This is a genomic window from Mycobacterium sp. (genome assembly GCF_032161845.1).
Classification (GTDB): Bacteria; Actinomycetota; Actinomycetes; order Mycobacteriales; family Mycobacteriaceae; genus Mycobacterium.
On sequence record NZ_JAVRQA010000168.1, the window covers coordinates 1 to 42,164 of the forward strand.

The following is a 42,164-nucleotide window of genomic DNA, read 5'->3' on the forward strand; positions in this document are numbered from 1 at the left end:
CCGACGCGCCGCCGGACATGATCTTGAACAGCAGGTCGTCGAGCAGGCGAAGCAGTTGATCGGTGAGCGAACCCCGGGGATAGATCGGCTTGTTCAGCTCGTGCTGGGCAGCGTCGTGCGCGGCGTCGCGGTCGATGTCGATGATGGGCACGTCAACGTCGAGGGGTCAGCCAGAGGTCGTCGGTGGAGCTGACCGCGCCCGTCGCACCGGTCTGCAGCACCAGATCGAATGCCTCGGAACGGATTCGGCGGTCGGTGTAGAGGAGCACGACGACGCCGGCGTTGAACGGCGCCGTGATGATCTGCCCGATGGCGCCACCGACGCTGATGAGTACGACGGACACGACCATCGTGGTCGTCGATCCGCCGACCATCAGCATGATCTGGCCGACGAAGCTGAACGGTGCCGTCACCGCAGCCGCGACCACGCCCGCGACCACCACTGCCAGCAGGCGGATTCCGAACACGCGCCAGAAGTCGTTCTTCACCAGTGCGAAGGACCGGGTGATCGCAGGCATCACGCCGATCCGCTCCAACACGATCAACGTCGGCGCGAAACTGAGCATCGTGTATAGGTAGATCAGCAGGGCGACCAACGCCACGCCGAACAGCGCGCCGACGATGAATGCCGCTGCCGCACCGACGATCTGGTCGACGACGGCGATCAACCCGGCGACCACCGCGATCAGCACTGCGGCACCGATCGCCTCGAGTGCGGTGACACCGAGAAGCGGTAGGAGGCGTCCCCGAACCCGTTGCCATGCTTCGCCCATGCTGATCGTCGCGCCGAAAACGGCCCGTCCGACCACCACGGTGAGCAGGCCGCTGAGAATGATCCCGGCCAGGGTGGTGGTCACCATCCCCGCGAGGCTGGACAACACCAGATCGATGATCGCGGAGTTGGAGATTTCCGAGGCACCGGACTGTCCGAACGTGCCGGACGTCGTGGGCGACAGCATGCCGCTGGTGGCCATCGGCCCGATCTGGAGCAGCAGGGCCACTATTTGGGCCACCACGACGACGATGGTGGTCATGCCCAGAGTGGCCTTGGGGTTGCTGCGGATGTAGGAGATCGACGCGTTGAAGATGTCGGACAAGCCGAGCGGTCGCAGCGGAATGACACCGGGTTTCAGTGCGGGGGCAGGCGCAAAGGGCGGATGGCCGGGGTAGCCGGGATACCCCGGTGGGGCGTAGTAACCCGAGGGCGGCGGATACCCGGGCGGGGGATAGCCGGGTGGGGCATAGCCGGGCGGGGGATAGCCGGGCGGCGGGTAGCCGGGGTAGGCCATGGCGGGTGGCGGTCCGGTTGGAGCCGGCGCGTAGGCGGGCAGCGGATCCGTCGGCGGCGACGAGGCGGCTGCATCGAGTCCGTCGGCGTCGCTGCTCATGCGCCCATCCTGTCCATGCCTACGATTATTCACAACGGGCACGGCGTGCCCGGGCGTAGCGTCTACGCCATGGCAGAACTCAAGGCCCGGCTGCGCGCCGATCTCACGGTGGCGATGAAGGCAAAGGACAAGCTGACCACCGCGACGCTGCGGATGTTGATCGCGGCGATCCAGGCCGAAGAGGTGTCCGGCAAGGAGTCGCGCGAACTGTCTGACGATGACGTCCTGAAGGTGCTGGCGCGGGAGTCGCGCAAGCGTGGCGAGGCCGCCGAGATCTACGTGACGAACGGGCGTGGTGAACTCGCCGCCAACGAACGGGCCGAGGCCCAGGTCATCGACGACTATCTACCGACGCAGCTCAACGACGACGAGCTCGCCAACGTGGTGAACACCGCCATCGCCCAGATCGCCGAGGAGATCGGCCAGCGACCGGGAACCAAGCAGATGGGGCAGGTGATGAAGGCGGCCATGGCAATCGCAGAAGGCAAGGCGGACTCGGCGCGCCTCTCGGCCGCAGTCAAGGAACGGCTCTAGCCGCGTTTTCGTCGTGCCCGTAGCCGGGTAGCCATCCTGTATGACTCAATTCGGCTACACCCTCATGACAGAACAGAGCGGCCCGAAACAGCTTGTCGACTATGCGGTTTCGGCGGAACATCTCGGCTTCGACTTCGAGGTGTCCAGCGACCACTACTCACCGTGGCTCTCGGCACAGGGCCACGCCCCGAACGCCTGGGCGGTACTTGGCGCCGTGGCACACGCGACGGACCGGGTCGAACTGCTCACCTACGTGACCTGCCCGACGATCCGATATCACCCGGCGATCGTGGCGCAACAGGCCGCAACCGTGCAGATCCTCGCCGACGGGCGGTTCACGCTGGGGGTGGGCAGCGGCGAGAACCTCAACGAGCACGTCGTCGGGCAGGGCTGGCCGACCGTCAAGCGGCGCCAGGACATGTTGCGCGAGGCCATCCAGATCATCAGGGAACTGTTCACCGGCGAGGTGGTCGACTGGAAGGGCGACTACTTCGAGGTCGACTCGGCGCGGTTGTGGGACGTGCCCGACATTCCGGTGGCGATCGCCGCGGCCGTGTCGGGGGATCGTTCCGTCGAGACGTTCTCGCCGCTGGCCGACCATCTGATCGCCGTGGAGCCCGACAAGGAGCTCGTCGACGGCTGGCACGCAGCGCGACGGGGCACCGGCCTGCCCGGCGACTCCCGGGTGATCGGGCAGATCCCGATCTGTTGGGATTCCGACAAGGACGTCGCCGTCGCACGGGCTCATGACCAGTTCCGCTGGTTCGCGGGTGGGTGGGCCGTCAACTCCGACCTGCCGACGACAGCCGGATTCGCTGGGGCCACCCAGTTCGTGCGGCCGGAGGACGTGGCGTCGTCCATCCCGTGCGGGCCGGACCTCGACGCCATCGTTGACGCCGTGAGCAAGTACTGGGAGGCCGGGTTCACCGACATCGCCTTGGTCCAGGTCGGCGACGAGGGTCAGGACCGCTTCCTGAAGGAGGCGGCGCAGCCGCTACTGGAGAAACTGCGCTCGGCGGCACCCTGAAGATTGGTGGGTTGGAATCGGTTCTTTCGGGGAACACTTTGCCCGCAGCTAACCGACGAGGGAGAGCCGTGACCGGGACACTGTTTGCCACCTACATCGCCGTCGCGATCCTCGCGGCCGTCGCCGCCTACATCGTGAGCGCGCGCCTCGGCGTCGAGCGTCCACCCGCCACTGAGCGAATCGGTCTGAGCCTTGCGGCAGGAGCGTTCTGGCCCGTGATCCTGCTGGGGTTGGCGGAGGTGAGTTCGTTCGCCCTGTACGCGAAGGTGCACGAGCATGACGACGACTACCTGCGCGCCGACGCCCTGGTGTAGGTCGGCTAGTTTCCCGGACCCGGATTGACCGGGGCCGAACCAGCGCTCGGTGGCAGATGGTCCACCGCGGTCGCAGCGGTAGTGGGATTCGTCGGCGCGACCGCTGCGGGCACGGCGACGCGCGTCACGCGGGTCGGTGTCACACTGGGCGGATCCGGCGCCTGGGTGACGGGTGGCGGGGGCAACGGCTGCGCCGAGACGACGGCGATGGTCGTCGGCACCCGAGGTTCGACTGACGAACTCTCCGTGGTCGGCGACCCGCCGACCGGCACCGCCTCGTCTGGCGCGGAGTGCCACGGATCGACCGCGAAGATCGACCAAGCCGCACCGGCGATCACGGCGGCGACCGTAACGGCGAGCGCCCACTTACGCGTCCGTGGCGGGTGTGGTCGGTGCCGGAACCCGCTGAACCATTCGTCCCTCGATGCCGTCCCGAGGTTCTTGCCGTCGCGCGCCGCGACCAGCGCCGCTCCGCGTGCGAGAGCGAGCAACGCTTCGGTTGGTGCCGATACCCGTGCTCCCAGAACGCCTTCCGCCGCCGATGTGAGCGGAGCGGTGTCGTCAGCCGAACCGACCACGTAGAGCACCTTGGGTCGCCGGTCCCGGCGGTCGAGGCATTGGACGACCGCCTTCGACGAGTCGACCGAGGCATCAATCGATTCGTGCCACAGGTGTTTCTGGTCGTCGACTCTCACGACCATCGCGGTGTCACCGCTCAGGACGCAGAACGCCGAAGGGCCGGAGTCGACGCCCGACCGAGTCCGCCACGTCAGCAGCGCCTCGCCGGCGTGCCGCAACGCGACGGCTACGACGCGGTTACTGGTCGTGGCCGTTAGCGAGTTGAGCAACGCCGTCGCCGCGCCGTCGGCATCGTCGGTCCAGGTCACTCCGACTGATCGGACGTGGTAGCCATGCGCCGCCGATATCGCGCAGGTGCGCGCGACGGCATCGGATACCTGCTGAGCGATGCCCAACGCAGAAGCCCAGCTCTCGGGGTCGGTCGGGAAGGAGTCATGGTCCAGGGTGGCGCCTTCGGCGAGGCTGCCTTCCACCAGAACCATGCCCACCGCGGAGGGGGTCAACGCCACACCTAGGACCGCATCGACGTCGGCGCCGGCTTCCGGGACCGAAAACTGTTGCGGTGACATCGATGGCAACCTATCAGCGAGCTCTTTGGCGTCGTCAAATACTCTGGCGGGATTTCATGGCTACATAGAAGAAGATAGCCATGTGCCTTCGAGGTCGCCAGGGAGTGCGCCCGCGGTCGACGCGGTGCTGCCGTCTGGCAGGAGAGTTCCCGATACTGAGAAAGCCCCGACCCGGTTCTCCGGATTAGGGCTTTCATCTGCGTAAACGCTGTCGGGGTAGCGGGATTCGAACCCACGACCTCTTCGTCCCGAACGAAGCGCGCTACCAAGCTGCGCCATACCCCGCGTAGAGCCTCGACAGCGTATCGCACCGAGCCAGGCGGAAGCCAAACGCGACCCACGAACGTGGTTGGTCCCGACGCCGATGGGTAGACCAGGGCTGGGAACCGATGTCGCTGGGGGATGAATTCCGCCGCCGACGGCGTTGTAGCCAGCAAGTTCAACCGAGATCGTCTCGAGGAAAGGCATTCACATGACCGGCTTGGGAGCCACAATCTACTTCGGATTGTTCGCCGCGGCCGCGCTGTGGCTGTTCGCGACATCCGACCGTTTCAGCCGTAGCGCGTTCCAGAGCGGCGATCAGAGCCAGCGGCCCGAGCGCTCGAACTCGTGGAGAACCGAGGCCGACGCCGAAGGATCCAGCCCCTGGCTGGTCAGCCACCCCTCGTCGAAGTAGGTGTCGTTGTAGCGCTCGCCGCTGTCGGCGAGGAGCGTCACCACGGAACCGCTGCGGCCGTCAGCGATCATCTCGGCCAACAAGCCGAAGGCACCCCACACGTTGGTGCCCGTCGACGGTCCGACCTTACGGCCAAGGACGGCGCTGATGTGATGGGCTGCCGCGACCGAGGCGGCATCGGGGACGACCATCATCCGGTCGATGATGTCCGGCAGAAACGACGGCTCGACCCTGGGTCTGCCGATGCCCTCGATCCGCGACGACGCCCCCGCCACGTCGCGACGGCCCTGCGCATACGACGGAAAGAACGCCGAGTTCTCCGGGTCCACCACGCACAGTTGGGTGTCGTGGCGTCGATAGCGCAGATAGCGACCGATCGTCGCACTGGTGCCGCCGGTGCCCGCGCCGACCACGATCCAGTCGGGGATCGGGAACCGCTCTTCGTGCATCTGGTCGAAGATCGACTCGGCGATGTTGTTGTTCCCGCGCCAGTCGGTGGCGCGCTCGGCGTTGGTGAACTGGTCGAGGTAATGCCCGCCAGTTTCCTCGGCGACACGTTCGGCCTCGGCGTACACCTGCGATGACTCCGCCACGAAATGGCAACGGCCACCCTGTGATTCGATCAGCTTGATCTTCGCGCTACTCGTCGACGAGGGCATCACTGCGATGAACGGCACGCCGAGCATCGCCGCGAAGTACGCCTCGGAGACGGCCGTCGACCCCGATGACGCCTCGATGATCGTCGTGTGCTCACCGATCCAGCCGTTGCACAGCCCGTAGAGGAACAGCGACCGCGCCAGCCGGTGCTTGAGACTGCCGGTGATGTGGGTCGTCTCGTCCTTCAGATAGAGCTGGACGGTGACCCCGTCGACGCCGTCGCACCACGCCGACGGCAGCGGGTAACGCAACAGGTGGGTGTCCGCGCTTCGTCTCGCGTCGGCTTCGATCAGTCGTACCGCGTTGTCCACCCAGTCGCGTGGATGGCGGCGAACGGCGATGGAGTTCCGGTCGGTCAATGCGCCGATACCGACGGGTGCGACATGCCTGCCCGGCTGCCGAGGCTCCCTCCGCCGGTAGGCGCCGCCACCAACGTCAGCAGTGTCGCCTCCGGCCTGCAGCAGAACCGATACGGGGCGTACGGGGACGTGCCGAGTCCGGCCGATACGTGCAACTGCATGTTCGCGCCCCACCGCGACGGCCCCTTGGCCCGCGACGCGTCGAGATCGCAGTTGGTGACGAGGGCGCCCTTGAACGGCAGGCAGAGCTGTCCGCCGTGGGTGTGCCCCGCGAGCACCAGTTGGTAGCCGTCAGCGGCAAAGCGGTCGAGCACCCGCGTGTACGGCGCATGGGTGAGGCCAAGGGTCAGGTTTGCCGCCGGGCTCGCCGGACCGGCAATCGTGTCGTAGCGGTCGCGGGACAGATGGGCGTCGTCCACGCCTGCCACGGCGATGAGCTGCCCGTTGACCTCGATCTCGCGACGGGTGTGCGTCATGTCCAGCCAGCCGCGTTCGGTGAACACTGCGCGCAGATCCTGCCACGGCAGCGGCTCGCCGGTGATGCGATGCGAACGCTTGAAGAGGTAGTTCGTCGGGTTCTTCGGTTTGGGCGCGAAGTAGTCGTTGCTGCCGAAGACGAAGAGGCCAGGAACCGACAGCAGGTCGCTCAACGCCTGCACCACGGACGGCACGGCCTTCGGGTGGGCCAGGTTGTCGCCGGTGTTGATGACGAGGTCAGGATGCCAGCCGGCGAGCTCACGGATCCAGGCCTGCTTGCGGCGCTGCCCTGGCATCATGTGGAAGTCGCTGAGGTGGAGTACCCGCAGCGGCGAGGACCCCGGCGTCAGCACCGGCATGGTCGTCTCCCGCACGACGAACGCGTTGCGTTCGATCAATGTTGCGTAGGCGATCCCCGCGGCCAGCGAACCGGCGGCCATCGAGCTCACCAGGGTGGCGGATTTCCTCAAATTCGTCGAACGGGCCAGCATGAATGCAGCCTACTGCCACATCGACCGCACCCCACCGGTTACGGGGGTGGCGGCGGTGGCGGACCGAGCACCGGCACCGTAATCGGTGGCAGGCCGGGAATCAGGACGACCGTCGAACCCACGGGCGCAGGGATCGCGTTGGGATCGTTCGGGTCCATCCCCGGCGGGAGTACCCCCGGCGGCAGAGGTGGCGGTGGGGGCGGAATCCCGTTGCTGATCTGGATCGTGACGATCGAGCCAGGGACCGTCTGACCGGTCGGCGAGGTTCCGACGACCGCGCCGGTCGAAGCGGTGCTGTTGACCGGCGTGGCTTGTTCGGCGACCTGGAAGCCGGCGTCCTTCAGTCGCTGCCGAGCCAGATCCTGCGTCATCCCCGCGACGCTGGGCACCTTCGAGCCGGGCGCACCGTCGACGTAGCGCGGATCGGTCGGGGGCAGTGCCACGTCGTCGGGAGTGAACTGCTTCATCGCCGTGAACCACGTCCTGGCCGGCTCGTTGCCGCCGTACAGGTTGCCAGAACCGCACTGGCGCAGCGGGAACGAGCACAGGTCCGACGGCGAGGTCGAGTCGTCGTAGATGTAGTTGGCGGCGGCGTAGTCGCTGGTGAAGCCGAAGAAGCCCGACGACCGATGTGCCTCGGTCGTTCCCGTCTTGCCCGACACCGGGAGGTTCCATCCGACAGAGCCTGCGGCGCTGGCCGCGGTCCCGCTCTGGTCGTCCTTGCTCATGGCGTTGGCGAGCGTGTTGGCCAAGCCCTCGGGCACCACCTGCTCGCAGGTCTCGGTGGTGACCGACACCTCCTTGCCGGTGCGATCGAAGACTTTGTCGATCGGATTCGGCGGGCACCACGTGCCGCCCGAGGCGAGGGTGGCGGCGACGTTGGACAACTCGAGGGGGTTCACCTCGATGGGCCCCAGGGTGAAGGAGCCCAGATTCTGCCGCTTGACGAAGTCGGCCAGGCTCTCGTTGCTCTCCGGGTCGTAGTCGCGGGCGGTGCCGGGCAGCGCGTACGACCGCAGCCCGAGCTTGACCGCCATGTCGACGGTGCGCTGCACGCCGACCTGCGAGATCAACTTGGCGAAGGCAGTGTTTGGCGACGTCGCCAAGGCATCGGTGACGCTCAACGCGCCGCGGTAGTTGCCGTCGTTCAGAACGCACCACGTCGCCTGCGGGCAGCCCTTGGCGCCACCGCTGCCAAGGCCCTTCGCCTCGAACCGCGCAGGGGCGTCGAGTTGGGCGTTGATGCCCATGCCCATCTCAAGGGCGGCGGACGTGGTGAAGATCTTGAAGATCGACCCTGCGCCGTCACCGACCAGGGAGAACGGCTGGGGTTGCATGGTCTCGTCGGCGTCGAGGTTCAGGCCGTAGGTGCGGTTGGAGGCCATCGCCAGCACCGGATGGGACTCCTTGCCCGGCTTGATCACGTTCATCACGCTCGCGACGCCAGGCAGATCGGGTGCGGCGAAGTTGGTGATCGCCGACTTCACGGAGTTCTGGATGTCGGGGTCAAGGGTGGTCTTGATGAGATAGCCGCCCTTGGCGACCTGCTCCTTGCTGATGCCTGCGCGGGCCAGATAGTCGAGCGCGTAGTCGCAGAAGAAGGCGCGGTCGCCCGCGGCGATGCAACCGCGGGGCAGCTCGTTGGGCTGGGGAAGCACTCCGAGCGGCTCCAGCTTCGCGGCCCGCAGCGCCTCCGCCTCTTGAGGGACGTTGTCGATCATGGTGTCCAGCACCACGTTCCGACGTGCGAGGGCACCCTCGGGATTGGTGTACGGATTCAGCGTGCTCGTCGACTGCACCATGCCTGCCAGCAGCGCGGCCTGTTGCCAGTTGAGGTCTGATGCGTTGACCCCGAAGTACGTCTGCGCGGCGTCCTGCACGCCGAACGCTCCGTTGCCGAAGGACACCAGGTTCAGGTAGCGCGTCAGAATCTCCGGCTTGGTGAACGTCTTGTCCAACGTCAACGCCATGCGGATCTCGCGAAGCTTGCGGGCGGGCGTCGTCTCGATGGCGGCCCGCTTCTCCGCATCGGTCTGCGCGATCACCAACAATTGGTAGTTCTTCACGTACTGCTGCTCGATGGTCGAGCCACCGCGGGTGTCGGCCGCTCCGGACACATAACCGGAGAGGCCGGTGAGCGTGCCCTTCCAGTCGACGCCGTTGTGCTCGGCAAACCGCTTGTCCTCGATGGAGACGATCGCCAGCTTCATCGAGTTGGCGATCTGATCGCTGCGCACTTCGAACCGCCGCTGCGTGTACAGCCACGCCAGCGGATTGCCCTTTGCATCGACCATCGTCGAGACCGCTGGAACTTCGCCCTCGACCAATTGAGCTGAACCGTTGGCAACCACGTCGGACGCGCGATTGGACATCAATCCGAAGCCTCCGACGACCGGAAACATCAGCCCCGCGGCGACGATGCTGGCAAGCAGGACGCACCAGGCGAGCTTGATGACCGTGACCGCGGCGGGAGCACGCCCCGGCGGCGGCGTCGCCTGCGATCGGTCGGACATGGCTACAGAGTAGCCAGCCGGATCGTCACCAGCCTCGCAGCGGTGCTTTTAGCCGCTGAGGCAACCTTGGCGCAAGCCAGAAAAGTGCGCGAAGATGTATCACTGCACGGTCGTCCCATTAATTCGAGATTTGACTGTTGCGCAAAACCCCCCTGACCACCTAGCTTTGACTGACAGTGCGATCTAGGTAACACTCCCAATCGCAATGTGGCGTAGATCGCACTAGCGTTCTACACCGATAACTGCGCCGTCGCAGGGGGCGGCTGGACGAAGGGATCGCTGGTGTCAGGAATACGGCCCGCGGCGCGCAGGACAATCATGAGTTCCCCAGTCAACGGTGTAGTGGTCCAAGGCGCCGAAGCTGAAGCCCGCATTGCGTGGGTTTCGCAAGCTCGCTGCCGCCAGGCCGACCCCGACGAATTGTTCGTCCGCGGGGCCGCCCAGCGAAAGGCGGCCGTAATCTGCCGCCATTGCCCAGTGATCTCCGAATGCGGCGCCGATGCGCTGGACAACCGGGTCGAATTCGGGGTTTGGGGAGGCATGACCGAACGTCAGCGTCGAGCCCTGCTCAAGCAGCACCCCGAGGTGGTGTCCTGGGCGGAGTTCTTCGCGGCCCAGCGCAAACATCGCAGCGCCGTCTAAGCCGGCCAAAGAGGTCAGGCCGCGTCCGTATCGCCGGTGATCTGATCGGCGATCACGCGGAGCGCTTCCAGATCGGACACGTCGAACGGCAGCGAAGGCACGCCGACGATCGCCACATGGGGGTTGGCGCCGGTAAAGCGCGATAGCAGCCGCACTTCCCGCTTCGCCGTCTGCGCCCGATCGGCATGGATGCGCAAGACCGCCGTCGCAAGGCCATCGGCCTCCCCGTCGGCAGCCAGCTGGTCCGCCGCTTCCCTGGCCTTGTCGCTCTGCAGATCGCACAGCGTCGGGTGCGTGCGGTTGAGAATGAGTCCGGCGAGCGGCATCTTCTCACTCGACAGGCGGTCGACGAAGAACGACGCCTCCCGCAGCGCGTCCGGCTCGGCAGCCGAGATGACGACGAACTGGGTACCCCGTCGCTTCAACAACTCATAGGTGCGATCGGCCTTCTCGCGGAAACCGCTGAACGTCGAATCCAGGGCCTGCACGAAACCGGCTGCGTCGGAGAGCATCTGGGACCCCAGCACGGTCGACAGTGCCTTCATGGCCAGTCCGACGGCGCCCGTCACCAGCTTTCCGATGCCGCGCCCCGGCGCCAGCAGGAGACGCCACAGGCGACTGTCCATGAAGCTGCCGAGGCGTTTCGGCGCATCGAGGAAGTCGAGGGCATTGCGCGACGGCGGAGTGTCGACGACGACGAGATCCCACTTGTCCTCACCGAGCAGCTGGCCGAGCTTCTCCATGGCCATGTACTCCTGCGTGCCGGCGAGCGACGTGGCGACGGTTTGGTAGAACTGGTTCTCCAGAATCGCTTCCGCACGATCGCCGCCGGAGTACTGGATGACCATCTCGTCGAACGTGCGACGCATGTCGAGCATCATCGCGTGCAGTTCACCGGTCACCTCGGGGGCGAGCGGGACCCGCTGCGGCGTATTGCCGAGGTCCTTGATGCCAAGCGCCTGCGCGAGCCGCTTCGCCGGATCGATCGTGAGGACCACGACGGTGCGGCCGTACTCGGCGGCGCGCAGCGCCATCGCCGCGGCGGTGGTCGTCTTGCCGACACCGCCTGCGCCGCAACACACCACGACGCGATTGGCTCGATCCGCCAGGATCGCGGCCATGTCGAGGGCGGTGGGTGTGACGCTCATCGCGGGATCTCCTGGTGGTCTTCGCCGGCGCTCATCGGTAACTTCTGCTCTTCGCTGGCGCTCATCGCACGCCTTGCTGGCCTAGTGCTTCGGCGAGTTCGTACAGGCTGCCGAGGTCCACGCCGTCGGCTATCGCCGGTAGTTCGAGTCGCGGCATGTCGAGCGCGTCGAGTTGCACGGCGCTCTCGGTGCGGGCGCTGACGCGTGTCGCGTGCTGAATCGTCTCGGTGAGCAGCCCGGCGAAGTCGGCGTCGGCCAACGTGATTCCGGCCTTGGCCAGACCCGCCCGCACCGAGTCCGCGTCGACGTCACCCTCGGCGGCCTTGGCCAGCTCGGCGGCGTCGAGGTAGGACGGGATGTTGCGGTTGACGATGACGCTGCCGATCGGCAGGCCCATCTCCACTAGTTCGTCGATCGCCTCGAGGGTCTCTTGGATGGGTAGCGCCTCAAGAAGGGTGACGAGGTGAATGGCGGTCAGTTCGGAGTGAAGCAGCTTGACCACGCCGTCGGCCTGCGAATGCACCGGGCCGCCCTTGGCAAGGTCGGAGACGGCCTTGGTGACGTCGAGGAATCGGGCGATGCGCCCTGTCGGCGGTGAGTCCACCACTACGGCGTCGTAGCCGGGCGACTTCCCCTTCGTCTTCGCTCGTTCCTTCTCGGACCGGACCACGATCTCCTTGATCTTGCCGGTGAGGAGCACGTCGCGAAGGCCCGGCGCGATCGTCGTGGCGAACTCGACCGCGCCGATGCGCTTCATCGCCCGACCTGCGATGCCGAGGTTGTAGAACATGTCGAGGTACTCGAGGAACGCCGCTTCGGTGTCGATGGCGAGCGCGTTGACCTGCCCACCCCCATCGGCGGTCGCGATCTTCACTTCCTCGTATGGCAGCGGCGGCACGTCGAAGAGTTGCGCGATGCCCTGGCGTCCCTCGACCTCGACGAGCAGCACCTTGCGGCCTCCCGCGGCCAAGGCCAACGCGAGTGAGGCGGCGATCGTGGACTTGCCGGTGCCGCCCTTGCCGGTGACGAAGTGCAGGCGGGCCTTGCTCAATCGCGATGGCCAGCCCAGGGATGCATGGCTGTTGGCTTCGGGAACCTCGGTGGTCACCACAGCAGCCTATCCATGGCATCCCCGGTCCCAGATAGGCTCAGGCCCATGAGCGAACCGACCCGGTGGGAATACGTGACCGTGGCACTACTGACGCATGCGACCAAGCAGATTCTCGATCAGTGGGGCGAGGACGGCTGGGAGTTGGTCTCGGTGGTTCCCGGACCGACCGGCGAGCAGCTCGTCGCGTACATGAAGCGGCCCAGGTGACGGCTTCGGAACGGTTGGCGGAGCTCGGTATCGAGCTGCCTCCCGTCGTCGCACCCCTGGCCGCATACGTTCCCGCGGTGCGGACGGGAAATCTGGTCTACACCTCCGGACAGCTGCCGATGGTCGCCGGCGTGCTCGCGAAGGCGGGCAAGGTTGGCGCCGAGGTCACCTCCGAGGACGCCAAGGAGCTGGCCCGGACCTGCGCATTGAACGCGTTGGCGGCGGTGCACTCACTCGTCGGCATCGACTCGGTGACCCGCGTGGTCAAGGTGGTCGGGTTCGTCGCGTCCGCACCGGATTTCAACGGCCAGCCCGGCGTCGTCAACGGCGCGTCGCAACTCCTCGGGGACGTCTTCGGCGACGCAGGCGTCCACGCCCGCTCGGCCGTCGGAGTGTCCGAGCTGCCGTTGAATGCGCCCGTGGAGGTAGAGCTGATCGTCGAGGTGCGGTGACGCCCGGCGGGGGAGAGCGAAGCGACCGGGGGGTGAATTCGCTGCAGCACCCCGCTTACGGGAAGTTGCGGCGTGTCACCGATACCGCGTCGGTGCTGCTGTGCGACAACCCCGGCATGCTGACCCTCGACGGCACCAACACCTGGGTGTTGCAAGGCCCGGGCAGCGACGAGATGGTCGTCGTCGACCCGGGTCCCGACGACGACGAGCACGTCGAACGGATCGCGAGCCTCGGCAAGGTTCCGCTGGTGTTGATCAGCCACAAGCACGGCGACCACACCGACGCGATCGACAAGCTGGTCGAGCGCACCGGTGCGACGGTGCGGGCGGTGGGCAGTGGTTTCCTGCGCGGCCTCGGCGGTCCGCTATCCGACGGCGAGGTGATCGACGCCGCGGGCCTGCGCATCACGGTGCTGGCGACGCCGGGACACACCGCCGACTCACTGTCCTTCGTGGTCGACGACGCGGTGCTCACCGCGGACACGGTGCTCGGCCGCGGGACGACCGTCATCGACAACGAGGACGGCAGCCTTCGGGAGTACCTGGAGTCGCTGCGCCGGCTGCACGGATTGGGTCGACGCGCCGTGTTGCCAGGGCACGGGCCGGACCTCGCCGACCTCGAAGCCGTGACGCAGATGTACCTGACGCATCGCGAGGAGCGGCTCGCCCAGGTGCGTGACGCGTTGCGAGTGCTTGGTGAGGACGCGACCGCGCGACAGATCGTCGAGCACGTCTACACCGACGTCGACGAGAAGCTGTGGCCGCACGCGGAGTGGAGCGTCCAAGCCCAGCTCGACTACCTACGCAGCTGAGGAAGCGGGCACCCTGCCGGATGCTCGCTCGTTACCTCGCTCGGCGGGCCAGCCGCTCGGAGTCGCTGATCAGCACGCTCTTGCCTTCGAGGCGAATCCACCCGCGGTGGGCGAAGTCGGCGAGCGCCTTGTTGACCGTCTCGCGCGAGGCGCCGACCAACTGGGCGATCTCCTCCTGGGTCAGGTCGTGCGTCACGCGAAGCGCGCCGCCCTCCTGCGTGCCGAACCGCTGGGCGAGCTGCAGCAGCTGCTTGGCTACCCGGCCGGGCACGTCGGTGAAGATGAGGTCGGCCAGGTTGTTGTTGGTGCGGCGCAGGCGACGGGCCAGGACACGGAGCAGTTGCTCGGCGATCTCCGGTCGATCGGCGATCCACGCGCGCAGGGCATCGCGGTCCATCGACACGGCGCGCACCTCCGTGATGGTCGTCGCGCTCGAGGTACGTGGGCCTGGGTCGAAGATCGACAGCTCGCCGAACATGTCGGACGGGCCCATGATGGTGAGCAGATTCTCGCGCCCATCCGGCGAGCGGCGGCCGATCTTCACCTTGCCCGAGATGATGATGTAGAGCCGATCACCGGGCTCGCCCTCGGCGAACACCGTGTGCCCACGCGGAAAGTCGACTGGCTGCAATTGCTTGGTCAGCGCGGAGACCGCAGTCGGTTCCACTCCCTGGAAGATTCCGGCCCTCGCCAGGATCTCGTCCACGTTGCCCCTTAAGCCGTCGGAAAATATGAAACGCGAATGCCATCTGTGCTGGATGGCGAAATCATTCTAAGCGCAGGCGGCTTCGCGACGTGCCAACGCTACACACGATATGCGTGGCGAGTCGGCTGAAATTCGGGATTCGATCCGTGGTGAATGACGACGCGCGTCGGCAAACCTTGCGGCGACTGGTCGACGACGCGTGTCGAATACCCGATGTCATCGTCGTCGTCGAGCAATTCGTACGTCTCTACTTCGCCGGTTCGCGCCGCGGGTTTGGCGCAGTCTGCCCTTGCCTGTTCGAGAAATGCGTTGACGTCGGCGGGAGACACGGTGTCGTCGTCCAGGCCGGCTTCCAAGCGGTCGAGCCCGAAGGTTGCGAACATCAGCAACCCCGGGATGAACGCAACGAGCAACCAGGACACATGGCGAAGTAAACACGCCGAAGGTCTCGGTGGGATCACGAAATGCCACCGGTCCGCGCTTACACTTGTCGGTTCCGTCAGTAGGCTTGCTCCGTGGCAGCGCGCGCAGTGGTGAACCCCAGATCCACCAAATACGACACCGAGACTCACGTCGGCCTGGTTCGCCGCGCGCGGCGGATGAATCGCGCGCTCTCGCAAGCCTTTCCGCACGTCTACTGCGAGCTCGACTTCACCAACCCGCTGGAGTTGACCGTCGCGACGATTCTGTCGGCGCAGAGCACCGACAAGGGCGTCAATCTCACCACGCCGGCGCTGTTCGCGAAGTACCGCACGGCGGCGGACTACGCAGGCGCCGACCGCGAGGAACTCGAGGCCATGGTCCGGCCCACCGGCTTCTACCGCAACAAGGCGAATTCGCTGATGCGGTTGGGCCAGGAGTTGGTCGCACGGTTCGACGGCGAGGTGCCCTGCACGCTCGACGAGTTGGTGACGCTGCCGGGAGTCGGCCGCAAGACCGCCAACGTGATCCTCGGCAACGCCTTCGACATCCCCGGGATCACGGTCGACACCCACTTCGGCAGATTGGTGCGCCGTTGGCGCTGGACCGAACTCGAGGACCCGGTCAAGGTCGAGTTCGCGATCGGTGACTTGATTCCTCGCAAGGAGTGGACGCTGCTCAGTCACCGGGTGATCTTTCACGGCCGCCGGGTGTGTCATGCCAAGAAGCCGGCCTGCGGCGTGTGCGTGCTGGCCAAGGACTGTCCGTCGTTCGGGCTGGGCCCCACGGATCCGCTCGCCGCCGCCGCGCTGGTGAAGGGGCCCGAGACGGAACACCTGCTGGCGCTGGCCGGACTTTAGGGCACCAACGACCCCCATGCGTGCGTCAACCAGATGGACCGTGGCGGTGCTCGTCGTCATCGTGGCGCTGGGCGTCGCGTTGTGGCGCGAGGTCGGCGCCGATGATTCCGGTGGTGGGGGCAACGGCGGCGGTGCGCCGTCGGCGGGCAAGTCCCGCGAGCACCGCGACGCCGACACGCTGGAGGCGCTGGCAGGCCCCCGGGACCGGGCCGACCTTCCGCCATGCCCGACGGGCGCGGCGGGCGCCAGCCCGGAAGCGCTGCGCGACGTCACGGTCGAATGTGCCGCCGACGGCAGTCGAGTCGACGTCGGACGCGTCGTGGCAGGTCGCAACGTCGTGCTGAATCTGTGGGCGTACTGGTGCGGCCCCTGCGCCGACGAACTGCCTGCGATGGCCGAGTATCAGCGTCGGATGGGATCGGCCGTCACCGTGCTGACCGTGCACCAGGACGAGAACGAGACCGCGGCGCTCCTGCGCCTGGCCGAGCTCGGCGTCCGACTTCCCACCCTGCAGGACGGTCGACGGCTGGTGGCTGCAGCGCTGAAGGTGCCCAACGTCATGCCCGCGACAGTCGTCCTTCGCTCGGACGGTACGGTGGCCGAAATCCTGCCGCGCTCGTTCACCAGCGCCGATGAGATCGCGGCGGCGGTGAATCCAGGGATGGGAGTGCGGGGTTGATCTCCAACGGTGACGGGGGACCACACGCTCCTCTCGATGCCGCAGCAGCCCCGTCTTGGCTGAAACCGCTGCTCGACAACGTCGCTGACGTGCCGCGCGCCTACCGCAGGCGGGTACCCGCCGAGGTGCTCGCAGCGATCAAGGTCGCCAGTGAAGTGGAGGAAGCCACCGCGACGCTGACCGGAGCCAAGCGCGACGCCGCGGTGCTCGTCCTGTTCTCGGGGCCATTCGACTCGCCGTCCGGCGGCCTGCCAGAGAACGCCGACCTGCTGGTCACCGTGCGGGCGTCGACGTTGCGCCACCATGCGGGACAGGCCGCCTTCCCCGGTGGCGCGGCCGACCCCGGTGACGACGGACCCGTCGGCACCGCGTTGCGGGAGGCCCGCGAGGAGACCGGCATCGACACCACCCGGTTGCAACCCCTGATCACGCTCGATCGGATGTTCATCCCACCGTCGGGTTTTCACGTCGTGCCCGTGCTCGCCTACTCGCCCGACCCCGGACCGGTGGACGTGGTCGACGAACGTGAGACGGCGATCGTCGCCCGCGTCCCCGTCCGCGCCTTCATCAACCCCGCGAATCGGTTGATGGTGTACCGCAAGGAGACCACCACCCGGTTTGCCGGGCCCGCTTTCCTGCTCAATCAGATGCTCGTCTGGGGTTTCACCGGCCAGGTCATCTCCGCCATCCTCGACGTCGCGGGCTGGGCGGAGCCCTGGGACGCGAACAACGTGCGCGAATTGGATGCGGCAATGGCACTCGTCGGTGGCGGCAGCGATTACCGTGAGGGCCAACAATGACATCGTCGCAGTGGCTCGATCTGGCCGTCCTCGCCATCGCCTTCGTCGCCGCCGTTTCCGGCTGGCGCTCCGGGGCGCTTGGCTCGCTGCTGTCCTTCGTCGGTGTCATCCTCGGCGCCGTCGCAGGTGTGCTTCTTGCGCCGCACGTCGTCGGCCACGTCGACGGGCCGCGGACCAAGCTGTTCGTCGCGCTGTTCCTGATCCTCGGGCTCGTCGTGATCGGCGAGATCGCGGGAGTCGTCCTCGGCCGGGCCGTGCGAGGCGCCATCCGGAACGGGGGATTGCGCACCTTCGACTCGTTCGTCGGGGTCGCACTGCAACTCGTCGCGGTATTGGTGGCGGCGTGGCTGCTTGCCACTCCGCTCACGTCCTCGGATCAGCCCAATCTCGCAGCGGCCGTGCGTGGTTCGCGCGTGCTGTCCACCGTCAATGACGTCGCGCCCGCATGGCTGAAGCGGGTGCCGACCCGGCTGTCGTCGCTGTTGGACACCTCTGGGCTGCCCGACGTACTGCAGCCGTTCGGCCGCACCCCGATCGTGAACGTCGACGCGCCCAACGCGGCATTGGCGAACGATCCCGTCGTCGCCGCCACCCGGCCGAGCGTGCTGAAGATCCGCGGGGTGGCGACGAGTTGCCAGAAGGTGCTCGAGGGAAGCGGTTTCGTCGTCGCACCCAACCGGGTGATGTCGAATGCGCACGTCGTCGCGGGATCGGACAGCGTGACGGTCGAGGCCGACGGCAAGTCGTACGACGCGACCGTGGTGTCATACGACCCGAACGCCGACATCTCCATTCTCGACGTGCCCGACCTGCCGTCGACCCCGCTTCAGTTCGACATGCAGGAAGCGCCGACGGGTACCGACGCGGTGGTCATGGGGTATCCCGGCGGCGGGGAGTTCACCGCCACCCCCGGACGCATCCGCGAGATCATCCAGCTCAACGGCCCCGACATCTACCACACCACGACGGTGACCCGTGAGGTCTACACCATCAGAGGCACTGTCCGGCAGGGCAATTCAGGTGGACCGCTGATCGACAAGGACGGCAAGGTGCTTGGCGTGGTGTTCGGCGCGGCGGTCGACGACGCGGATACGGGCTTCGTGCTGACCTCCAACGAGGTGGCCAAGCAGATGGCGAAGGTCGGCAACAGCCAGCGGGTGTCCACCGACACCTGCATTTCCTGAGTCAGCCGCCGTAGACGCCCGCGAGGAACCGCGTCATCTGTTCGTTGACGAGGTCGGGATCCTCCTCGTGCGCGAAATGCCCAGAGCCTGCGATGGATACGTACCGTCCGTGCGGAGCGAACCGCTGCGTGCGGCGCACTGGGTCGGCCAGCACGTACGGGTCGGCGTCGCCACGCATGTGCAGTACCGGCACCGCCAGCGGGCTCTTCATCGACCGCATGAAACGTCGTCCCTCACCGCGCAGTTGGCTGCGAACCGCCCAACGCTGATACTCCAACGCAGAATGCGCCGCCGACGGGATCTGGATGGCCCGCCGCATGTGCCGGATGGTCTCCGAGAAGTCCTCGGAGGCAAGCCATTTGGCGCCTGCTCTGCTGCGAACGACGGCCTCCAACTCGGCAGCGTCGTCGCGCGTCAGTGACCGCTCCGGCCAGAAGGGTGGCTGGTAGCGCAGCATCCACGGCAGCAGGGCCAGGCCCTGGTCTCGGCGCGTCAGCGCGGACGCGCGAAGCGCCAGCGGATGCGGTGAGCTGACGACGGCGATGGCCCGCACCGCCCGGGGGTGCAGCACCGAGGTCGCCCAGCAGACGAGCCCGCCATCGGCATGCCCGACCAGCGTCGCCGTCTCGTGCCCGAGCGCGCGAATCAGCCCCGCGGTGTCACCTGCCAACGTCCAGCCGTCGTAGCCGCGAGGCGGCTTGTCACTGCCGCCGTAACCACGCAGATCGACGGCCACCACCCGCGCGCCGGACAATCCGCGGAGCTGATGACGCCAGGACCACCAGAACGAGCCAAAGCCGTGCAAGAGGACCACCAGCGGCAGGTCGGCACCCTGCGCCGAATCCTCCGCTCGCGGGTTGGCCTCGACGACGTGAAACCGAATCCCGTTGGCGTGCACGTCCATATGCCGCCAGGGACCGGCAATCCGCGTGACCGACGGATCAGGCGGCGGCTGTCGTATACCGCCTCGGGTCATTACCAGCCGGATGGATCGGTGGTCGACGCGGCGCCATTGACGGACGCAGGCTTGGACGGCTTGTCACCGCCGGGCACCAGGGCGACCCGTGCCTCCTTGACCGACTCGATCGTCTTCTGCGGGCCCCTGATCTTGCGGACCTTCAGGAAGCCGAGGAGGGCCAGCAGTCCGGTGGTCAGCACCATCAATCCGAACACGATGAGATCGGCCGCCCACTTCTGCAGCCACAGGTCCAGCAGATCTGCGACGAAGAAGAAGAAGAAGAACGTCGAATAGAACAGGACGACGAGCGCGAGGATGAAGTAGACGCTGCCCGTCAGGCCCTTCTTGACGTCCCTGGTGATCTCGGCCCGCGCGAGTTCGACTTCTGCACGCACCAGCGTCGACATCTGAGACGTCGCGTCCTTGACCAGATCCCCGACGGAGGGATCGGGCTTTGGCGCATGCGGATCGACCAGCGGAATCGAGGCCAACGTCGTCGGAACGCCGCTCTTGCGGTCGCCATTGCTCACGGACACGTCCTCCCCGCTTTGATGTGTTCCCGCTATTCGTGGCCCATGTTGCCATGTCGAGGCCGGTGCATCGATCCCGGCCGACGTTAGACTGACGGAGTTTGGTCACGGGGCCGGGGCAGTCGATCGGGGGTTTCTTGCAGTTCGCACGGAGTCATCGCTGGCAATTCACGTTGCCCGCCGTACTCGTCCTGCTGGTCTTGGCTCTGACCACGCCGCACGTCGCCACCTCCCACGCCGCCGATCGGGTGATTCTCGGTGGCGGGTCGGGGATCGTGATCGACGGGGACACCTTCTGCACGCTGACCACGATTGGCAACGACAGCAAGGGCAACCTGATCGGGTTCACCTCCGCGCACTGTGGCGGGCCCGGCGCCCAGGTCGCCTCGGAGCGTGCCCAGGAAGCCGGCGTCGTAGGAACGATGGTCGCGGGCAACGAAGGTCTCGACTATGCGGTCATCCAGTTCGACCCCGCGAAGGTGCAGCCGGTCAACTCCGTCGACGGCTTCGAGATCGACGGGCTGGGACCCGACCCGGCCTTCGGCGAGAATGCCTGCAAGCTCGGCCGCACGACGGGCCAGTCGTGTGGCGTCACATGGGGGCCGGGGGACAAGCCCGGCACGATCCTGAACCAGGTGTGTGGGCAGCCCGGCGACTCGGGCGCGCCCGTCACCGTGAACAACCTTCTCGTCGGGATGATCCACGGCGCCTTCAGTGAGGACCTGCCGACGTGCGTGGTGAAGTTCATCCCGCTGCACACCCCGGCGGTGACCATGTCGATGACCTCAATCCTCGACGACATCAACGCGAAGAACCGACCGGGATCCGGTTTCGTCCCGCTCGGCGCCGCGCCTGCTGCCTAGCTCAGGTGATGAACCTCCTGTAGCCCGTATACGGGGGTGGGCAGTCCTTCGTAACGTGCCTTGAGCTGGAGCGCCAGGTACAGCGAATAGTGCCGGGACTGATGCAGATTCCCGCCGTGGAACCACAGGTTCTCTTGCTGCGTCGGCTTCCACATGTTGCGCTGCTCGCCCTCCCAGGGGCCGGGATCCTTGGCGGTGTCGCTACCGAGGCCCCACACCTTGCCGACCTTGTCGGCGACGTCCTGGCCGATGAGGTCGGCCGCCCAGCCGTTCATCGAGCCGTAGCCGGTGGCATAGACCACGACGTCGGCGGGAAGTTCGGTGCCGTCGGCAAGCACCACGGAGCCCTCGGTGAGTCGGTCGACCTGGCCGTGCGCCAGCTTGATGGTGCCGTCCGCCACCAGATCGCAGGCGCCGACGTCGATGTAGTAGCCCGACCCCCGGCGCAGGTACTTCATGAAGAGTCCGGAATCGTCGTCGCCCCAGTCCAATTCGAAGCCGACCGCGGCCAGCCGGTCGTAGTACTCCTTGTCGCGAATGCGGATGGCGTCGTAAATCGGGGTCTGGAATTCGTGCATGATGCGGTACGGCAGCGACGCGAAGGTCAGGTCGGCCCTTTCGGTGGTCATGCCCGAGGCCACCGCCCGTTCCGAGTAGAGGTCACCGAGCCCGATCTCCATCAGCGAATCCGACTTCACGATGTGGGTCGACGACCGCTGCACCATCGTCACGTCGACGCCGTTCTCGACGAGCGCCTTGCAGATGTCGTGGGCGGAGTTGTTGGACCCGATCACCACGGCGCGCTTGCCGGTGTAGCGATCCGGCCCGGGGTGGGCGCTGGAGTGGTGCTGTTCGCCGCGGAAGGCGTCCTGGCCAGGCAGCGTCGGAATGCTCGGCTTGCCCGACATGCCGGTGGCCAATACCAGTTGCGTGGGGTGCAGCGTCAGGCGCTCTCCGTCACGGTCGATCTCGACGGTCCATTGCTTCTCGGTGTCGTCGAACGATGCCGACAGGCAGGTGGTCTTGGACCAGTACGGGACCTCCATGACCCTGGTGTAGAACTCCAGCCAGTCGCCGATCTTGTCCTTGGGTGCGAACACCGGCCAGTTCTGGGGGAAGGGCAGGTACGGCAGGTGGTCGTACCAGACGGGATCGTGAAGGCACAGGGACTTGTAGCGCTTTCGCCACTGGTCGCCTGGGCGCTCGTGCCTGTCGACGACGATCGCGGGCACTCCGAGCTGGCGCAGCCGGGCGCCAAGCGCGATGCCACCCTGACCGCCACCGACCACCAGCGTGTACGGCTGTGCGCTGCGGCCAAGGGCCCGTTCTTCGTCCGCGCGCTTCTCCGCCCACGACCTGGTGTCGACGTCGGAGCCGTGCACCGCACCCATGACGCGGGTCGCGCCCCTGTGCTCCTCGTGGCCCTTGAGTTCCTGCATCGCGGTCAGCAGCGTCCAACATTCGTCGCCCTTGAGGCGGAGATGTCCGATGCCGCGCCCGACGGCAGTCTCGAACTCGATGAACGCCGAGGTGACGTCACCGTCGGCCACTGGTTCCTCGCGGGTCCGGAATCCCGACGGGCTGGTCTCCGCGAGCCGCGCACCGAGCATGTCGGCGATGCCGTCGCGTCCCTCGACGGTCTTGATGTTCCAGGTGAAGGAGACGAGGTCGCGCCAGAAGCTGTCGACGGCGAACTTCGCGACGACCCGCTCGACGTCGCGCACGGCCACGGCGGCTTCGAAGTCGGCCAGCCAGGCGTCGACGCGGGCTTGCGGCGTGGGCGGTGCGGTAGCTGGCTTTTCAATCGTTTCGGTCATGTGACTCAGAGCACACCAGTAGTGGTACTGGGCACAAGAGTTGCACCACGTTGCACCCGTCCACGGACGAAACGGCGCGTTCGAGGCGTGCGACGATCTCGGACCGCGGTTCCCTGGCACCCGAATGTGATGGGGAGCACAATCAGGAGTGATGCAAGACCTATCCGCTCCCGAACCGGCCGTCGCGGTCGGAGAGGATCCGCGCCACTATGCCCGGCTGATGTCGGCGGTGTACGACGCGAGGATGGCGGGCACGCGGGCGCCCGCCCGGCCACGGTCGGTGATCGAGGACTCCTGGCAGCGGATGATCGCCAACGGCATCGGCCCCGACCACCTCCGCGCGCCCGTGGTGGAGCTCGCGGGGCTGGAGATGCTTCGCCGGTCCTCTGGCCTGCTGGCGGTTCTCGACGAGGTCTCGCGGAACCTGGAATCGCTGATCGCCGAAGGGGACAACATCCTCGTCTTGGCCGACGCCAGGGGACGCGTGCTGTGGCGCAGCGGCTCGGCGTCGGTGCTCAACCATGCCGACCGGCTTGGCTTCATCGAAGGCGCGCACTGGAGTGAGGACGCCGTCGGCACGAATGCGATCGGGACGGCGCTCGTCTCCAACCGCGCCGTGCAGGTGTTCTCCGCCGAGCACTACCAGCGCAGTCACCACCCGTGGACGTGCGCGGGCGCCCCCATCAAGGATCCCAGGACGGGTCAGGTGATCGGCGTGGTCGACGTCTCGGGGCCCGCGGCGACGGTGCACCCGACGACGGTCGCCCTCGTCGACGTCGTCGCCAGGCTGGCGGAGTCGCGGCTGCGCGAACACCACGACCGCACCCTGAACCGGTTGCGGTCGGTGGCGGCGCCCATCCTGGCCCGAATCGGCGCGCCCGCACTCGCGGTCGACCACGACGGCTGGGTGGCGGCGGTCGACTCGCTGCCGCTGCACAACAGAATCCTCCTGCCCGAGGACACCGCGCCCGGGCGGACCTGGATACCGCCGCTCGGCATGTGCGAGATCGAACTGCTGCCCGGCGGCTGGCTGGTGCGGCCGACCGAGGAGGACGCCACGCCCGGCATCTCCCGCGTGACGCTCGACGTCCGCGATTCGGGTGCACCGTCACTGGAGATGGTCGGCCAGTTCGGGTGCTGGCGGCACGACATCTCGCCGCGGCACGCCGAGATCCTGCTGATTCTCGCGACCCACCGCGACGGGCGTTCGGCGCCCGACCTCGCCGACGATTTGTACGGCGACCGGTCCAGAGTGGTGACCGTGCGGGCCGAGATGTCCCGTCTGCGAAAGCAACTCGCCGGTCTGGTGCACGGTCGCCCATACCGCTTTCCGCCGTCCGCGGTCATCGACGTCTGCTACCCACCTGACCTGGCGACACTGCTGGCCGCCTCGACGGCCCCCGCCATCCGGGCGCTTCGGCGAACTAATCCCCACTGAGGTAGCGCCCACAGTCGCGAAATGGCGCTGCGGCGACTGTGAGCGCTACCTCGACGTGGTTAGAAGAAGCCCTGCGCCTTGTTGCTGTAGGACACCAACAGGTTCTTGGTCTGCTGGTAGTGGTCGAGCATCATCTTGTGGTTCTCGCGGCCGATGCCGGACTGCTTGTAGCCACCGAACGCAGCATGCGCGGGGTAGGCGTGGTAGCAGTTGGTCCACACTCGGCCGGCCTTGATGTCACGACCGGCCCGGTAGGCGGTGTTGCCGTCGCGGCTCCAGACGCCTGCGCCCAAACCGTAGAGCGTGTCGTTGGCGATCGAGATGGCGTCGTCGTAGTCGGTGAACGAGGTGACCGCGACGACGGGACCAAAGATCTCCTCCTGGAAGACCCGCATCTTGTTGTTGCCCTCGAAGATCGTTGGCTGGACGTAGTAGCCGCCGGCCAGCTCGCCACCGAGTTCGGCGCGCTCGCCACCGGTGATGACCTTGGCGCCTTCGTCCTTGCCGATCTCGATGTAGGACAGGATCTTCTCCAGCTGGTCGTTGGAGGCCTGGGCGCCGATCATCGTCTCGGTGTCCAGCGGGTCGCCCTGGCGGACGGCCTTGGTGCGGATCGCGGCCTGGGTCAGGAACTCGTCGTAGATGTCGGCCTGAACCAGCGAGCGCGACGGGCAAGTACAGACCTCGCCCTGGTTGAGGGCGAACATCGTGAAGCCCTCCAGAGCCTTGTCCTGGAAGTCGTCGACCTGGGCCATGACGTCGGAGAAGAAGATGTTGGGGCTCTTGCCGCCCAGCTCAAGGGTGACCGGAATCAGGTTCTGCGACGCGTACTGCATGATGAGGCGCCCGGTGGTGGTTTCGCCGGTGAAGGCGATCTTGGCGATCCGGTTGCTCGAGGCAAGTGGCTTGCCCGCTTCGACGCCAAAGCCGTTGACCACGTTGACGACTCCGGCGGGCAGCAGATCCCCGATGATCGACATCAGGTACAGGATCGAGGCCGGGGTCTGCTCGGCCGGCTTGAGCACCACGGCGTTACCGGCGGCCAACGCGGGCGCGAGCTTCCACACGGCCATCAGAATCGGGAAGTTCCACGGGATGATCTGTCCGACGACGCCCAGCGGCTCGTGGAAGTGGTAGGCGACGGTGTCCTCGTCGATCTGGGACAGCGAACCCTCCTGGGCGCGAAGCGCTCCGGCGAAGTAGCGGAAGTGGTCGACGGCCAAGGGGATGTCGGCGTTCAGCGTTTCGCGAATCGGCTTGCCGTTGTCCCAGGATTCCGCGAGGGCAATGGACTCGAGGTTCGTCTCGATGCGGTCGGCGATCTTGTTGAGGATCCCGGCCCGCTCGGCGGGTGACGTCTTGCCCCAGGCAGGGGCAGCGGCGTGGGCGGCGTCGAGGGCCTTCTCGATGTCGGCCTCGTCGGACCTGGCGATCTCACAGAAGGTCTTGCCGGTCACCGGCGTCGGGTTCTCGAAGTATCGGCCTTCGGTGGGGGGCACCCACTCGCCGCCGATGTAGTTGTCGTAGCGGGACTCGAAGGTCATCAACGAGCCTTCGGTGCCGGGCCGCGCGTAAACAGTCATGTGGGCTTTCCTCTCCTGCTTCAGGGCGACAAAATGTGTCGGTCGTCACTGACGTTAGGGCAAAAGGGGTTGCATCACGGTTGCATCAACCGGGCAATGTGCTCACTTGCTGGCGCGGATGGCCTCGAAGACGCTGGGATCGACGAGCGTGGAGGTGTCGCCGAGCTCGCGGCCTTCGGCGACGTCGCGCAGCAGGCGCCGCATGATCTTGCCGCTGCGGGTCTTGGGCAGCTCGGGGACGACGTGGATCTCCCGCGGCCGAGCTATCGGGGAGATCTCCTTGGCTACTTCCGCGCGCAGCTCCTCCACCATGGTCTCCGCGCCACCATGGGCTGAGGCCTTCAGGATGACGAAGGCGCAGATGGCCTGCCCGGTCTGCTCGTCGGTGGCGCCGACGACGGCGGCCTCGGCCACCCCGGAGTGTCCGACGAGAGCGGACTCGACCTCCGCGGTGGAGATGCGGTGTCCCGAAATGTTCATCACGTCGTCGATGCGGCCGAGCACCCAGATCTCGCCGTCCTTGCCGTAGCGGGCACCGTCGCCGGCGAAGTACCAGCCCTGCTCGGCGAACCGCGACCAGTAGGTCTCCTTGAAGCGCTCGGGATCGCCCCAGATGCCACGCAGCATCGACGGCCACGGCTTGTCGAGCACGAGGTAACCGCTGGCCTGTTCGCCATGGTCGGTGCCCGGCTTCAACTGGTTGCCGTCGTCGTCGACGATGATCGCGGAGATGCCCGGCAGCGGAGTCATGGCCGACCCGGGCTTGGCGTCGGTGACGCCGGGCAGCGGGGAGATCATGATGGAGCCGGTCTCGGTCTGCCACCAGGTGTCGACGATCGGGGTCTCGTCGGCGCCGAAGACGGTGCGGTACCAGCGCCACGCCTCGGGGTTGATGGGCTCACCGACGGAGCCGAGCAGTCGCAAACTCTTCAGATCGTGCTCGGCGGCGATCTGGCGGCCCAGCTTCATGAACGTGCGCACCAGCGTCGGAGCGGTGTAATAGATTGTGACGCCGTACTTTTCGATGATCTCGAAGTGCCGGTGCTCAGTGGGCGAGGTGGGCGTGCCCTCGTAGACGACCTGCGTGACGCCGTTGGAGAGCGGCCCGTAGACGATGTAGGTGTGTCCGGTGACCCAGCCGATGTCGGCGGTGCACCAGTAGACGTCGGTCTCGGGCTTGACGTCGAAGACGTTGAAGTGGGTGTACGAGGATTGGGTCAGGTACCCACCCGTGGTGTGCAGGATGCCCTTGGGCTTGCCCGTAGTGCCCGAGGTGTACAGCAGGAACAGCGGGTGCTCGGAGTCGAACGACTCGGGGACGTGCGTGGCCGACGCGCCGTCCACCACGTCGTGCCACCACATGTCTCGGCCCTCGGTCCACTCGACGTCGATGCCCGTGCGCCGCACCACCAGGACGTGCTCGACGGTGCTCTTTTGCGTCGGGCTGTCTCGTACGGCTTCGTCGACGGCCTCCTTGAGAGAGGCCGCCTTGCCGCGGCGGTACTGGCCGTCGGTGGTGATGACGAGCTTGGCCTCGGCGTCCTCGATACGAGCCTTCAGTGCGGTCGCGGAGTACCCGGCGAACACCACGGAGTGCATCGCGCCGAGCCGGGCGCAGGCCAGCATCGCCACGATCGCTTCGGGCACCATCGGCATGTAGATGGCGACGCGGTCGCCCGCGACCAAGCCGAGATCGGTCAAGGCGTTCGCGGCCTTGCAGACCTCGTCCTTCAACTCGGCGTAGGTCATGGTGCGCTGGTCGTCGACCGGCTCACCGACCCAGTGGATGGCGACCCGGTCACCGTTGCCCGCCTCGACGTGCCGGTCGACACAGTTGTAGGCGACGTTGAGCCGCCCGCCGACGAACCACTTCGCAAACGGTGCCTCCGACCAGTCCAGAACCTCGGTGAACGGCGTCTGCCACGACAGCCGCTCGGCCTGGGTGCCCCAGAACGCCAGCCGGTCCCGCTCGGCCTCGTCGTATATCCCGGCCGTGGCATTCGCGTCTGCGGCGAACGCGGCGGGGGGCGGGTAGGAAGGGGGGACCTCGGCGTCGATCTCGGGCATAACGTGAGCGTAGTCACCAGAGGCGCTGTCGACGGGTCGACTCACAACGCCGGCTGCGGAAGGCGCCCGCTGCGCGACGAACGAGCGTAAGCGCGGGTCCAACGGTCGTGCACCCCGCGCGGAATCGCCTCGGGCAGGCACTAGCGTGTCCTCGTGGCTGCTCCCGATCCGCTTTCCCCGCTGGTGGGGTTGCCAGGCGTGGCGGACGCCGGCGAAGAGGCCCGCGAGGCGCTGGCGCTCGCCCATCGGCACAAGACGAACCGTCGAGGGTGGCCCGCGACCGCCGCCGAGGCCGCGATGCGCGCCGCCCGTGCGTCGTCGGCGCTGGACGGCGGGCCGTTGGTGCTCGATCCCGACGACGGGCCGAACCCGGTGTTGGCGGGCGCGCTGCGCGTCGCCGAGGCGCTCGAAGGTGGAGCGACGTCACTGGTCGGGGTCTGGCAACGCGCGCCGCTGCAGGCGATCGCCCGGCTCCACGCCCTGGCCGCTGCGGACCTTGCCGACGACGACCGACTCGGTCGACCGCGCGCCGACGACGGCGTCGGGCGTCGTCTGGAGATGTTGGCCGACGTCGTGACGAGCACGCACGCTCCGGCACCGGTGTTGGCTGCGGTCGTGCACGGCGAGCTGCTAGTGCTGGCACCGTTCGGCGTCGCCGATGGTGTGGTGGCGCGCGGCGCCTCGCGGCTGGCCACCATCGCGAGTGGGCTCGATACGCATGGTCTCGGGGTGCCGGAGCTGTACTGGATGCAGAAGCCCGGTGACTACCGCGCGGCGGCACGCGGATTCGAGTCGGGAACGAGGGAGGGGCTCGCGGCTTGGCTCATCAACAGCTGTCGTGCGCTGAAGGCCGGTGCGCGAGAGGCGCTGTCCATCGCCGAGGGGTCGGCAAAGTGACGGCCGACAATGTGAAGCGGGCGACGCTCCGAATGTGATTCGGCTCGTCGCCCGCTAGCACGGAGCTCCGGTTACCAGGCGTGCTTTTTGGGTTGCGTGGGTGGCCTCGGCGTTCTTGCGATGCGCTACGGCTGCTGACCCCACCCAAGGGGTCGTCGCTTGGCGTCCGCTATTCGCAATTACGCAGGCCCGCAACACTTCTACCATTATCGCGGCGTGTGCTCCGCGTGGGTTCCGGGTTCCGTGCTGGGATGCCTCACTCGGGAGAGCGAACCTTCTCTTCTGGTTCGACCTTGGCCTCGATCGGCTTCCGTGACTCCTTTGTACTCCGTGACCGCGGTCACATCAAGGGCCAATTGGCCCGAGTCTCCAGATCGTTATTGGACGGCGTCAGCAACCGAGGAGAGGATTGGGTTGCGCCGTCAGAACAGGAAGCGTCGCAGCAACGAGTAGGTCAGGGCCCCGGCCGCCAACGCACTGACGCCGACGGCGACGGTCGTCGCGACGGCCGCACCCGACGGTGCGCTGATGCGATCCCTCAGTGACACGGGTCGGGAGAACGTCAGCACGGGCCAGGCGCGGCCCACCGCTTCCTTGCGCAGGGCGCGGTCGGGATTGACGACGGTCGGGTGGCCGACCGCCTCGAGCATCGGCAGATCGGTGATCGAGTCGGAGTACGCGTAGCAGTGATCGAGTGCGTAGCCTTCGCGAGCGGCGAGTTCGTGAATCGCCTCGACCTTGCCTTCGCCGTAACAGTAAAAGGCGACTTCGCCGGTGTACTTGCCGTCCTCGACCACCATTCGGGTGGCCATCGCATGCGTCGCGCCCAACGCGCGGGCGATCGGCGCGACGACCTCCTCGCCCGACGCCGACACGACGACGACGTCGCGGCCGCACAGCTTGTGGTCGGCGATGAGGTTCGCGGCTTCGGCGAATACCAGCGGATCGACGATGTCGTGCATGGTCTCTCCGACGATCGACTTGACCTGCTCGACGTTCCAACCCGTGCACATGGTGGTGAGGTACGAGCGCATGCGATCCATCTGCTCGTGGTCGGCCCCGGACATCAGGAAGAGGAACTGTGCATACGTGGACTTCAGCACCGCTTGCCGGTTGATCAGCCCCTGCTCGAAGAAGGGTTTGCTAAAAGCAAGGGTGCTGGACTTGGCGATCACGGTCTTGTCAAGATCGAAGAACGCAGCAGTGCGTACCGGTTGGTCGGCTTTTCCTTCGTTTTTTGGCTGGGTCCCGTTCGCCGCGACAGATCCCGTGGAGGTCACGATGGCCAGCATATGCGGCAGGGGTATCGGCTGGACTGCTGAACTTCACAAAGTGGCAGTCTGCGACACCTGTCTCGCTAGGTAACTTTCCAGGTCACCGCGCGATTTCGGCGGAATTCATAGGGTCTCGACGTCTTGCGCTGCCCCACATTTACGTGTGTATAGTGAGCATTACCTGGCTTATGCCGGGTGTGCATCAGCCCGACCCCCCGGGGCTGATACACGACGACCTCCGCCTCCTCCCCCCTGGCGGGGGTCGTCCCTTTTTGATGGCCAGAACGTCAATTTCTCGCTGCGATCCCCGGCTGCCGCCGTCCCATGTTTGCGCGCGCAATGCCCACGGCACAGGTTGTCCACAGACGCGTATCCATCCACATTTCGGCTCATGGGGATGGCGAAGCGTCGGACGGTGGCCACACAGTGGGGGCATGAGTACCAACAACGGCATCCTCTCGTTGGTCGTCGACGCCTCACTGCGCGGCGACGTCGATCGCATCGCCGCCGCAGCCGGAGTGCGGGTGATTCATGCCGGCGAGCCGTCCAGCCGCAAGGTGTGGACGGCGGCGTCGGCGGTCGTACTCGACGTCGACGGAGCCCGTCGGTGCGCCGAACTGGCACTGCCTCGACGTGCCCGAGTGCTGGTGATCGGTCATGTCGAGCCGTCTGCAGAGCACTGGCAGCTCGCTATTTCCGTTGGTGCGCAACGGGTTTTGTCGTTGCCCGTGGACGAGGCGCAGCTGGTGTCTGAGCTGTCCGACGCTGCCGAGTCGACACGTGATGACGGTCGAGCTGGGGCGGTGCTCGCGGTCCTCGGAGGTTGCGGTGGAGCGGGCGCCTCGGTGTTCGCGACCGCGCTCGCACATGCCGCTTCTCCGGCCCTGCTGGTCGACGTCGACCCGTGGGGCGGCGGAATCGACCTGACGCTCGGTAGCGAGCGCGATGCCGGACTCCGCTGGCCCGACCTCGCGCTCGGCGGCGGGGGCCGAATCGGCTATCCGGCGCTCCGCGCGGCACTGCCGTCGCGCCACGGAATCGCCGTCCTGTCGGCGGGACAAACGGGGCAAGAGATCGACGCGGGCGCGCTGGCCGCGGTCATCGACGGGGGTTGCCGCGGGGGCGCCACGATCATCTGCGACCTGCCCCGGCGTGCCACCTCCGCCGTTGGCGCGGCACTCGACGCCGCCGACCTCGTCGTTCTCGTCACCCCCGCCGACGTGCGGTCGTGCGCCGCCGCAGCGGCGGTGGGATCGTGGCTGGCGGAGACCAATCCGAACGTGGGTCTGGTCGTGCGGGGGCCCGCCCCCGGCGGGTTGCGCTCGGCGGACGTTGCCCGCATCACGGGCTTGCCGCTGCTAGCGGCGATGCGGCCGCAACCCGGCCTCGCCGCCGAACTCGAGCACGACGGGTTCAGGCCACGGCGCCGCTCGGCGCTGATGTCCGGGGCCCGGCGCGTGCTCGAGGTGCTGCACCGCCAACCCAAGGCAAGCGAGGGGCGGCTGGTCGCATGAGCGCTTCGCTGATCGAGCGGGTCAGGGAACGGCTGGCGACGGAGTCCGGCCCACTACGACCGAATGTGGTCGCCGAAGCCATTCGCGCGGAATCCTCCGGCGTGCTCGGTGACATCGACGTCCTAAGTAATCTCCGGCTGCTCCAGACCGAGCTGACCGGCGCAGGCATTCTGGAACCGCTGCTGCGTGCGGAGGGAACCACCGACGTGCTGGTGTCGGCGCCGGATTCGGTCTGGGTCGACGACGGCTCCGGCCTGCGCCGCACCGCGATCCGCTTCGACGACGAAGCGGCAGTGCGCAGATTGGCACAGCGCCTGGCATTGGCCGCGGGGCGGCGACTGGACGAGGCGCAGCCATGGGTCGACGGCCAACTCACCGGGTTGGGGGCGGGCTTCACCGTGCGACTCCATGCCGTGCTTCCACCGATCGCCCCCGCGGGTACCTGTTTGTCGCTGCGGGTGCTGCGGCCCGCCACCCAGGACCTCGAAGCGCTCGTCGGCGCCGGAGCCATCGCCCAGGAGGCGGTTCCCGTCGTCGACGGCGTGATCGCGGCCCGACTGGCCTTCCTCGTCTCGGGCGGAACGGGCGCTGGGAAGACCACCTTGTTGTCGGCCGCGCTGGGTGCCGTCTCGGCGGACGAACGAATCGTCTGCGTGGAGGACGCGCCCGAGCTCGCTCCGCGGCATCCGCACCTGGTCAACCTCGTCGCAAGGTACGCCAACGTCGAGGGTGTCGGTGAGGTGACGGTCCGCGACCTGGTCCGGCAGGCGTTGCGGATGCGACCCGACCGGATCGTCGTCGGTGAGGTCCGTGGTGGTGAAGTCGTCGACCTGCTCGCCGCGCTCAACACCGGTCACGACGGCGGCGCGGGCACGGTGCACGCCAACAGTCCCGCCGAGGTGCCTGCCCGGCTCGAGGCCCTCGCGGCCGTTGGTGGGCTGGGACGCGCCGCCCTGCACAGTCAGCTCGCCGCCGCCGTCCGCGTCGTGTTGCACGTTGGCCGGGACCACGTGGGTGGTCGGCGGCTCGAGGAGATCGCCGTCCTGCGCAGCGGCGACGACGGACTGGTGTCGGCGGTGACCGCCTGGCATGCCGACCGCGGATTCGGCGGCGGCATGGATCGGTTGTCTGGCCTGATGACGACGCGGCGGGGATCGTGACGGTCGCGGCCTTGGCACTGGCGATGGCACTGTTGGTCGCTCCGGCGGAGCCGCGACGCCGGGTCGGCACCCGCAGATCGCCGCGGCAAGTGCGACGGGTCGTCGCAGTCACGGTCGCGATCGCGCTCGCGGTGCTCGCCCCGATCACCGCCACTCTGGCCGGTGCGATGATCGCTGCAACGATTGCGCTGCGCCGCAACGGTTCCCGTAGCCGGGCCCGACGAGCCGAAGAGTCCGCCGCGCTTCAGGCAGCGTTGGGCGTACTGGTTGGGGAATTGCGGGTGGGGGCACATCCCGTCGTCGCATTCGAATCGGCGGCCGCCGAGGTCGAGGGGACCGTTGCGGAGTCGCTGCGGGCCGTGGCGGCCCGTGCCCGGCTCGGTGCCGACGTCGCCGCTGGATTGCGTTCCGTCGCTGGGCAATCGACCGTGCCGGGCCATTGGGAGCGGCTCTCTGCGAGTTGGCTGCTTGCCCAGACCCACGGATTGGCGATCGTCGCGCTGGTCCGCGCTGCGCAGCGCGACATCGTCGAGCGCGAGCGGTTCGCCTCCAGCGTGACCGCCGGAATGGCAGGTGCCCGCGCCACCGCCGCGATACTGGCGGGGTTGCCGCTGCTCGGGGTCGGGCTCGGTCACCTCATCGGCGCAGAGCCGGTGCGGTTCCTGCTTTCCGGCGGCGTCGGCGGCTGGCTCCTGCTGACTGGTGTGACCTTGGCCTGCGCCGGATTGTGGTGGTCTGATCGGATCACCGATCGGGTGCTCAGATGAGCCTAGCGGCAGTGCTTCTGGCCATCGCGACGCTCGTCACCGGCGGGCGGGCCCGCACCGCGATGCGGGAGCGGCGCGCGGACGCACCGCAGGACCTGCCGGCCGGGGCCTCGGATGATCCGCTTGCCGTGGCATCGAGCCTGGACGTGTTCGCCGCCTGCCTGTCGTCCGGCATGGCCGTGGCGGGCGCGGCGAGGGCGACGGCACCGTGCTCGCCGCGGTCGTTGGCCGACGTCCTTGGCCGGGCCGCGGATCTATTGGCGTTGGGGGCCGATCCCGTCACCGCCTGGCCGAGCACGGGGGCGACGGGAGACGCTCACGTCGAGGGGCTGTGCAGGCTGGCCCGTCGGTCCGCCTCATCGGGAACTGCTCTGGCACAAGCGGTATCCGAGCTCGCCGACCAATCCCGGTTGGACGCGGCGGATTCGGCGCGGGCGGCCGCCGAGCGGGCCTCGGTTCTCATCGCAGGCCCACTAGGGGTCTGTTATCTGCCTGCCTTCGTGTGTCTGGGGATCATCCCCGTGGTGGTCGGACTGGCGGGTGACGTATTGCAGTCGGGAGTGTGGTGAGTGAAAACGTGGCTCGCGGAGGGACCGCGAGCGCTGGGAGGGAAATTCATGAGGGACAATGCCTTTGGGCGACTGCAGGCACGGATCGTCGTACTGGCAGTGGACGAATCCGGGATGTCGACCGTCGAATACGCCATCGGCACGATCGCGGCGGCGGCGTTCGGCGCCATCTTGTACACCGTGGTCACCGGCGACTCGATCGTGAGTGCACTGACCAACATCATCACGCGGGCGTTGAACACCAACGTCTAGGTGTGCTCGGAGATGACACGGGTGGTGTCACGGTGGAAGCCGCATTCGCGGTCGCCGCGCTGGCAGTCGTTCTGGTGGTGTGCTTGGGCGGACTCGCCGCGATCGGGATCCAGGTGCGATGCGTCGACTCGTCGCGGGAGGCCGCGCGGTTGGCGGCCCGCGGTGACGAGGGCGCCGCCGCGGAGGCGGTCCGCAGGGGTGGACCGGCGGGCGCGGAGTTGGCGTTGCGGCGCGACGGCGGATTCGTCGTCGCCAGGGTCGCTACGCGGTCGATCCTGTTGCCGGGCATCACGATCACCGCTGAGTCCGTGGCATCGGTGGAGCCTGGCCTCTGAACGTGGCTCGGCGAGTGTGATGGCGGCCGCGATGATGACGGTGCTGTTGGTGCTGACCGTGGGCGGTGCGGTGGTGGGCTCGGCAGTGATCGCCAGGCACCGGGCACAGGCGGCGGCGGATCTGGCCGCACTGTCGGCGGCCGGCCACCTGGTGTCGGGTCCACAGGTGGCGTGCGCGTCGGCGGCTTCGCTCACCACGGCGATGTCGGCGACGATGTCGGCCTGCGCCGTCGAGGAACTCGACGTCGTCGTGACGGTCGACGTTCGCGTGGGGCTCGGGCGCTGGGGCGTCAACGTGGCGCGGGCGAGCGCCCGCGCCGGGCCCGTCTGACTAGGCTCGCGCGGCCTTCCCGGCGCGCGCCTTGGCGCGACGGGTGACCTTGCGCGGCGGGGGATTCAGTTCGGCCTCGGTCGGCAGTCGCAGGGACAACAGTCCGGCGTAGGTGTCGTCGTCGATCTCGACCCGGTGTGCCGTCACGTGGATGGGTGTCCACCCACCATCGAGTGCGCGCAACCGCAACACACGCGAGGTCGAACCCGAATCGAAGTCCGTTGCCATCGAAATGATTTCGGATTCGTCATCGGGATGTACGCGTGGTTCGCCGTCGTCGGTGGCATGCCAGTCGTAGAACGGGCACGGCTCGTCGAGCCACTTCAGCAGCTTCCATGACTTCAGGTCGACCAACGCGCGGTACACCCCGGGTTGCGGCTGCCCGCTGAGGATCTGCTGGCCGAGGTCGTTGAGCGGTGCGACGGTGCCGTCACTCACGCCGCGCCAGTTCATCGCGCGGCAGATCAGCCCGTCACGCCCACTGTCGTCCGATTCCTCCAAGACCCGGGCGGTGAAGCCGACGGTGATCGGCCTTCCCTTGTAGTCGGTGATGTCCCAGGTGCTGCAAAAGGTGCGACCCGCCGTCGGCTTGATTGCGACCGCAAGCACCCTGACCTCCTCCGGGTGGAGATTGCGCGAGGGGAGATCGTCGGCGAACGCGCGGCCCTGGGTTGCCTCGACGTTGGGGTCGAGGCCGCTGTTCATCAGTGATTCCGGAGTGTCCGTCGCGATCCCGTTCGTCAGATCCCACTTCAACGGTCCTGGCAGCACCCGATCCGGTGGCTCTTCGTCGAGCGGTCCGTTCCAGACGTGGACGCCGTGGATGCGACCGTCGGTCATCTGTACCACCTCGGTGCGAATCACCCGGTCGCTCTTGGGGGTCAGACTGCTCAGCGCCTTGCCGGCCTGCACCGTCTCGTTGATGGCCGTCTGAATGGCCATCAGATGGGGGTTGCGCCGCAGGAAGGCGCTGATCGGGACGAGGTTCTTGGTGTGCTGCCCTTGCGCGACGACTGCCGGTTCGGCGCCGAGTGTCTCGACGAGGAGCCAGTCGTGCGTCATGGCCACAGCTTACCGTTGCACAACGTGCGACCTGAGCCGTCGCGCAGCGGTGAATGTCGACTGCGTCACCCCTCCTGGTCGACGTCACGGGCGGTTTACGTGGCTTCCTTCGTCAACTCGTCGAGCACCAATCTGAGCACGGCCACGGCACCTGCCTTGTCGAGTGGATCGTTTCCGTTTCCGCACTTGGGCGACTGAACGCACGACGGGCAACCCCACGGGCACTCACATGCCTCGATCGCCGACGCCGTTGCGTCCCACCAGGTGCTGATCTGGCGGTACCCGCGGTCGGCGAAGCCAGCGCCGCCGGGGTGGCCGTCGTAGACGAAGATCGTCGGCGTTCCCGTCTCCGGGCCTACCGCCATCGACACCCCGCCGATGTCACCGCGATCGCAGCTGGCCACCAGCGGCAGCAGGCCGATCGCTGCGTGCTCGGCGGCGTGCAGTGATCCGGGGATCCGGATATCGTCAATGCCGTTGCATGCCAATGCCTCTGGCTCGATCGTGCACATCACCGCCATGGTCTCGAGGGTCTGGGTGGGCATGTCAAGGTCGACGTAGTCGATCACCTCGCCGTTCAGTCGCCGACGGAGGAAGCCGATCACGGTGTGGCTGACCGATACCGGCACCAGTCCCACGGTGATCGGCCCTTTCGTGCGCCGCTCGCCGTCACCGGTCACGGCGACCTCGGTGAGCTCCCTCGCCGACGTGGAGTAGCCCGGGTCGTCGGCACGCACGAAGGCGATGCCGTCCTCGAAGTCCAGCGAGTCGACCACGTAGCTTTCGCCCTGATGCAGGTAGACCGCTCCCGGATGGATCGAGGACGGCGCCTGACCCGTTCCCGTGCTGCCGAGCATCCGACCCGTTCCGGTCTCGACGATGGCGATCTGCCCACCCGACGAACCGCGGATGTCCACGGCGGGATGCGGATCCAACCCCGGTGCGGGAAAGTAGCCGGCGGCCCGTCGCCTCAGCAGGCCGTCGTCGACGAGGGCGTTGGCGACCGCCTCGGCGTCCCAGATGCGGACCTCGGCGTACGTGAGCGGCAACTCGGTTGCCGCGCAAAGCAGCTGCGGCCCAAGGACATAGGGGTTGGAAGGATCGATCACGACGCGTTCGATCGGCTTGTCGAGCAGCGCCGCCGGATGGTGCACCAGGAAGGTGTCCAGCGGGTCGTCCCTGGCGATCAACACGATCAAGGCGCTCTGCCCGCGTCGCCCAGCTCGCCCTGCCTGCTGCCAAAACGAGGTCACGGTGCCGGGAAACCCGGCCAGCACCACCGCATCCAGGCCTGCGATGTCGACCCCCAGCTCCAGCGCGTTCGTGGTGGCGAGGCCGCGCAACTCGCCATCGGTCAGCGCCCGCTCCAACGCTCGCCGGTCCTCGGCGAGATACCCGGCGCGGTAGGACGCCACCAACCCGGCGAGGTCGGGTGCGACGTCCTCCAGTCGGGCCCGCGCACCGAGGGCGGTGAGCTCCGCGCCGCGTCGCGACCTGACGAACGTCAACGTGCGGGCGCCTTCGGCGATCAGGTCGGCCATCACGCGGGCTGCCTCCGATCCGGCGGATCGCCTTACTGGAGCGCCATTTTCGCCGGTGATGTCGTCGCGCAGGGCCGGTTCCCACAGGGCCACCGTCCGGCCGCCCTGCGGGGAGCCGTCGTCGGTGACCTCGGCCACGGTGTGGCCAAGCAGTTCTGACGCCGTCGCGGCGGGCGACGACGTCGTCGCGCTCGCGAAGATCACGGTCGGCCCGGCACCGCCGTCCGCCGAGTAGCGCTCGCACAGCCGCACCAGGCGGCGCAGCACCATCGCCACGTTGGATCCGAATACCCCACGGTAGTAATGACATTCATCCACCACGATGAACTTCAGATTGCGGAGGAACACCGCCCAGCGGGCGTGGTTTCGCAACAGGGAAAGGTGAATCATGTCGGGGTTGGAGAAGATCCACCGGGACCGTTCGCGCGCCAGCCGCCGCGCGTCGGTCGAACTGTCGCCGTCGTACGGGCTCGGTGCGACGTCGCCAAGTCGCGCCACCGCATTCGTCAACGACTGGGCCGCGCGCAGCTGATCGTGTCCGAGGGCCTTCGTCGGTGAGAGATACAACGCCCTGGCCCGCGGGTCCGCCGCCAGAGTCGTCAGGATCGGAAGTTGATAGGCCAGTGATTTGCCCGACGCGGTGCCGGTGCTGAGCACCACGTGGCGGCCGGAGTGGGCGAGGTCGGCGGCGGCGGCCTGATGGGTCCAGGGTTCGGTGATGCCCCGGTCGACGAAGGCCCGCACGACGTCGGGGTCGGCCCACTGCGGCCAGGGCTTGGGGCGGGCCCGGCGGGGTGCCAGATCCGCGACGTGTCGCAGCGGATGTTCGTCGGGGTCGGTGCCGTCGACGGCGCAGGCAAGCAGTTCGCGGCCGAAGTCGGACACCCCCTCAGCCACGTCTTCCCCCAGTTTTCGTCGATTGCGCGCGTCGTCGCGCGAGCTTCCCTACATGATCGTCGATCCCCACGCGGCACGGTTCCGCGTTGGGAATGCCTCGCTGGCCTAGTGTCGGATTGGTGAGCCAGCTGTCCTTCTTCTCGGCGGAGGCGGTGCCGCCTGCGGTCGCCGACCTCACCGGGATTCTGGCTGCGCCTGGGCAGGTGGTGCTCGTCGGCCATGGTGAGAGTCGGGCCGCACGGCTGTCGGTGGTGGTCGACGAACTCTGGCGCGCCGAGGCGCTGGCCGAGATGATCGCCGAGGCCGGACTTCAGCCGGAGATTGGCCGCACCGACGAGAACACCCCGCTGGTCAGGACGGCGCCCGACCGCCGCTTGTCCCCCATCGCGACGAATTGGACGCGCGGCGCCGTCAAGACGGTGCCCGCTCAGTGGTTGCCCGGCCCGCGCGAGCTGCGGGCGTGGACGTTGGCCGCCGGTAGCCCCGAGGCCGACCGCTATCTGTTGGGACTGGATCCGCACGCGCCGGATACGCATTCCGCACTTGCCTCGGCGATGATGCGGGTCGGAATTGCACCGACCTTGATCGGCACCCGAGGGACGCACCCGGCGTTGCGGATAAGTGGCCGTAGACGGCTATCGCGCCTGGTAGAGAACGTGGGGGAACCGCCCGGCAACACCGCGGCGTTCGAGCAGTGGCCACGCACTTGAGGCCGTTCGCGAAGGAAGCCAGTTTGCGTAGGCTCGCCCGGAGTGCGAAATTGTCAGTTGCCATGGGCTGGTGGGGCTGCTGATTCAGTGGTCCCGCGTTCACTGGCAGCATAGAAGTGGAGCGTAAACAGAGTTGGCTGACCAGGACGGTGGCAGCGGCAACGGCAGGGTTCGGCGACTCGTCATAGTCGAGTCGCCTACCAAGGCGCGCAAAATCGCGGGATACCTCGGATCCAGCTATATCGTCGAATCGTCGCGTGGACACATCCGCGACCTGCCGCGAGCGGCGGCCGACGTCCCCGCGAAGTACAAGTCGGAACCGTGGGCCCGGCTCGGCGTGAACGTCGACGCCGACTTCGAACCCCTCTACATCATCAGTCCCGAGAAGAAGAACACGGTCGCCGAGCTCAAGAGCCTGCTCAAGGACGTCGACGAGCTCTACCTGGCGACGGACGGTGACCGCGAGGGCGAGGCGATCGCCTGGCACCTGCTGGAGACCCTCAAGCCGACCGTCCCCGTCAAGCGGATGGTCTTTCACGAGATCACCGAGTCGGCAATCCAGGCCGCCGCCAACGATCCGCGCGACCTCGACATCGATCTGGTCGACGCGCAGGAAACCCGCCGCATCCTCGACCGCCTCTACGGCTACGAAGTCAGCCCCGTGCTGTGGAAGAAGGTCGCGCCGAAACTGTCGGCAGGCCGGGTCCAGTCCGTGGCGACCAGGATCATCGTGCAGCGCGAGCGGGAGCGCATGGCGTTCCGCAGTGCCGGCTACTGGGACGTCACCGCCGAACTCGACGCGAGCGTCTCGGATGAGCAGGCGTCGCCGCCCAAGTTCACGGCGAAGCTCAACTCCGTCGAAGGCAAGCGCGTGGCCAGCGGCCGTGACTTCGACTCGCTCGGCGGGCTCCGCAAGCCCGACGAGGTGCTGGTGCTCACCGAGTCGGCGGCATCAGCACTGGCAGGCGGCCTGCGGGGCGCCCAGCTCAGCGTCGCGTCGGTCGAGCAGAAGCCGTACACGCGTCGGCCGTACCCGCCGTTCATGACCTCGACGCTGCAGCAGGAAGCTGGGCGCAAGCTGCGGTTCAGCTCGGAGCGCACCATGAGCATCGCGCAGCGGCTGTACGAGAACGGCTACATCACCTATATGCGCACCGACTCGACGACCCTGTCGGAGACGGCGATCAACGCGGCTCGCAACCAGGCCAGGCAGCTCTACGGCGAGGAGTACGTCCATCCGACGGCTCGCCAGTACACGCGCAAGGTGAAGAACGCACAGGAGGCTCACGAGGCCATCAGGCCGTCGGGCGACGTCTTCCAGACGCCGGGCCAGCTGCACTCGGCGTTGGACAACGACGAGTTCCGGCTCTACGAGCTGATCTGGCAGCGCACGGTGGCCTCGCAGATGGCCGACGCACGCGGGACGACGCTCTCGTTGCGGATCAGCGGAGCCGCCAGCTCGGGTGAGCAGGTCGTGTTCAGCGCGAGTGGTCGCACCATCACCTTCGCGGGGTTCCTGAAGGCCTACGTCGAGAGCCTCGACGAGCAGGCGGGCGGTGAGGCCGACGACGCCGAGAGCCGGCTGCCCAACTTGACGCAGGGCCAGCGGGTCGACGCCGCCGACCTGACCGCCGACGGGCACACGACCAGCCCGCCCGCGCGGTACACCGAGGCGTCGTTGATCAAGTCGCTTGAGGAGCTCGGCATCGGGCGCCCATCGACCTATTCGTCGATCATCAAGACGATTCAGGACCGCGGATACGTCCACAAGAAGGGCAGCGCGCTGGTCCCGTCGTGGGTGGCGTTCGCCGTGATCGGGCTGCTCGAGCAACACTTCAGCCGGCTGGTCGACTACGACTTCACCGCCGCCATGGAGGACGAGCTCGACCAGATCGCCTCGGGCAACGAGCGAAGGACCAACTGGCTCAACAACTTCTACTTCGGCGGCGACCACGGTGTCGAAGGCTCGATCGCCCGCGCCGGGGGACTCAAGAAGCTCGTCGGCGGCAACCTCGAGGAGATCGACGCTCGGGAAGTCAACTCCATCAAGCTGTTCGAAGACGATCAGGGGCGGACGATCAACGTCCGCGTCGGCCGCAACGGGCCCTATCTCGAACGGATGATCACCGGCGAGGACGGTGAGCCGACCCCGCAGCGCGCCAACCTCAAGGACGAGCTGACCCCCGACGAACTCACCCTCGAGCTCGCCGAGAAGCTGTTCTCCACACCGCAGGAAGGCCGCAGCCTCGGTGTCGACCCCGTGTCGGGACACGAGGTCGTCGCCAAGGACGGCCGCTATGGGCCCTACGTCACCGAGGTACTGCCCCCGCCGCCCGATGAGCCGGAGGACGGGGCGCCCGCGAAGAAGGGCAAGAAGCCGACCGGCCCCAAGCCGCGCACGGGTTCATTGCTGCAGTCGATGGACCTGGAGACGGTGACGCTCGAGGACGCGTTGAAGCTGCTCTCGCTGCCCCGCGTCGTCGGCACCGACCCCGCCAACAACGAGGAGATCACCGCGCAGAACGGCCGCTACGGCCCGTATCTGAAGCGCGGCACCGATTCTCGATCGTTGGCCAACGAAGATCAGATGTTCACCATCACCCTCGACGAGGCGCTGAAGATTTACTCCGAGCCCAAGCGGCGCGGCAGGCAGGGCGCCGCGACGCCGCCTCTTCGCGAGCTTGGCAACGACCCGGTGTCGGAGAAGCCGATGGTGATCAAGGACGGTCGCTTCGGGCCGTACGTGACCGACGGCGAGACCAACGCCAGCCTGCGCAAGGGTGATGACGTCATGTCGATCACCGACGGGCGGGCGTCCGAGCTGCTTGCCGACCGCCGCGCGCGCGGCCCGGTCAAGAAGAAGGCGCCCGCGAAGAAGGCCGCCAAGAAGGCGCCTGCCAAGAAGGCGGCGAAGAAGGCGGCGAAGAAGGCCCCTGCCAAGAAGGCGGCCAAGAAGGCCGGTGCCAAGAAGGCGGCCAAGAAGGCCCCTGCGAA

The 42,164-nt window shown here is 67.4% G+C and carries 40 protein-coding genes, 1 tRNA gene and 1 pseudogene; 23 read left to right on the top strand and 19 right to left on the bottom strand.

All coding sequences use genetic code 11. The annotated features are described in order from the left end of the window. Together QOD90_RS09610 and QOD90_RS09615 are read right to left on the bottom strand one after the other, a co-directional pair. Positions 1-151 (bottom strand): annotated as a pseudogene (locus QOD90_RS09610) (DUF4129 domain-containing protein); the annotation flags it as partial. A 1-nt stretch (position 152) separates the two neighbouring features. Then, positions 153-1,388 (bottom strand): DUF7847 domain-containing protein, encoded by a 1,236-nt coding sequence (locus QOD90_RS09615; RefSeq protein ID WP_526349009.1) that lies wholly within the window; start codon positions 1,386-1,388, stop codon positions 153-155. Between the two features lie 69 nt (positions 1,389-1,457). On the opposite strand from QOD90_RS09615, the gene QOD90_RS09620 reads away from it, so the two are divergent. The 3 genes from QOD90_RS09620 (at position 1,458) to QOD90_RS09630 (ending at position 3,263) form a co-directional block, all read left to right on the top strand. Then, the gene (locus tag QOD90_RS09620) at positions 1,458-1,922 is read left to right on the top strand and encodes a GatB/YqeY domain-containing protein (RefSeq protein WP_526349011.1); all 465 of its coding nucleotides are present in this window, start codon (positions 1,458-1,460) and stop codon (positions 1,920-1,922) included. A 40-nt stretch (positions 1,923-1,962) separates the two neighbouring features. Continuing rightward, on the top strand, positions 1,963-2,949 hold the full coding sequence (locus tag QOD90_RS09625) for an LLM class F420-dependent oxidoreductase (RefSeq protein ID WP_526349013.1): 987 nt from the start codon (positions 1,963-1,965) through the stop codon (positions 2,947-2,949). Positions 2,950-3,017: 68 nt separating this feature from the next. Continuing rightward, positions 3,018-3,263, top strand: coding sequence for a hypothetical protein (locus QOD90_RS09630; protein ID WP_526349015.1), 246 nt, complete (start codon positions 3,018-3,020; stop codon positions 3,261-3,263). A 5-nt stretch (positions 3,264-3,268) separates the two neighbouring features. Here QOD90_RS09630 and QOD90_RS09635 read toward each other — a convergent pair whose 3' ends face one another. From QOD90_RS09635 to ponA2, 5 genes are all read right to left on the bottom strand, one after another. Next, positions 3,269-4,411, bottom strand: coding sequence for a DUF7159 family protein (locus tag QOD90_RS09635; protein ID WP_526349017.1), 1,143 nt, complete (start codon positions 4,409-4,411; stop codon positions 3,269-3,271). A 211-nt stretch (positions 4,412-4,622) separates the two neighbouring features. Further along, positions 4,623-4,696 (bottom strand) — tRNA-Pro (locus QOD90_RS09640). A 294-nt stretch (positions 4,697-4,990) separates the two neighbouring features. Further along, positions 4,991-6,103: an L-cysteine desulfhydrase Cds1 gene (cds1, locus tag QOD90_RS09645; protein WP_526349019.1), complete on the bottom strand. Its 1,113-nt coding sequence runs from the start codon at positions 6,101-6,103 to the stop codon at positions 4,991-4,993. Beyond that, positions 6,100-7,071, bottom strand: coding sequence for a metallophosphoesterase (locus QOD90_RS09650; protein ID WP_526349021.1), 972 nt, complete (start codon positions 7,069-7,071; stop codon positions 6,100-6,102). The genes cds1 and QOD90_RS09650 overlap by 4 nt, the downstream gene beginning before the upstream one ends. A gap of 38 nt (positions 7,072-7,109) precedes the next feature. After that, positions 7,110-9,584 carry a transglycosylase/D,D-transpeptidase PonA2 gene (gene ponA2, locus QOD90_RS09655; RefSeq protein WP_526349023.1) on the bottom strand — a complete coding sequence of 825 codons (2,475 nt, stop codon included), beginning with the start codon at positions 9,582-9,584 and terminating at the stop codon, positions 7,110-7,112. A gap of 282 nt (positions 9,585-9,866) precedes the next feature. On the opposite strand from ponA2, the gene QOD90_RS09660 reads away from it, so the two are divergent. Then, positions 9,867-10,226 (top strand): WhiB family transcriptional regulator, encoded by a 360-nt coding sequence (locus tag QOD90_RS09660; RefSeq protein WP_526349025.1) that lies wholly within the window; start codon positions 9,867-9,869, stop codon positions 10,224-10,226. Positions 10,227-10,240: 14 nt separating this feature from the next. Here the strand turns inward: QOD90_RS09660 and bagB are convergent, their stop codons facing one another. Further along, positions 10,241-11,374 carry an ATPase BagB gene (gene bagB / locus QOD90_RS09665; RefSeq protein WP_526349027.1) on the bottom strand — a complete coding sequence of 378 codons (1,134 nt, stop codon included), beginning with the start codon at positions 11,372-11,374 and terminating at the stop codon, positions 10,241-10,243. Positions 11,375-11,435: 61 nt separating this feature from the next. Then, a complete protein-coding gene (gene bagA / locus QOD90_RS09670) occupies positions 11,436-12,482 on the bottom strand; it encodes an ATPase BagA (RefSeq protein ID WP_526349029.1) in 1,047 nt (348 codons plus the stop codon). Positions 12,483-12,530: 48 nt separating this feature from the next. Between bagA and sp36 the strand changes: the two genes are divergently transcribed. The 3 genes from sp36 to QOD90_RS09685 are packed head-to-tail and all read left to right on the top strand — an operon-like array spanning position 12,531 to position 13,956. Then, complete coding sequence (sp36, locus tag QOD90_RS09675; protein ID WP_163742191.1) at positions 12,531-12,692, top strand: Sp36 family protein; 162 nt, start codon at positions 12,531-12,533, stop codon at positions 12,690-12,692. Further along, the gene (locus QOD90_RS09680) at positions 12,689-13,144 is read left to right on the top strand and encodes a RidA family protein (RefSeq protein ID WP_526349031.1); all 456 of its coding nucleotides are present in this window, start codon (positions 12,689-12,691) and stop codon (positions 13,142-13,144) included. Before sp36 ends, QOD90_RS09680 begins: the two co-directional genes overlap by 4 nt. A 32-nt stretch (positions 13,145-13,176) precedes the next feature. Continuing rightward, a complete protein-coding gene (locus QOD90_RS09685) occupies positions 13,177-13,956 on the top strand; it encodes an MBL fold metallo-hydrolase (RefSeq protein WP_526349033.1) in 780 nt (259 codons plus the stop codon). Between the two features lie 31 nt (positions 13,957-13,987). Here the strand turns inward: QOD90_RS09685 and crp are convergent, their stop codons facing one another. Beyond that, the gene (gene crp, locus QOD90_RS09690) at positions 13,988-14,662 is read right to left on the bottom strand and encodes a cAMP-activated global transcriptional regulator CRP (RefSeq protein WP_003883807.1); all 675 of its coding nucleotides are present in this window, start codon (positions 14,660-14,662) and stop codon (positions 13,988-13,990) included. A 98-nt stretch (positions 14,663-14,760) separates the two neighbouring features. Beyond that, positions 14,761-15,084, bottom strand: coding sequence for a hypothetical protein (locus QOD90_RS09695; protein WP_526349035.1), 324 nt, complete (start codon positions 15,082-15,084; stop codon positions 14,761-14,763). 177 nt (positions 15,085-15,261) lie between these two features. On the opposite strand from QOD90_RS09695, the gene nth reads away from it, so the two are divergent. From nth to marP, 4 genes are read left to right on the top strand one after another with little or no spacing between them, the layout of a single operon-like run. Next, a complete protein-coding gene (gene nth, locus QOD90_RS09700; RefSeq protein WP_526349077.1) occupies positions 15,262-15,942 on the top strand; it encodes an endonuclease III in 681 nt (226 codons plus the stop codon). Positions 15,943-15,958: 16 nt separating this feature from the next. After that, positions 15,959-16,621 carry a TlpA family protein disulfide reductase gene (locus QOD90_RS09705; RefSeq protein WP_526349037.1) on the top strand — a complete coding sequence of 221 codons (663 nt, stop codon included), beginning with the start codon at positions 15,959-15,961 and terminating at the stop codon, positions 16,619-16,621. Beyond that, positions 16,621-17,421 carry an NUDIX hydrolase gene (locus QOD90_RS09710; protein ID WP_526349079.1) on the top strand — a complete coding sequence of 267 codons (801 nt, stop codon included), beginning with the start codon at positions 16,621-16,623 and terminating at the stop codon, positions 17,419-17,421. Before QOD90_RS09705 ends, QOD90_RS09710 begins: the two co-directional genes overlap by 1 nt. After that, the gene (gene marP, locus QOD90_RS09715; RefSeq protein WP_526349039.1) at positions 17,418-18,605 is read left to right on the top strand and encodes an acid resistance serine protease MarP; all 1,188 of its coding nucleotides are present in this window, start codon (positions 17,418-17,420) and stop codon (positions 18,603-18,605) included. The genes QOD90_RS09710 and marP overlap by 4 nt, the downstream gene beginning before the upstream one ends. A gap of 1 nt (position 18,606) precedes the next feature. Here the strand turns inward: marP and QOD90_RS09720 are convergent, their stop codons facing one another. Together QOD90_RS09720 and QOD90_RS09725 are read right to left on the bottom strand one after the other, a co-directional pair. Further along, positions 18,607-19,581: an alpha/beta fold hydrolase gene (locus QOD90_RS09720; protein ID WP_526349041.1), complete on the bottom strand. Its 975-nt coding sequence runs from the start codon at positions 19,579-19,581 to the stop codon at positions 18,607-18,609. Next, positions 19,581-20,093 (bottom strand): phage holin family protein, encoded by a 513-nt coding sequence (locus QOD90_RS09725; protein WP_526349043.1) that lies wholly within the window; start codon positions 20,091-20,093, stop codon positions 19,581-19,583. Before QOD90_RS09725 ends, QOD90_RS09720 begins: the two co-directional genes overlap by 1 nt. A gap of 191 nt (positions 20,094-20,284) precedes the next feature. On the opposite strand from QOD90_RS09725, the gene QOD90_RS09730 reads away from it, so the two are divergent. Further along, positions 20,285-20,956 (top strand): chymotrypsin family serine protease, encoded by a 672-nt coding sequence (locus QOD90_RS09730; protein ID WP_526349081.1) that lies wholly within the window; start codon positions 20,285-20,287, stop codon positions 20,954-20,956. On the opposite strand, the gene QOD90_RS09735 is transcribed toward QOD90_RS09730, so the two are convergent. Continuing rightward, positions 20,953-22,773, bottom strand: a complete 1,821-nt coding sequence (locus tag QOD90_RS09735; RefSeq protein ID WP_526349045.1) for an NAD(P)-binding domain-containing protein — start codon at positions 22,771-22,773, stop codon at positions 20,953-20,955. The two genes, QOD90_RS09730 and QOD90_RS09735, sit on opposite strands and share 4 nt — an antisense overlap. 151 nt (positions 22,774-22,924) lie before the next feature. On the opposite strand from QOD90_RS09735, the gene QOD90_RS09740 reads away from it, so the two are divergent. Continuing rightward, the gene (locus QOD90_RS09740) at positions 22,925-24,211 is read left to right on the top strand and encodes a helix-turn-helix domain-containing protein (RefSeq protein WP_526349047.1); all 1,287 of its coding nucleotides are present in this window, start codon (positions 22,925-22,927) and stop codon (positions 24,209-24,211) included. Between the two features lie 59 nt (positions 24,212-24,270). Here the strand turns inward: QOD90_RS09740 and adh are convergent, their stop codons facing one another. Further along, a complete protein-coding gene (gene adh / locus QOD90_RS09745; RefSeq protein ID WP_526349049.1) occupies positions 24,271-25,794 on the bottom strand; it encodes an aldehyde dehydrogenase in 1,524 nt (507 codons plus the stop codon). Between the two features lie 102 nt (positions 25,795-25,896). Then, on the bottom strand, positions 25,897-27,861 hold the full coding sequence (gene acs, locus QOD90_RS09750) for an acetate--CoA ligase (RefSeq protein ID WP_526349051.1): 1,965 nt from the start codon (positions 27,859-27,861) through the stop codon (positions 25,897-25,899). Positions 27,862-28,014: 153 nt separating this feature from the next. On the opposite strand from acs, the gene QOD90_RS09755 reads away from it, so the two are divergent. Then, positions 28,015-28,758, top strand: coding sequence for an oxidoreductase (locus tag QOD90_RS09755; RefSeq protein ID WP_526349053.1), 744 nt, complete (start codon positions 28,015-28,017; stop codon positions 28,756-28,758). A gap of 422 nt (positions 28,759-29,180) precedes the next feature. Here QOD90_RS09755 and QOD90_RS09760 read toward each other — a convergent pair whose 3' ends face one another. After that, positions 29,181-30,038, bottom strand: coding sequence for an HAD-IB family hydrolase (locus QOD90_RS09760; RefSeq protein WP_526349055.1), 858 nt, complete (start codon positions 30,036-30,038; stop codon positions 29,181-29,183). Between the two features lie 428 nt (positions 30,039-30,466). On the opposite strand from QOD90_RS09760, the gene ssd reads away from it, so the two are divergent. From ssd to QOD90_RS09795, 7 genes are read left to right on the top strand one after another with little or no spacing between them, the layout of a single operon-like run. After that, positions 30,467-31,546, top strand: a complete 1,080-nt coding sequence (gene ssd / locus QOD90_RS09765; protein WP_526349057.1) for a septum site-determining protein Ssd — start codon at positions 30,467-30,469, stop codon at positions 31,544-31,546. Continuing rightward, positions 31,543-32,706 (top strand): TadA family conjugal transfer-associated ATPase, encoded by a 1,164-nt coding sequence (locus QOD90_RS09770; RefSeq protein WP_526349059.1) that lies wholly within the window; start codon positions 31,543-31,545, stop codon positions 32,704-32,706. The genes ssd and QOD90_RS09770 overlap by 4 nt, the downstream gene beginning before the upstream one ends. After that, complete coding sequence (locus QOD90_RS09775; protein ID WP_526349061.1) at positions 32,703-33,473, top strand: type II secretion system F family protein; 771 nt, start codon at positions 32,703-32,705, stop codon at positions 33,471-33,473. The genes QOD90_RS09770 and QOD90_RS09775 overlap by 4 nt, the downstream gene beginning before the upstream one ends. Continuing rightward, positions 33,470-34,042: a type II secretion system F family protein gene (locus tag QOD90_RS09780; RefSeq protein WP_526349063.1), complete on the top strand. Its 573-nt coding sequence runs from the start codon at positions 33,470-33,472 to the stop codon at positions 34,040-34,042. Before QOD90_RS09775 ends, QOD90_RS09780 begins: the two co-directional genes overlap by 4 nt. A 48-nt stretch (positions 34,043-34,090) precedes the next feature. Then, positions 34,091-34,294: a DUF4244 domain-containing protein gene (locus QOD90_RS09785; RefSeq protein WP_526349065.1), complete on the top strand. Its 204-nt coding sequence runs from the start codon at positions 34,091-34,093 to the stop codon at positions 34,292-34,294. Between the two features lie 2 nt (positions 34,295-34,296). Next, positions 34,297-34,629 (top strand): TadE family type IV pilus minor pilin, encoded by a 333-nt coding sequence (locus QOD90_RS09790; protein WP_526349067.1) that lies wholly within the window; start codon positions 34,297-34,299, stop codon positions 34,627-34,629. Between the two features lie 19 nt (positions 34,630-34,648). Next, positions 34,649-34,960: an Rv3654c family TadE-like protein gene (locus QOD90_RS09795; protein ID WP_526349069.1), complete on the top strand. Its 312-nt coding sequence runs from the start codon at positions 34,649-34,651 to the stop codon at positions 34,958-34,960. Here QOD90_RS09795 and QOD90_RS09800 read toward each other — a convergent pair whose 3' ends face one another. Both QOD90_RS09800 and sftH read right to left on the bottom strand, forming a co-directional pair. Continuing rightward, positions 34,961-36,022, bottom strand: coding sequence for a PAS domain-containing protein (locus QOD90_RS09800; protein ID WP_526349071.1), 1,062 nt, complete (start codon positions 36,020-36,022; stop codon positions 34,961-34,963). A 95-nt stretch (positions 36,023-36,117) separates the two neighbouring features. Next, positions 36,118-38,448 (bottom strand): DNA 3'-5' helicase SftH, encoded by a 2,331-nt coding sequence (gene sftH, locus QOD90_RS09805; RefSeq protein WP_526349083.1) that lies wholly within the window; start codon positions 38,446-38,448, stop codon positions 36,118-36,120. Positions 38,449-38,579: 131 nt separating this feature from the next. Here sftH and QOD90_RS09810 point away from each other — a divergent pair, with 131 nt between their 5' ends. Both QOD90_RS09810 and topA read left to right on the top strand, forming a co-directional pair. Further along, on the top strand, positions 38,580-39,170 hold the full coding sequence (locus tag QOD90_RS09810) for a hypothetical protein (RefSeq protein ID WP_526349073.1): 591 nt from the start codon (positions 38,580-38,582) through the stop codon (positions 39,168-39,170). Between the two features lie 133 nt (positions 39,171-39,303). Further along, the coding region (topA, locus tag QOD90_RS09815; RefSeq protein WP_526349075.1) for a type I DNA topoisomerase at positions 39,304-42,164 on the top strand (2,861 nt) is incomplete at its 3' end.

Excerpts from the sequence above, each read along its gene's own strand:
- QOD90_RS09615 (WP_526349009.1), bottom strand. The coding sequence starts at position 1,388 with ATGAGCAGCGACGCCGACGGACTCGATGCAGCCGCCTCGTCGCCGCCG.
- QOD90_RS09620 (WP_526349011.1), top strand. The coding sequence starts at position 1,458 with ATGGCAGAACTCAAGGCCCGGCTGCGCGCCGATCTCACGGTGGCGATG.
- QOD90_RS09625 (WP_526349013.1), top strand. The coding sequence starts at position 1,963 with ATGACTCAATTCGGCTACACCCTCATGACAGAACAGAGCGGCCCGAAA.
- QOD90_RS09635 (WP_526349017.1), bottom strand. The coding sequence starts at position 4,411 with ATGTCACCGCAACAGTTTTCGGTCCCGGAAGCCGGCGCCGACGTCGAT.
- QOD90_RS09650 (WP_526349021.1), bottom strand. The coding sequence starts at position 7,071 with ATGCTGGCCCGTTCGACGAATTTGAGGAAATCCGCCACCCTGGTGAGC.
- ponA2 (WP_526349023.1), bottom strand. The coding sequence starts at position 9,584 with ATGTCCGACCGATCGCAGGCGACGCCGCCGCCGGGGCGTGCTCCCGCC.
- bagB (WP_526349027.1), bottom strand. The coding sequence starts at position 11,374 with ATGAGCGTCACACCCACCGCCCTCGACATGGCCGCGATCCTGGCGGAT.
- sp36 (WP_163742191.1), top strand. The coding sequence starts at position 12,531 with ATGAGCGAACCGACCCGGTGGGAATACGTGACCGTGGCACTACTGACG.
- nth (WP_526349077.1), top strand. The coding sequence starts at position 15,262 with ATGAATCGCGCGCTCTCGCAAGCCTTTCCGCACGTCTACTGCGAGCTC.
- QOD90_RS09705 (WP_526349037.1), top strand. The coding sequence starts at position 15,959 with ATGCGTGCGTCAACCAGATGGACCGTGGCGGTGCTCGTCGTCATCGTG.
- marP (WP_526349039.1), top strand. The coding sequence starts at position 17,418 with ATGACATCGTCGCAGTGGCTCGATCTGGCCGTCCTCGCCATCGCCTTC.
- QOD90_RS09720 (WP_526349041.1), bottom strand. The coding sequence starts at position 19,581 with ATGACCCGAGGCGGTATACGACAGCCGCCGCCTGATCCGTCGGTCACG.
- QOD90_RS09735 (WP_526349045.1), bottom strand. The coding sequence starts at position 22,773 with ATGACCGAAACGATTGAAAAGCCAGCTACCGCACCGCCCACGCCGCAA.
- QOD90_RS09740 (WP_526349047.1), top strand. The coding sequence starts at position 22,925 with ATGCAAGACCTATCCGCTCCCGAACCGGCCGTCGCGGTCGGAGAGGAT.
- adh (WP_526349049.1), bottom strand. The coding sequence starts at position 25,794 with ATGACTGTTTACGCGCGGCCCGGCACCGAAGGCTCGTTGATGACCTTC.
- acs (WP_526349051.1), bottom strand. The coding sequence starts at position 27,861 with ATGCCCGAGATCGACGCCGAGGTCCCCCCTTCCTACCCGCCCCCCGCC.
- ssd (WP_526349057.1), top strand. The coding sequence starts at position 30,467 with ATGAGTACCAACAACGGCATCCTCTCGTTGGTCGTCGACGCCTCACTG.
- QOD90_RS09770 (WP_526349059.1), top strand. The coding sequence starts at position 31,543 with ATGAGCGCTTCGCTGATCGAGCGGGTCAGGGAACGGCTGGCGACGGAG.
- QOD90_RS09780 (WP_526349063.1), top strand. The coding sequence starts at position 33,470 with ATGAGCCTAGCGGCAGTGCTTCTGGCCATCGCGACGCTCGTCACCGGC.
- QOD90_RS09785 (WP_526349065.1), top strand. The coding sequence starts at position 34,091 with ATGAGGGACAATGCCTTTGGGCGACTGCAGGCACGGATCGTCGTACTG.
- QOD90_RS09795 (WP_526349069.1), top strand. The coding sequence starts at position 34,649 with ATGGCGGCCGCGATGATGACGGTGCTGTTGGTGCTGACCGTGGGCGGT.
- QOD90_RS09800 (WP_526349071.1), bottom strand. The coding sequence starts at position 36,022 with ATGACGCACGACTGGCTCCTCGTCGAGACACTCGGCGCCGAACCGGCA.